57 protein-coding genes and 2 tRNA genes (1 of these 59 only partly in view) are annotated in these 55830 nt (G+C 62.0%); 29 read left to right on the top strand and 30 right to left on the bottom strand.

Annotation, left to right across the window (positions count from 1 at the left end; all coding sequences use genetic code 11):
- Window positions 1–1751: the 3' portion of a type I secretion system permease/ATPase gene (locus ACIPO9_RS23250; protein WP_274129956.1), read on the top strand. It extends 409 nt beyond the left edge of the window; only the last 1751 of its 2160 coding nucleotides appear in the window; its start codon lies off the left edge, out of view; the stop codon is at window positions 1749–1751.
- Complete coding sequence (locus ACIPO9_RS23245) at window positions 1748–2956, top strand: HlyD family efflux transporter periplasmic adaptor subunit (protein ID WP_274129957.1); 1209 nt, start codon at window positions 1748–1750, stop codon at window positions 2954–2956. The genes ACIPO9_RS23250 and ACIPO9_RS23245 overlap by 4 nt, the downstream gene beginning before the upstream one ends.
- Here ACIPO9_RS23245 and ACIPO9_RS23240 read toward each other — a convergent pair whose 3' ends face one another.
- Window positions 2957–3550, bottom strand: a complete 594-nt coding sequence (locus ACIPO9_RS23240; RefSeq protein ID WP_274129958.1) for a trypsin-like peptidase domain-containing protein — start codon at window positions 3548–3550, stop codon at window positions 2957–2959.
- 308 nt (window positions 3551–3858) lie between these two features.
- Between ACIPO9_RS23240 and ACIPO9_RS23235 the strand changes: the two genes are divergently transcribed.
- Window positions 3859–4341, top strand: a complete 483-nt coding sequence (locus ACIPO9_RS23235) for a DUF2938 domain-containing protein (protein ID WP_400783766.1) — start codon at window positions 3859–3861, stop codon at window positions 4339–4341.
- A gap of 418 nt (window positions 4342–4759) precedes the next feature.
- On the opposite strand, the gene bla is transcribed toward ACIPO9_RS23235, so the two are convergent.
- The 8 genes from bla to ACIPO9_RS23195 all read right to left on the bottom strand — a co-directional run bounded on the left by bla (window position 4760) and on the right by ACIPO9_RS23195 (window position 12036).
- Complete coding sequence (bla, locus tag ACIPO9_RS23230) at window positions 4760–5644, bottom strand: class A beta-lactamase (protein WP_400783763.1); 885 nt, start codon at window positions 5642–5644, stop codon at window positions 4760–4762.
- A 91-nt stretch (window positions 5645–5735) separates the two neighbouring features.
- The gene (locus ACIPO9_RS23225; RefSeq protein ID WP_274129961.1) at window positions 5736–6164 is read right to left on the bottom strand and encodes a molybdopterin-binding protein; all 429 of its coding nucleotides are present in this window, start codon (window positions 6162–6164) and stop codon (window positions 5736–5738) included.
- A 99-nt stretch (window positions 6165–6263) separates the two neighbouring features.
- A complete protein-coding gene (locus tag ACIPO9_RS23220; protein ID WP_400783762.1) occupies window positions 6264–6923 on the bottom strand; it encodes a M24 family metallopeptidase in 660 nt (219 codons plus the stop codon).
- A 68-nt stretch (window positions 6924–6991) separates the two neighbouring features.
- Entirely contained in the window at window positions 6992–7195 is a 204-nt protein-coding gene (locus ACIPO9_RS23215) for a hypothetical protein (RefSeq protein WP_400783760.1), read from the bottom strand.
- Window positions 7196–7223: 28 nt separating this feature from the next.
- Entirely contained in the window at window positions 7224–9278 is a 2055-nt protein-coding gene (locus ACIPO9_RS23210; protein ID WP_400783758.1) for a pyridoxamine 5'-phosphate oxidase family protein, read from the bottom strand.
- Between the two features lie 161 nt (window positions 9279–9439).
- Entirely contained in the window at window positions 9440–10063 is a 624-nt protein-coding gene (locus ACIPO9_RS23205; RefSeq protein WP_400783756.1) for a glutathione S-transferase, read from the bottom strand.
- A gap of 147 nt (window positions 10064–10210) precedes the next feature.
- The gene (locus ACIPO9_RS23200; RefSeq protein ID WP_400783754.1) at window positions 10211–11101 is read right to left on the bottom strand and encodes a LysR family transcriptional regulator; all 891 of its coding nucleotides are present in this window, start codon (window positions 11099–11101) and stop codon (window positions 10211–10213) included.
- 17 nt (window positions 11102–11118) lie between these two features.
- Window positions 11119–12036, bottom strand: coding sequence for a LysR family transcriptional regulator (locus ACIPO9_RS23195; RefSeq protein ID WP_274129967.1), 918 nt, complete (start codon window positions 12034–12036; stop codon window positions 11119–11121).
- A 647-nt stretch (window positions 12037–12683) separates the two neighbouring features.
- Here ACIPO9_RS23195 and ACIPO9_RS23190 point away from each other — a divergent pair.
- Window positions 12684–13982 (top strand): MFS transporter, encoded by a 1299-nt coding sequence (locus tag ACIPO9_RS23190; protein WP_400783751.1) that lies wholly within the window; start codon window positions 12684–12686, stop codon window positions 13980–13982.
- Here ACIPO9_RS23190 and ACIPO9_RS23185 read toward each other — a convergent pair.
- Genes ACIPO9_RS23185 through cydP form a run of 5 tightly spaced genes read right to left on the bottom strand, consistent with a single transcriptional unit; the run spans window position 13970 to window position 17327 of the window.
- A complete protein-coding gene (locus ACIPO9_RS23185) occupies window positions 13970–14272 on the bottom strand; it encodes a cyd operon YbgE family protein (protein WP_400783749.1) in 303 nt (100 codons plus the stop codon). The two genes, ACIPO9_RS23190 and ACIPO9_RS23185, sit on opposite strands and share 13 nt — an antisense overlap.
- A complete protein-coding gene (cydX, locus tag ACIPO9_RS23180) occupies window positions 14262–14378 on the bottom strand; it encodes a cytochrome bd-I oxidase subunit CydX (RefSeq protein WP_400609863.1) in 117 nt (38 codons plus the stop codon). Before cydX ends, ACIPO9_RS23185 begins: the two co-directional genes overlap by 11 nt.
- 12 nt (window positions 14379–14390) lie before the next feature.
- The gene (gene cydB / locus ACIPO9_RS23175) at window positions 14391–15533 is read right to left on the bottom strand and encodes a cytochrome d ubiquinol oxidase subunit II (RefSeq protein WP_400783747.1); all 1143 of its coding nucleotides are present in this window, start codon (window positions 15531–15533) and stop codon (window positions 14391–14393) included.
- Between the two features lie 10 nt (window positions 15534–15543).
- Window positions 15544–17133: a cytochrome ubiquinol oxidase subunit I gene (locus ACIPO9_RS23170; RefSeq protein ID WP_400783746.1), complete on the bottom strand. Its 1590-nt coding sequence runs from the start codon at window positions 17131–17133 to the stop codon at window positions 15544–15546.
- The gene (cydP, locus tag ACIPO9_RS23165) at window positions 17130–17327 is read right to left on the bottom strand and encodes a cytochrome oxidase putative small subunit CydP (protein WP_274129972.1); all 198 of its coding nucleotides are present in this window, start codon (window positions 17325–17327) and stop codon (window positions 17130–17132) included. Before cydP ends, ACIPO9_RS23170 begins: the two co-directional genes overlap by 4 nt.
- A gap of 598 nt (window positions 17328–17925) precedes the next feature.
- On the opposite strand from cydP, the gene ACIPO9_RS23160 reads away from it, so the two are divergent.
- Genes ACIPO9_RS23160 through ACIPO9_RS23150 form a run of 3 tightly spaced genes read left to right on the top strand, consistent with a single transcriptional unit; the run spans window position 17926 to window position 20808 of the window.
- A complete protein-coding gene (locus tag ACIPO9_RS23160) occupies window positions 17926–18696 on the top strand; it encodes a substrate-binding periplasmic protein (protein WP_400783744.1) in 771 nt (256 codons plus the stop codon).
- Window positions 18697–18698: 2 nt separating this feature from the next.
- Window positions 18699–20042: a diguanylate cyclase gene (locus tag ACIPO9_RS23155; protein WP_274129974.1), complete on the top strand. Its 1344-nt coding sequence runs from the start codon at window positions 18699–18701 to the stop codon at window positions 20040–20042.
- A gap of 16 nt (window positions 20043–20058) precedes the next feature.
- On the top strand, window positions 20059–20808 hold the full coding sequence (locus tag ACIPO9_RS23150) for a substrate-binding periplasmic protein (RefSeq protein ID WP_400783741.1): 750 nt from the start codon (window positions 20059–20061) through the stop codon (window positions 20806–20808).
- Window positions 20809–20880: 72 nt separating this feature from the next.
- On the opposite strand, the gene ACIPO9_RS23145 is transcribed toward ACIPO9_RS23150, so the two are convergent.
- Together ACIPO9_RS23145 and ACIPO9_RS23140 are read right to left on the bottom strand one after the other, a co-directional pair.
- Complete coding sequence (locus ACIPO9_RS23145; protein ID WP_400783739.1) at window positions 20881–21573, bottom strand: ATPase; 693 nt, start codon at window positions 21571–21573, stop codon at window positions 20881–20883.
- A gap of 175 nt (window positions 21574–21748) precedes the next feature.
- On the bottom strand, window positions 21749–23083 hold the full coding sequence (locus ACIPO9_RS23140; protein ID WP_400783737.1) for a PLP-dependent aminotransferase family protein: 1335 nt from the start codon (window positions 23081–23083) through the stop codon (window positions 21749–21751).
- A 118-nt stretch (window positions 23084–23201) separates the two neighbouring features.
- On the opposite strand from ACIPO9_RS23140, the gene ACIPO9_RS23135 reads away from it, so the two are divergent.
- Entirely contained in the window at window positions 23202–24098 is an 897-nt protein-coding gene (locus ACIPO9_RS23135) for a DMT family transporter (protein WP_400783735.1), read from the top strand.
- 133 nt (window positions 24099–24231) lie between these two features.
- Here the strand turns inward: ACIPO9_RS23135 and ACIPO9_RS23130 are convergent, their stop codons facing one another.
- Entirely contained in the window at window positions 24232–25122 is an 891-nt protein-coding gene (locus ACIPO9_RS23130; RefSeq protein WP_400783732.1) for a pseudouridine synthase, read from the bottom strand.
- 353 nt (window positions 25123–25475) lie between these two features.
- On the opposite strand from ACIPO9_RS23130, the gene ACIPO9_RS23125 reads away from it, so the two are divergent.
- A complete protein-coding gene (locus ACIPO9_RS23125) occupies window positions 25476–25742 on the top strand; it encodes a hypothetical protein (RefSeq protein WP_274129983.1) in 267 nt (88 codons plus the stop codon).
- 32 nt (window positions 25743–25774) lie between these two features.
- Here ACIPO9_RS23125 and ACIPO9_RS23120 read toward each other — a convergent pair whose 3' ends face one another.
- Both ACIPO9_RS23120 and ACIPO9_RS23115 read right to left on the bottom strand, forming a co-directional pair.
- The gene (locus ACIPO9_RS23120) at window positions 25775–26011 is read right to left on the bottom strand and encodes a glutaredoxin family protein (RefSeq protein WP_274129984.1); all 237 of its coding nucleotides are present in this window, start codon (window positions 26009–26011) and stop codon (window positions 25775–25777) included.
- Window positions 26012–26112: 101 nt separating this feature from the next.
- Window positions 26113–27321: an ammonium transporter gene (locus ACIPO9_RS23115; RefSeq protein ID WP_400783730.1), complete on the bottom strand. Its 1209-nt coding sequence runs from the start codon at window positions 27319–27321 to the stop codon at window positions 26113–26115.
- A gap of 356 nt (window positions 27322–27677) precedes the next feature.
- Between ACIPO9_RS23115 and ACIPO9_RS23110 the strand changes: the two genes are divergently transcribed.
- From ACIPO9_RS23110 to ACIPO9_RS23075, 8 genes are all read left to right on the top strand, one after another.
- Window positions 27678–27992, top strand: coding sequence for a YqjD family protein (locus tag ACIPO9_RS23110; protein ID WP_274129986.1), 315 nt, complete (start codon window positions 27678–27680; stop codon window positions 27990–27992).
- 5 nt (window positions 27993–27997) lie between these two features.
- Window positions 27998–28384, top strand: a complete 387-nt coding sequence (locus ACIPO9_RS23105) for a phage holin family protein (protein WP_274129987.1) — start codon at window positions 27998–28000, stop codon at window positions 28382–28384.
- Window positions 28381–28722 carry a hypothetical protein gene (locus ACIPO9_RS23100; protein ID WP_274129988.1) on the top strand — a complete coding sequence of 114 codons (342 nt, stop codon included), beginning with the start codon at window positions 28381–28383 and terminating at the stop codon, window positions 28720–28722. The genes ACIPO9_RS23105 and ACIPO9_RS23100 overlap by 4 nt, the downstream gene beginning before the upstream one ends.
- 123 nt (window positions 28723–28845) lie before the next feature.
- On the top strand, window positions 28846–30009 hold the full coding sequence (locus ACIPO9_RS23095; protein WP_400609882.1) for an EAL domain-containing protein: 1164 nt from the start codon (window positions 28846–28848) through the stop codon (window positions 30007–30009).
- A gap of 85 nt (window positions 30010–30094) precedes the next feature.
- Complete coding sequence (locus tag ACIPO9_RS23090) at window positions 30095–31426, top strand: deoxyguanosinetriphosphate triphosphohydrolase (RefSeq protein ID WP_400783727.1); 1332 nt, start codon at window positions 30095–30097, stop codon at window positions 31424–31426.
- Between the two features lie 261 nt (window positions 31427–31687).
- Window positions 31688–32086 (top strand): response regulator, encoded by a 399-nt coding sequence (locus ACIPO9_RS23085; RefSeq protein WP_400783725.1) that lies wholly within the window; start codon window positions 31688–31690, stop codon window positions 32084–32086.
- A 362-nt stretch (window positions 32087–32448) separates the two neighbouring features.
- Window positions 32449–33075 (top strand): response regulator, encoded by a 627-nt coding sequence (locus ACIPO9_RS23080; protein ID WP_400609886.1) that lies wholly within the window; start codon window positions 32449–32451, stop codon window positions 33073–33075.
- An 8-nt stretch (window positions 33076–33083) separates the two neighbouring features.
- Window positions 33084–36716 (top strand): transporter substrate-binding domain-containing protein, encoded by a 3633-nt coding sequence (locus tag ACIPO9_RS23075; protein WP_400783722.1) that lies wholly within the window; start codon window positions 33084–33086, stop codon window positions 36714–36716.
- A gap of 68 nt (window positions 36717–36784) precedes the next feature.
- Here ACIPO9_RS23075 and ACIPO9_RS23070 read toward each other — a convergent pair whose 3' ends face one another.
- Window positions 36785–37129, bottom strand: coding sequence for a YggL family protein (locus tag ACIPO9_RS23070; RefSeq protein ID WP_274130144.1), 345 nt, complete (start codon window positions 37127–37129; stop codon window positions 36785–36787).
- Between the two features lie 317 nt (window positions 37130–37446).
- Here ACIPO9_RS23070 and dacB point away from each other — a divergent pair, with 317 nt between their 5' ends.
- On the top strand, window positions 37447–38913 hold the full coding sequence (gene dacB, locus ACIPO9_RS23065) for a D-alanyl-D-alanine carboxypeptidase/D-alanyl-D-alanine-endopeptidase (protein ID WP_274130145.1): 1467 nt from the start codon (window positions 37447–37449) through the stop codon (window positions 38911–38913).
- A 148-nt stretch (window positions 38914–39061) separates the two neighbouring features.
- Window positions 39062–39694 carry a DUF5666 domain-containing protein gene (locus ACIPO9_RS23060; protein ID WP_274130146.1) on the top strand — a complete coding sequence of 211 codons (633 nt, stop codon included), beginning with the start codon at window positions 39062–39064 and terminating at the stop codon, window positions 39692–39694.
- Between the two features lie 598 nt (window positions 39695–40292).
- Here ACIPO9_RS23060 and ACIPO9_RS23055 read toward each other — a convergent pair.
- From ACIPO9_RS23055 to ACIPO9_RS23045, 3 genes are all read right to left on the bottom strand, one after another.
- Window positions 40293–40637: a 2-oxoacid ferredoxin oxidoreductase gene (locus tag ACIPO9_RS23055; RefSeq protein ID WP_400783718.1), complete on the bottom strand. Its 345-nt coding sequence runs from the start codon at window positions 40635–40637 to the stop codon at window positions 40293–40295.
- A 72-nt stretch (window positions 40638–40709) separates the two neighbouring features.
- A complete protein-coding gene (locus ACIPO9_RS23050; protein WP_400609894.1) occupies window positions 40710–41264 on the bottom strand; it encodes a DUF4174 domain-containing protein in 555 nt (184 codons plus the stop codon).
- A gap of 231 nt (window positions 41265–41495) precedes the next feature.
- Window positions 41496–41572 (bottom strand) — tRNA-Val (locus tag ACIPO9_RS23045).
- A gap of 229 nt (window positions 41573–41801) precedes the next feature.
- Here ACIPO9_RS23045 and ACIPO9_RS23040 point away from each other — a divergent pair.
- The 3 genes from ACIPO9_RS23040 (at window position 41802) to ACIPO9_RS23030 (ending at window position 43644) form a co-directional block, all read left to right on the top strand.
- On the top strand, window positions 41802–42842 hold the full coding sequence (locus ACIPO9_RS23040) for a hypothetical protein (RefSeq protein WP_400783715.1): 1041 nt from the start codon (window positions 41802–41804) through the stop codon (window positions 42840–42842).
- A gap of 95 nt (window positions 42843–42937) precedes the next feature.
- Window positions 42938–43273, top strand: coding sequence for a hypothetical protein (locus ACIPO9_RS23035; protein ID WP_400783712.1), 336 nt, complete (start codon window positions 42938–42940; stop codon window positions 43271–43273).
- Window positions 43274–43425: 152 nt separating this feature from the next.
- Complete coding sequence (locus tag ACIPO9_RS23030; protein WP_274130151.1) at window positions 43426–43644, top strand: hypothetical protein; 219 nt, start codon at window positions 43426–43428, stop codon at window positions 43642–43644.
- A gap of 204 nt (window positions 43645–43848) precedes the next feature.
- Here the strand turns inward: ACIPO9_RS23030 and ACIPO9_RS23025 are convergent.
- A tRNA-Val gene (locus ACIPO9_RS23025) sits at window positions 43849–43925 on the bottom strand.
- Between the two features lie 205 nt (window positions 43926–44130).
- Here ACIPO9_RS23025 and ACIPO9_RS23020 point away from each other — a divergent pair.
- The gene (locus ACIPO9_RS23020; RefSeq protein ID WP_400783709.1) at window positions 44131–45414 is read left to right on the top strand and encodes an NAD(P)/FAD-dependent oxidoreductase; all 1284 of its coding nucleotides are present in this window, start codon (window positions 44131–44133) and stop codon (window positions 45412–45414) included.
- Between the two features lie 148 nt (window positions 45415–45562).
- On the opposite strand, the gene ACIPO9_RS23015 is transcribed toward ACIPO9_RS23020, so the two are convergent.
- Both ACIPO9_RS23015 and ACIPO9_RS23010 read right to left on the bottom strand, forming a co-directional pair.
- Entirely contained in the window at window positions 45563–46249 is a 687-nt protein-coding gene (locus ACIPO9_RS23015) for a peptidase C39 family protein (RefSeq protein WP_400783706.1), read from the bottom strand.
- Window positions 46250–46765: 516 nt separating this feature from the next.
- A complete protein-coding gene (locus ACIPO9_RS23010; RefSeq protein WP_400783704.1) occupies window positions 46766–47530 on the bottom strand; it encodes a TerC family protein in 765 nt (254 codons plus the stop codon).
- 127 nt (window positions 47531–47657) lie between these two features.
- On the opposite strand from ACIPO9_RS23010, the gene nhaR reads away from it, so the two are divergent.
- Window positions 47658–48554 carry a transcriptional activator NhaR gene (gene nhaR / locus ACIPO9_RS23005; RefSeq protein WP_274130155.1) on the top strand — a complete coding sequence of 299 codons (897 nt, stop codon included), beginning with the start codon at window positions 47658–47660 and terminating at the stop codon, window positions 48552–48554.
- On the opposite strand, the gene ACIPO9_RS23000 is transcribed toward nhaR, so the two are convergent.
- Window positions 48551–49708 carry an MFS transporter gene (locus ACIPO9_RS23000; RefSeq protein WP_274130156.1) on the bottom strand — a complete coding sequence of 386 codons (1158 nt, stop codon included), beginning with the start codon at window positions 49706–49708 and terminating at the stop codon, window positions 48551–48553. The genes nhaR and ACIPO9_RS23000 overlap by 4 nt on opposite strands.
- 77 nt (window positions 49709–49785) lie before the next feature.
- Entirely contained in the window at window positions 49786–50295 is a 510-nt protein-coding gene (locus ACIPO9_RS22995) for a DUF1993 family protein (protein WP_274130157.1), read from the bottom strand.
- Between the two features lie 119 nt (window positions 50296–50414).
- On the opposite strand from ACIPO9_RS22995, the gene ACIPO9_RS22990 reads away from it, so the two are divergent.
- Window positions 50415–51083 carry a YceH family protein gene (locus tag ACIPO9_RS22990; RefSeq protein WP_274130158.1) on the top strand — a complete coding sequence of 223 codons (669 nt, stop codon included), beginning with the start codon at window positions 50415–50417 and terminating at the stop codon, window positions 51081–51083.
- Window positions 51084–51321: 238 nt separating this feature from the next.
- On the opposite strand, the gene ACIPO9_RS22985 is transcribed toward ACIPO9_RS22990, so the two are convergent.
- Entirely contained in the window at window positions 51322–52137 is an 816-nt protein-coding gene (locus tag ACIPO9_RS22985) for a shikimate 5-dehydrogenase (protein WP_400783699.1), read from the bottom strand.
- Between the two features lie 227 nt (window positions 52138–52364).
- Between ACIPO9_RS22985 and ACIPO9_RS22980 the strand changes: the two genes are divergently transcribed.
- Together ACIPO9_RS22980 and ACIPO9_RS22975 are read left to right on the top strand one after the other, a co-directional pair.
- Window positions 52365–52715: a hypothetical protein gene (locus ACIPO9_RS22980; RefSeq protein ID WP_274130160.1), complete on the top strand. Its 351-nt coding sequence runs from the start codon at window positions 52365–52367 to the stop codon at window positions 52713–52715.
- Window positions 52716–52952: 237 nt separating this feature from the next.
- Window positions 52953–53135, top strand: a complete 183-nt coding sequence (locus tag ACIPO9_RS22975) for a hypothetical protein (protein WP_274130161.1) — start codon at window positions 52953–52955, stop codon at window positions 53133–53135.
- 96 nt (window positions 53136–53231) lie between these two features.
- Here the strand turns inward: ACIPO9_RS22975 and ACIPO9_RS22970 are convergent, their stop codons facing one another.
- The gene (locus tag ACIPO9_RS22970) at window positions 53232–53792 is read right to left on the bottom strand and encodes a hypothetical protein (RefSeq protein ID WP_400609909.1); all 561 of its coding nucleotides are present in this window, start codon (window positions 53790–53792) and stop codon (window positions 53232–53234) included.
- Window positions 53793–54073: 281 nt separating this feature from the next.
- Here ACIPO9_RS22970 and pbpG point away from each other — a divergent pair, with 281 nt between their 5' ends.
- Window positions 54074–55009, top strand: a complete 936-nt coding sequence (gene pbpG / locus ACIPO9_RS22965) for a D-alanyl-D-alanine endopeptidase (RefSeq protein ID WP_274130163.1) — start codon at window positions 54074–54076, stop codon at window positions 55007–55009.
- A 179-nt stretch (window positions 55010–55188) separates the two neighbouring features.
- Window positions 55189–55647 carry a DUF2214 family protein gene (locus ACIPO9_RS22960; RefSeq protein WP_274130164.1) on the top strand — a complete coding sequence of 153 codons (459 nt, stop codon included), beginning with the start codon at window positions 55189–55191 and terminating at the stop codon, window positions 55645–55647.
- The last annotated feature ends 183 nt before the right edge of the window (window positions 55648–55830 follow it).

Below are 55830 nucleotides of genomic sequence, written 5' to 3'. Positions count from 1 at the left end.
GCCCCACCCAGCCACTCAGCGACGTGCGCACCAACGACTACATCAAGCCCTACGACGAACACTGGTTCCGCCGCATCGTGCTCAGTGACCTGCGCCCCTATTCCCAGGTCATGCTCGCCTCGCTGGTGGCCAACCTGCTGGGCATGGCCGGGGTGCTGTTTTCCATGCAGGTCTATGACCGGGTGATTCCGGCCGAATCGATGCCGACCCTGTATGTGCTGTTCGGCGGTGTCATGCTGGCGCTGGTGTTCGACCTGGTGATGCGTCTGATGCGCCTGCGCATCACCGACGTGCTGGGCAAGCGCGCCGACCTGCGCGTCTCGGACCTGGTGTTCGGCCACGCCCTGCGCCTGCGCAATTCGGCGCGGCCCAAGTCCACCGGCTCCTTCATCTCGCAGTTGCGCGAGCTTGAACAGATCCGCGACCTGATCACCTCCAGCACCGCCACGGCGCTGGCCGACATGCCGTTCTTCTTGCTGTTTCTGCTGGTGTTCTACCTGATCGGCGGGCCGCTGGTGCTGATCCCCTTGATCGCACTGGTGGCGATGATCCTGCCGGGCATTCTGGCCCAGCGAAAGCTGGCCAGGCTTGCCAACGAATCGATGCGTGAAGCCGCGCTGCGCAACGCGATGCTGGTGGAAAGCGTGCAAGGCATGGACGACATCAAGGCATTGCAGGCCGAGCAGCGCTTCCAGCAACAATGGAACCACTACAACGCAGCCTCCGCCGAGAGCAGCCTGCGCCTGCGCAACCTGACCAACAGCCTGGTGGCCTGGACCCAGAGCGTACAAGGCGGGGTGTTCGCCGTGGTCATCGTGTGTGGCGCGCCGATGGTGATCTCCGGCGACCTGACCACCGGCAGCCTGGTGGCGGCCTCGATCCTGTCATCGCGGATGATGGGCCCCATGGCCCAGGTCACCCACGTGCTCACCCGCTGGCAGCAGGCCAAGGTCGCCCTCGAAGGGCTCAACCGCATCATGCAGATGCCGGTGGATCACCCCGAAGGCAGCCAGCGCGTGCACCTGCCGGCCATTCGTGGCGATTACCAGTTGCGTCAGGCCGGTTTTCGCTACAGCGAAGAATCGCCGATGGCCTTGAGCGGCATCGACCTGAAGATCCGTCCCGGCGAGCGCATCGCCATTCTCGGACGCAACGGCGCGGGCAAATCCACCCTGCTCCACGCCCTGGCCGGTGGCATGGACCTGAGCAGCGGCGAGACCACCCTGGACGGCATCGCCCTCGGCCACCTGGACCCCGCCGACCTGCGCCGCGATGTCGGCCTGATGTCGCAGCAGGCCCGGCTGTTCCACGGCACCCTGCGGGACAACATCACCCTGGGCGCGGGCCAGGCCAGCGATCAGGAAATCATCGCCGCGCTGGCCGTGACCGGCGCCCTGGATTTCGTGCGCCAGTTGCCCAAGGGCATGGACCACCTGGTCCTGGAAGGCGGCCTCGGGCTGTCCGGCGGGCAGCGTCAGAGCCTGTTGCTGTCACGCCTGTTGATACGCCAGCCCCAGGTGTTGCTGCTGGACGAACCCACCGCCTCGCTGGATGACATCACCGAACGTTTCCTGCTGGAAAAACTCGCCACCTGGTGCCAGGGCCGGACCCTGATCGTCGCCACCCACCGGGTCAGCGTGCTGCAACTGGTGGAACGCATCATCGTGCTGGACAACGGACGCATCGTCATCGATGACCATCGCGACGCCGCCCTCGCAAGGCTGCGTACACCGCAAGGAGCACCGGCATGAAGGCATTGACGGCTGACAACACCCCACGCCTGCCCGATCAGGTTTCGTATCTGGATGGCAGCGACGAGCGCAAGGTCAGCGGCGGCGTCAGGGTGATCTGGGGCTGCGCGCTGATGCTGGCGTGCTTCTTCATCTGGGCGGCACTGTTCGAGGTGGTCGAGGTGTCCACCGGCACCGGCAAGGTGGTACCCAGCTCCCGGGAGCAAGTGATCCAGTCCATGGAGGGCGGGATCGTCAAGCAGATGAACGTCACCGAAGGCGCCTTGGTGGAACGCGGCCAGGTGCTGGCGCAACTGGATGCGGTGAAGACCGAGTCCAACGTCGGCGAGAGTGAAGCCAAGTACAAGGCGGCACTGGCCAGCGTCAATCGCCTGCAGGCGGAGGTGAGCGACCAGCCGCTGAAATTCGACGCCTCGCTCAACGACTCGCCCAACCTGATCCGCGCCGAAAGCGAACTCTACAAGGCCCGCCGCAAAGGTCTGGAAGACACCCTGACCGGCATTCAAAGCTCGCTGAAACTGGTGCGCAGCGAGCTGGAAATCACCGAGAACCTGGCCAAGATCGGCGCATCCAGCAAGGTCGAGGTGCTGCGCCTGAACCGCCAGCGCTCGGAACTGGAACTCAAGGCCACCGAGGCCAAGTCCGATTACATGGTGCGTGCCCGCGAGGACCTGGCCAAGGCCAACGCCGAAGCGCAGATGCTGGTGGCGGTGATCCGCGGGCGCAACGACTCGCTGTCGCGCCTGACCCTGCGCTCGCCGGTGCGCGGGATCGTCAAGGACATCGAAGTGACGACCATTGGCGGCGTGGTCCCACCCAACGGCCAGTTGATGCAGATCGTGCCACTGGATGAACAGCTGCTGATCGAGACGCGAATCTCGCCTCGGGACATCGCTTTCATCCATCCCGATCAACAGGCAAAGGTGAAGATCACCGCCTACGACTACTCGATCTACGGCAGCCTGGACGGCAAGGTGGTGACCATCTCCCCGGACACCATCCAGGACGAGGTCAAGCCAGAGGTCTTCTACTATCGGGTGTTCATCCGTACCGACTCGGATGTGCTGCGCAACAAGGCCGGGAAGACCTTTGCCATCGTTCCCGGCATGATTGCGACGGTGGATATCCGCACCGGCGAGAAGACGGTGCTGGATTACCTGATAAAACCGCTCAACCGCGCCCGCGAAGCCTTGCGCGAACGTTGATCAGCGGCTGGCGACGTGGGTCGTCTGACCGGCCGGGTTCGACTGGGCCAAATAGCGGCTCCACTCGCGGCTGATCTCCACGTACGGCAGGAAGATACTCACCCGTGGCTGGCTGGCCAGGTCCGGCCGCTTGATAGCCTGAAGGTCGCTGGACGTCAGGAACGCCACGGTGATGCCGACCACCTTGCCGTCGGCCGAGAACACCGGCCCGCCAGACATGCCCTTGGCGACCGGGCCGTCGTGGGTGCCATACATGACGCTGCCTTCGTTGGTGTCCAGGCGCACCAGCGCGGGAAGCGCATGGCCACTGCCCTTGACCGGCACATACAGCGAATTGAACCCCACCGCCGTCAGCGCTTCACCGGGCTTGTACGCCCGCCAAAGCGGAACGCCATCGGCCTTGTGCTTGAAAAACTGCACATCGCTGCGGCCTTGATAGACCGACCCCGGAATGTAGGGAATGTGCTTGACGGTGACAGCATAGTCCTCGTTCCATTGCACGGCCGTACCCATGAGCATGTAGGGTAGCGGCGCGCCCGAATGGACGACGAAAGCCTGGTTGTACACGGGATCCTGATTGAAAGCGGTGGGCATTCCATTGCATCCGCCAAGCAGCACTGAGGCCGCTACCAATGACGAGATGGCACGCATGTTTGGCACACGAGGTTGGTTGATGAGGGCGCAAATATGTCATTGAGCCATCATCCTATCAATAGCCTCACGCTACCGCTTGTCTGCTATCGATGCACTGAGCTTATTGGATCCAACTCTTTCGTTGTGCGTTGAGTGAATTTCTTTTTAATTCTGCGAATGGCTGCCAACATCGGCAAAACTGCTAGAGTGAGGCGGCCGGATTTGCGTTTGCCTTCCGTCTACCTTCCGTCTGACCTCCTGGGAGCACCATGTTCGAATTCATTTTTCTGGCCTTGCTGATCGGCATAGGCGGCACAGCATTGCTTGATCTGTGGGCGGTGTTGCTCAAGGCCACCCTGGGCTTGCCGACGCCGCCCTGGCATCTGGTGGGCCGTTGGTTTGCCGGCATGCGCCACGGGCAGTTCGTGCACCGGCGGGGTATCGGGAATTCTCCTGAAGTGGCGGATGAATTGCGCATTGGCTGGATCGGGCATTACACGGTGGGGGTGATGTTTGCCGCGGTGCTGTTGATGATCTGGGGCGTGCAATGGGCCCACAGCCCGACGTTCTTTCCGGCGTTGCTGGTGGGCCTGGTGACGGTGGGCGCAGGCTGGTTCATTCTGCAACCGGGAATGGGCGTGGGAATCGCCTGCAACAAGGCCCCCAACCCTGCGCTGGCGCGGTTGCAGAATGTGGTGGGACATGTGGTGTTTGCCATCGGGATGTATGGGGCGGCGTTGCTGGTGGGGTGATCGTTGATACGCTTAGCCGCACGGCTTGCCGGCGGGCGTGGTGCTCCTTACACATCTCGGTTGAATGTTCCGCCCATTCGCGGGCAAGCGCGCTCCTACGGTTTCGGGTGTGGCAAAGAATATCGAATCCCCCCCAATCCTGTAGGAGTGAGCTCGCTCGCGATGGCGGCCGCAAGATCGCCGACGCCGGCAAGCCGGACTGCTACGGTCAGAGTTGCCCGCGACGGGCGTGGTGCCCACACACATCTCGGTTGAATGTTCCGCCCATTCGCGGGCAAGCGCGCTCCTACGGTTGTGGGTATGGCAAAGATATCGAATCCACCCCAATCTTGTAGGAGCGCGCTTGCCCGCGATGGCGTCCTTGAGATCGCCGACGCCGGCAAGCCGTACGGCTACGGGAATTCGATGACTCGGCAGATCAAACCGACGCAACCAGCCGCCCTACCTCGGCCATCACCGCATTGACCTGCGCGGCGTCGGCCCTGGAGTGGGTGTAGTACACCGTCACGATCATCGGCGCGCGGTTGGTGGGCCATATCACGGCGACGTCGTTGCTGGCGTTGTTGGCGCCCGAGCCGGTCTTGTCGCCGATGCGCCAACCCTTGGGCAGACCGGCGCGCAGTTTCTGGTCGCCGGTCTTGTTGCTCACCAGCCAGGCGATCAACTGATCCCGCGAGGCCGGCGACAGCACGTTGTCAAACACCAGCGTGCGCAAGGTATTCAGCATGGCCACCGGCGTGGTGGTGTCTTGCAGGTCGCCGGGGCGGTTTTCGTTGAGTTCGGGTTCGTGGCGGTCCAGACGGGTGGTGTCATCCCTCGTCGAGCGCAGCCAGTCGGTCAGTGCCTGCGGGCCGCCGACGCTGTCCAGCAGCAGGTTCGCAGCGGTGTTGTCGCTCAGCGTGACCGCCGCTTCGCAGATCGACCCAACGCTCAAGCCCCCCTCGCCCGTATGTTTCTCGGTGATCGGCGAATACGGCACCAACTGCTCCTTGCCGTAGACGATCATTCGCGAAAGGTCTTCCTGCTTTCTGTCCACGCGCACCAGCACGAATGCCGCCAGCAACGCCTTGAAGGTGCTGCACAGGGCGAACCGCTCATCGCCGCGCTGGGCGATCAGCCGCTGGCTGCCGGTGTCGAGAATGGCAACGCCCAGGCGCCCGCCATGGCGACGCTCAAGCTCGGCCAGTTGCTGTTCGATGGAAGTATTGGCAGGGCTCGCGACATCGGCCGCAAGCGAAGAGAGGCTGTACAACGCGGGGATCGCCAGTAGCGAACCGCCGATCAGGCTTCTGCGGGAAATCAAGATTCACGTCCTTGTTGGTGCAGATAAGTATCTCCGACCATCAGCAACGGCAGCCGTCTGCGCAGGCTGCCGTCGCAGGTTGATGCTCGACTCAGGCAGGCACGCCCAGAATGATGTGCGATGCCTTGATAACCGCAGTAGCGTCGACACCAGGCTTGAGGCCCAACTCGGTCACGGCTTCACGGGTCACGATAGCGTAGACCTCTGTACCGCCGGCCAGGGTAATGATCACTTCGGCGTTTACCGCGCCATCGCTGACCCGGCTGACCTTGCCTTGCAGGCTGTTGCGCGCCGACAGGCGAAAGCCGCTCGCGTCGGTCATGACCATGACCCACGGCGCCTTGACCAGCGCGACCGCTTCCTTGCCCACCGCCAGCCCCAGGCTCTTGACGCTTTGCAGGGTGACGACCGCCACCAGCTCTTCGCCGCCGGCCAGGGTCAGGGCGACCTCGGCGTTCACCGAGCCTTCCTGAATCTGTTTGACGGTGCCTTTGAATACGTTGCGGGCGCTGACTTTCATGTCGTGTGTCCTTGTTATGAGGGGAATGAATCGCCGCCCATCTTCGAAGGGAGCGTTATGTCATTACAACTACAACGCTCAATTTTTCTGACTTAAGGGTCAGGAAAGTAGATCCTCATAGAACGCGCCATACGACTTGCTCGGGTGGGCGATCTGGATTTCCAGAATCCACAGGCCGGGATTGGGCACTGCGTCAAAATCCCCCAGGTTACCGCCGCGATAGATCGCATGGGGAAAATCGCAGACGCGATGGCCCTTGATCTCAAGATTCAGCTTCCAGCCCATGGCCGTGGCCTGCTCCTCGGCAAAGCGGTACAACTCGACGCCTTGCACGGCGCCAGTCTTCCAGCGCTGCTCGACCACATCGAACAGGGTTTTGGCGGCAGCGGCGCAGGCCTGCATCTCAGGGTCATTGCCGGTGGTGAACGTTGCCCCGGCGTCGCCTTCATGGCCCTGCCAGACGGCGCCCATGTCGATGAAATAGATGTCGTTCTCGCCCAGCACCGGGTCGCCATCGGAGCGCTGCTTGAAGGTTTTCAGGGTATTGGCGCCGAAGCGGATCAGCATCGGGTGCCAGATGCGCTGGGTGTCGAGCTCGGCCAGCGCCGCCTTGCCCAGGGCCACCGCCTCGGACTCCAGCATGCCCGGCTTGATGCGTCGGGACACCAGCTCGATGGCCTTCCAGGTCATGGCCTGGGCATGGCGCATGGCCTGGATGTCGTAAATCGCCCCAACCGCTTCCTTCGCTGCTGCGTTCATTGCGTCCTCTCGAGTGTTGCCGTTGTGATATCGCTATGACATTTACTACATAGCGATGCAACGGGCAATCACCGATGCCGACTGAAGGTCGAAACCGAGCGCACCCAGCTAATCAGCCTCAGGGTTGCCGGGTTGTCGTGCTCTTCGTGATCGGCGGCCAGTTCACCGGCAAGCGACGCCAGAGACTGCGGCAACAGCCACGACACTTCCTGCTCGGACGTCTGGCACTGATTGGTATCGTCTTCTTTCTCGAAAGCGGGCCAGTTACTCATCACAACACTCCTGCATACGCATGGATGGTTACAGATCGAGCACCAACGGCCCTTGGGCCGGGACTGCGCAGCAGATCAGCACGTGGTCGGCCGCCGGCATTTCGGCGGGCGGGACCGGGTAATGCACCTGGCCGCTGACGAGCCGGGTCTTGCAGGTGCCGCACGAACCGCCGCGGCAACTGTATTCAGGGGTCAGCCCACGGCTTTCGGCCAGGTCCAGCAGGCTTCCGCCATCGGGCTGCCAGCGCGCCTCCTTGGCGGACTTCTCGAAGATCACCGGCACCGATGTCGTGGCCGCAGGCGGCTGCTCGATCCCGGCGGTCTGTTGATCGCCGGTACGCTTGAGGGTCGAGGGTCCGAAGGTCTCGGCGTGGATCCGCTCGTCACGGATGTGCATCGCCCTCAACTCGTCATACAGCCCCTGTGTGAAGCTTGCCGGTCCGCAGACATAGAAATCGAAGTCGTTGAACGGCAACAGTGCCTTTAGCAGATTCAGGTCAATGCGACCTGCAAGGTGGAAGTCCTGGCCCAGGCGAGCCTCGGCTTCGGGCTGGCTCAGCAAGCGGACGGCCGTGACTTTGTCACCGGCGCTGGCAACCAGTGTGTCCAATTCCTCGCGAAAAGCCAGATCCACCAGACGACGTGCACTCTGGACGTACCAAGTGGGGCGCATCTTGCGCATGCGTTTGCCCTGGTAAACCACCTCGCGCAGCATCGACAGCATGGGTGTGACGCCGATACCAGCACCCAGCAGCACCAATGGCCGGGTCTGAAGCGGGTCGAGGACAAAACTGCCCTGCGGCGCCCGCGCCTCGATCACATCCCCGACCTTGAACACGTCATGCAGGTGCCCCGAGACCAGCCCGTCGCGTTTTACGCTGATGCGGAAAAACTCATCCGACGGCGCACTGGACAGGCTGTAGGTGCGAATCACCGGCCGGTCCTGGCCCGGCAGGGTCAGGCGCAACGGCAAGTGCTGCCCGGCCTTGAACGCCGGCATGCCTGCACCATCGGCGGGCTCGAAGTAGAAGGAGCGAATGCCCGCGCTTTCGTCCTCGATCCGCGTCACGTGCAATGGCCGCCACTGATCGCGCAGGGCATCGGCCTGCAACCGGGTCGCGGCCTGTTCCCAGTCGCCGGTCAGCAGGCTCATGGGGGAAAACTCTTCGAACTCCCAGCGCGAACGCAGCGCCTGCGGACGGCGAACCACCGCCTCGACCTCCACTTGCCAGAGCCGCTCTGCCCCCTGGAATGCCGCGATTTCCGGGCCTTCCAGAATCACCGTGGCGCGCCCGGTCAGTTGCAGCACGTCACCGGTGGGAAAGTCGATGAACAGCAGGCCGGCTTTCGGGTTGACCAGCAGATTGCCCAGCGTGTTGAAGAACAGGTTGCCGGCGAAATCCGGCACGGTCAGCACGTTGCCTTCGACCCGTACGAAACCGGCCTGCCCGCCGCGGTGGGACATGTCCACCGAACGACGGGGCGCATCACCCTCCAGGTCCACATAGCTGGCGACGAACAGCGTGTCGGCTGCACGAATCATCGCCACCGCTGCGTCGTCCAGGGCGTCCATATGCTGCACCGGCGGACGCTGCTCTTTATCAGCGGCATCCAGAGGGATCTGTTTGAGTTCACGCAACTGGATATAGGCCGGGCAGTTACCGAACGAATACTCGACGCCGATCGAGAATCCCTGATCGTCGATGGCCTGGATATGGCCGTTCATGCGGTTGCGCCGCCGTGTGTGCAGGTCGATCCCCAGCAGGCCCACTGCGGTGCCCGGGGCAAAGGCTTCGCCCATCGGATCATCGCTGTCGGGCAAGCGGGCGATGTCCAGCCGGTGCTCGGTGGGCGATGCGATGAAGCCGACATCGGCGTCCATCAGGCTCGCCCAGGGCCTGCCTTGTGCATCCACCGCACCGATGAACAGGTACGGCAGATGCTCGTAGAATTCTCGATGTTGATCGGGCATGAAGTCGCGCACGACCCGCTTGCCCAGGGCTTTCATCCGCTCGGCGACACCGGCGTGTTCCTGCATCTGCAGTTCACCCGGATGCCACGGTGAGTTTTTTTCAGAAGACATGTCGTTCATGACGCAAACCTCCGAGCGATTGTTGTAGGAGTGAGCTTGCTCGCGATCGCGGTATGTCAGACACGGATATGTCGCTACCGAAAAGCAATCGCGAGCAAGCTCACTCCTACAGGATGGGTTGCCGAGCCGAACCGTGCGGCTGGCTCAACACGTCAAACCACCAGGCCGGCCTTGGTGCTCGGCATCGGCACGAAGCCCTTGAGCCCTTCGACACGGGCCAGCCAGGCGCGCACGTTCGGGTAGGGTTCCAGCGACACGTTCCCTTCAGGCGCGTGGGCGATGTAGGTGTAGGCGGCGACGTCAGCGATGGTGGCGTGATCGGCGGCGAGGAACTGGCGGCCGCTCAGGTGCTTCTCGATGATCTGCAGTACCGCGTGGGCACGTTCGATGGTGTCTTGCGGGTCGAAACCTGCGCCGAATACGGTAATCAGGCGGGCGCGGGCCGGGCCGTTGTTGATCTGGCCCGACGCCACCGACAGCCAGCGCTGAACCTGAGCGGCGCCTTCGGCATCGGTGGGCAGCCATTGCCCGGTGGTGTCGTATTTCTTCGCCAGATACACCAGGATCGCAGTGGAGTCGGCGATGATCGTGCCGTTGTCGTCGATCACAGGCACTTGGCCGAAGGTGTTCAGTGCCTGGAACTCGGCGTTTTTCTGCGCGCCTTTGGCAAGGTCAACGAAACTGATTTCAGGCTCCAGCCCCAGCAGCGACAGCATCAACTGTGCACGATGGGCGTGGCCGGACAGCGGGAAGTGATACAGCTTGATTGCGCTCATGGGTTTGGCTCCTGGTTCTGTGTGAGTGGTTGTCAGTGCAGGTTGATCCGTACTGATGGAGCGATACTGATCCACAACAGCAGAAGACAGAATCACCACGAAAGGCAATCCAGCATTTCATCTTATGAAATTATTGGCGTTTCGCGGTCATCCTTCGGTGGACAGCACGGGGTGCTGGCGCATGCGTTCAACGGCAAAATCCACAAAGCTGCGCACCCGCGCCGATGCCCGCCGCCCTTCACGATAGACCAGATGCACCGGAACGGGATCGGGCTCGAAGGCTTCGAGCACGGGGACAAGTTGCCCGGCGCGCAGGTGCTCGTCAGCCTGATAGTGCAGGCAGCAGACCAGCCCTGCGCCCCCGACCGATGCCTCGATGGCCGACCTGGGCGTGGTGCAGCGCAGCACCGGCTTCAAGGGCACCGTGCGCATCACACCGTTCTGGCGCAGGCGCCACTCCTGCATGCGGTTGTCGGCGCTGCACACCACGACCGAGTGGGCGGCCAGATCGGCTGGGGTTCGAGGTTCGGTGTGGCGCGCGAGGTACGCGGGGCTGGCGCAGACGATCTGGCGCACGGCGCCTACTTCACGGGCGACCATGAACGCATCCGGCAGCGCGCCGATGAGCACCGCCACATCGATGCCTTCTTCATGAAGGTTGGGAAAGCGGTCCTGATAGGTGACCGACATCTCGATGCCCGGCCAGGCCTTGAGGTAGTCCAGGACAATCGGCATCAACAGACGATCACCGAACAGCAAGGGCATTACCAGGCTCAGCAGGCCCTTGGGTTCGACGTGCAGACCGTTGGCCGATGCGTCGGCTTCATCGGCCATGCGCAACAACCGCTCGCATTCGCTGGCGAAGGCACGACCGACCTCGGTCAGGCTCACGCCGCGGGTGCTGCGGTTCAGCAACTGCGCGCCGAGGCGGGTTTCCAGGGCGGCCAGCGAGCGACTGATGGTCGCCTGGGAAACCCCAAGCCTGCGCGACGCCGCCGCCAGCCCCTGCTCGCGGGCCACGGCGGCGAATACGGTCATTTGCTGATGACGATCCATCAGCGGCTGCGCCCGGCGGCCTTGATCGCGGGGTCGTTGTTCATGCGTTCGACGCAATAGTCGACAAAAGTCCGCACCTTGGCCGACACCTTGCGCTCGGCCTGATAACACACGTGCACCGGCACTGGCGGCTCTTCGAAGTCCTCCAGTATCAGCTCCAGCTCGCCACTGGCCACCTGGCTTGCGACCTGATAGGACAACACCCGCGTCACGCCCCAGCCCATCGCGGCGGCCGAGATCGCCCCCTGGTTGGCCGACACTGTGAGCCGCGAGTGCAGATCCACCTGCAGCGGCTTGCCGTCTTCCATGAAGTCCCAGCGGCGAACCAGCACACTGGATGCGGAGATCACCAGCCGGTGTTGCTTGAGGTCATTGGGGTGCTGCGGGCGGCCGTGGGCATCCAGGTACGCGGGCGATGCACAGAGCACGCGGCGCACTTCGCCGACCTTTATGCCGTGCTGGCTGCTGTCCATCAGATGGCCGATGCGCACGGCAACATCGATGCCCTCCTCGACCATCTGCGTCACGCGATCGAGCAACAGCGCGTTGACGCTCACGCCCGGGTATTGCTGCAAGTAGCCGACCACCAGCGGCATGACGAACAACTCGCCAAACAGCATGGACGCGGTGACGGTGAGCTGGCCGACAGGCTCGGCGATGCTGCCCCCTGCCGAGTCTTCGGCTTCTTCGAGTTCGCTGAGGATACGCCGGCAGTCGCTCAGGTAACGCTGGCCGGCTTCGCTCAGGTGTACGCTGCGGGTCGTGCGTGACAGCAACAGCGTGCCGATGCGCTTCTCCAGCGCCGCCACCGCACGAGTGACACTGGGCGCCGACATCTCCAGGCGCCGGGCGGCAGTGGCGAAACTGCGCTCTTCGCAGACGGCGATGAAAACCTGCATTTCCTGAAATCTGTCCAAGGCGGGGCTCGGTATCTGAGGGTGGGCGGGGACATGGTTTACACGTGCAGCGGGCGGTGAGGCAAGGGTAATAGCGTTTCGGGGGCTTTGCCTGGGCGTTGCGAGGCGAAATACCTTCGTAGCAGCACGGCTTGCCGGCGGGAGCGATCTTGAGGACGCCGTCGCGGGCAAGCGCGCTCCTACAGAGCAGGCGCCACATTCCCGTAGCAGCACGGCTTGCCGGCGGGGGCGATCTCAAGGACGCCGTCGCGGGCAAGCGCGCTCCTACAGAGCAGGCGCCACATCCCCGTAGCAGTCCGGCTTGCCGGCGTCAGCGATCTCGAGGACGCCGTCGCGGGCAAGCGCGCTCCTACAGAGCAGGCGCCACATACTCGTAGCAGCACGGCTTGCCGGCGGGGGCGATCTCAAGGACGCCATCGCGAGCAAGCTCACTCCTACAGGGTTGAGGTGACCACACCCGTAGCAGTCCGGCTTGCCGGCGTCGGCGATCTTGAGGACGCCGTCGCGGGCAAGCGCGTTCCTACGGGGACATGAGGCGCGAGGCGAAACATCCTGAAATATCCGCTTGACGAAGACCACCCGACTGAGCGTTCATATTAGCGCACGACCGTACTCCACTTTTCTCAACACACCCTCAGGAAACACTCATGGTTTCGTCCGTCCTCGCGGCTTCCCTCTCCCGCCGCCGCATCCATTACAGCTGGGTCATCCTGGCCGTGACCTTCCTGACCATGCTAGTGATGGCCGGTGCCGTTGGCGCGCCTGGGGTGTTCATCAAACCGCTGGAGGCGGAATTCGGCTGGGACACCGCCGAAATCTCCTCGGCGCTGGCCGTGCGTTTCGCCCTGTTCGGCCTGACCGGCCCCTTCGCTGCGGCGTTCATGAACCACTTCGGCGTGCGCAAGGTCGTGCTGTCCGCGCTGACCCTGGTCGCCACCGGCATGATTCTTTCACTGTTCATGACCCAGTTCTGGCAACTGGTCATCCTCTGGGGGCTGGTGGTGGGTTTTGGCACCGGGCTGACCGCCATGGTGCTGGGCGCCACCGTCGCCACCCGCTGGTTCTCCCAGCGTCGCGGCATGGCCATGGGCTTGCTCTCGGCCAGTTCCGCCACCGGGCAACTGGTGTTCATGCCAATGCTGGCCAACCTCACTGAACATTTTGGCTGGCGCACCGCCCTGACCTGCATCTGCGTGGCCATCGTCGTTGCCGGCGTCGCAGTGCTGGCGCTGATGCGCAATCACCCCGCCGACCTGCAACTGCCCTCCTACGGCGACACCGAAATCCAGCCCACCGCCGCCAGCAAACAGAGCCTGGGCCAATTGCTGGTCACGCCGATCAAGGTGCTGCGTGAAGTCTCCGGGACCTGGACGTTCTGGGTGCTGTTCATGACGTTTTTCATTTGCGGCGCCAGCACCAACGGCCTGATCCAGACGCACTTCATCAGCATGTGCGGCGATTACGGCCTGATCGCCACCACCGCCGCGAGCATGTTGGCGGTGATGGGGATTTTCGACTTCTTCGGGACCATCGGTTCAGGCTGGCTGTCGGACCGCTACGACAACCGCTGGCTGCTGTTCTGCTACTACGGCTTTCGCGGGCTGTCGCTGATTATCCTGCCGTTCTCGGATTTCACGGTGTACGGCCTGTCGTTCTTCGCGCTGATTTATGGCCTGGACTGGATCGCCACCGTGCCGCCGACGGTCAAGCTCACCGTGCAGAAGTTCGGCCCGGCGCGGGCCAACATTGTCTTCGGCTGGGTGTTCGCCGGTCACCAGTTGGGCGCCGCCTTTGCCGCTTACGGTGCCGGATGGACACGCACTCACTTCGCCAGCTACCTGCCCGCGTTCTTCATCTCGGGCCTGTTGTGCGTGATCGCGGCGCTGATTGCGTTGTCCATCGTGCCGGTGGTCAAGGCGGCGCAGGCTCAGCCTCAGAGCAACTGACGGGCCGTCAGCCACATCCCGTAGCCTGTGCCCATCAGGCCCCATGCCAACAGCGGGTGAAACACCACCCGCCAGGCCCAAGCCCGGGGCTCGAAACCGACGCCATGGACGAACCCGCCGGCCACGCCCCACATCACCAGCATCAGCAGGCTGTGGGAATAGTGGCCGTCGGCATCGAGCATCGAGGCGGGGTGAATCAGCAGGACCAGGCTCATGGGCACCGCCATCAGCAGGGACAGTACCCGGCTGATGGCATGGCCGAACGGTGAACGGGCAACCCTAGCGGTCACGGCCGTTCTCCACCACGTCAGTATCCGAAGCCTCAAGCCACAAGGCGTTGATGATGCCGAAGCTGCAGGCCAGCAGCACCCCGAGAATCCAGGCGAAATACCACATCTCTGTCGCTCCTTAATACAGGCCGTGAGGGTTTTGTTCGATGTGCGCATCGGTGACCTTGCCCCACATGCGGGCGTAGCACCACAGCGTGTAGCAGAGGATCAGCGGCACGAAGATGGCGGCGGCGATCAGCATGATGACCAGGGTTCTGTGGCTGGACACCGCGTCCCACACCGTCAGGCTCGAGGCCGGGTCCAGGCTCGATGGCATGACGAACGGGAACAGCGCGAAACCCGCCGTGCACAAGGCGCCGACGATCGCCAGGCTGCTGCCCGCGAACGCTGTCCGGCCCTGCCCCGCGCTGGCACCGAGCAAGGCCAGCAGTGCGCCAAAGATCCCCAGCAACGGCGCGATGACGGTCAAAGGATGCGCGTGGTAGTTGGCCATCCAGCCAGAATTGGTGGCGGCAACGGTCTTTGACAGCGGGTTCAGCGCGCTGCCGGCATCGAAGGCCGAGGTGATCGACAGGCCCTGAATCCCCCCCAGCAACAGCCACACCCCCGCGCCGACGAACGCCAGCAGAAACACCAGCGACAGCCACTGCGCCGCACGGCGGGAGCGACGGGCAATCGCGCCTTCAGTGCGCATCATCAGCCAGGTGCCGCCGTGCAGCCCGAGCATGGACAGGCTCACCACCCCGGCCAGCAGGCCGAAGGGGCTGAGCAGTTGCCAGAAGTTGCCGTGGTAGCTGGAACGCAAGGTGTCATCGAACTGGAACGGCACGCCCAGCAGCAGGTTGCCGAATGCCACCCCGAACACCAGCGACGGTACAAGGCCGCCGACGAACAGGCCCCAGTCCCAGCTCTGCCGCCAGCGGGTATTCTCCAGCTTGCTGCGATAGTCAAAGCCCACCGGGCGCACGAACAGCGCGAACAGCACCAGCAGCAGCGCCCAGTACAACCCGGAAAACGCCGCCGAGTAGACCAGCGGCCAGGCGGCGAACAGCGCGCCACCGGCGGTGATCAGCCACACCTGGTTGCCGTCCCAGTGCGGAGCGATGGTGTTGATGACCACCCGCCGCTCAGTGTCGGTGCGGCCCACGAAAGGCATCAGCATCGCTGCGCCCAGGTCGAAGCCGTCAGTCAGGGCGAAACCGATCAGCAGCACGCCGACCAGCACCCACCAGATCAGTTTGAGTGTCTCGTAATCGAACATCGTCTGTTCCTCAGGCCAGCGCCGGTTGTTTGGCTGCGGTCACGTCGCTTTCACCGCGTTCGAAGTGATAACGCCCGGTGTGCAGGCTGCTTGGCCCCAAGCGGGCGAACTTGATCATCAGGTACATCTCGATAATCAGCAGCGCGGTGTAGAACGCCACCAGCGCCAGGATCGAGCCCATGACATCCGCTGCCGAAAGCGTCGAAGCCGACAGGTGCACCGGCAGCACTTCACCAATCGACCAAGGCTGGCGACCGTGCTCGGCCACCCACCAGCCGGTCTGGGTGGCGATCCACGGCAGCGGCAGGCTGAACAGCGCCCATTTGAGCAACCAGCGCTTGCCGGTCTCGTTCTTGCGCGCCGAGGCCCAGAAGGCGCAGGCGAACAACAGCAGCATCAGCACACCGCTCAGGACCATGATGCGGAAGGTCCAGAAGATCGACGCCACGTGGGGGATCGAATCCAGCGCCGCCTGTTTGATCTGCTGCTCATTGGCATCCACCACCTTGTCGGTGTACTTCTTGAGCAACAGGCCGTAGCCCAGGTCTTTCTTGACGTCGTTGAAGGCATCGAGGGTCTGCGCACTGTGGTCACCGGCGCGCAGCTTGCCCAGCAACTCGTAGGCGATCATGCCGTTGCGGATGCGGCCCTGATGCTCGCTGACCAGGTCCTTGATCCCTGTGACCTGTTTGTCTACCGAGCGGGTGGCGATGATGCCCATCACGTAGGGAATCTTCACCGCGTAGTCGGTTCGCTGCTCAGCCTGGTTCGGCAGACCGAACAAGGTGAAGGCCGCTGGGGCCGGTTCGGTTTCCCATTCAGCCTCGATGGCCGCCAGCTTGGTTTTCTGCACATCGCCGATCTCGTAGCCGGACTCATCGCCCAGCACGATCACCGACAGGATCGACGCCATGCCGAACGCCGAAGCGATGGCGAACGAACGACGTGCAAAGCCGGTATCCCGGCCCTTGAGCAGGTACCAGCTGGAAATCGCCAGGACGAAAATGGCGCCGGTGACATAACCGCCGGCCACGGTGTGCACGAACTTGACCTGCGCCACCGGGTTGAACACCAACTCGCTGAAACTGGTGAGTTCCATGCGCATGGTGGTGAAGTTGAACTCGGCGCCAACCGGGTTCTGCATCCAGCCATTGGCGATGAGAATCCACAGCGCTGACATGTTCGAGCCAATCGCTACCAGCCAGGTCACGGCCAGATGCTGCACGCGGCTCAAGCGATCCCAGCCGAAGAAGAACAGCCCGATGAAGGTCGATTCGAGGAAGAACGCCATCATCCCTTCGATGGCCAGCGGCGCGCCGAAAATGTCGCCCACGTAATGGCTGTAGTAGGCCCAGTTGGTGCCGAACTGAAATTCCATGGTCAGCCCGGTGGTCACGCCCAGGGCGAAGTTGATGCCGAACAGCTTGCCCCAGAACCGGGTCATGTCCTTGTAGACCTGCTTGCCGGTCATGACGTACACCGACTCCATGATGGCCAGCAGGAAGGTCATGCCCAGGGTCAGGGGGACGAAGATAAAGTGGTACAGCGCGGTCATTGCGAATTGCAGTCGAGACAGGTCGACGACTGATTCCGAAATCATTGTGGGTTCTTCTCATCAGGTTCGGGAGGGGCACCCATTACATGCAGGCCGACTTGCACCCCGTCATCGCTGACGTCGACCGGCGCGTCGAACCAGACGCTCCGGATGCCCATCAGCAGGATGAGTTTGAGCAACAGGATCAGCCCGATTTCTTTCGCCAGCGGGTGTTTGAGGAAATCGAAAGGGCCGGGCATGTTGAGGACTCGTCGGGGTACGAGGTATTTTTCCTACAGACCTTTCTGAGGATTTTGATCTGGATCAAGGGCGGGGGGATGGGGGGTGTGGCGTAGTGCCACAGGGACCTCGGGATTGAACGGATGAGGAGTTGTGTGTTGAAGGGTTGGCGTTGAATTGCTACACGGATGCCCTTCGGGCGGGTCGCGGGCAAGCGCGCTCCTACATTTGTTGCAACGTGCCGCATCTGATGGACCGAGTGGGTAGCCTTGGGGGAACACCCAAAGATTTTGCGCCGGGCACCAAGGCCATCAACTCGGTCCATCAAGCCATGGCGCGTTGCAAAAAATGTAGGAGCGCGCTTGCCCGCGATAGGCCCGAAGGGCATCCATGTAGCCATCCCAAGCCAAACCAATCCCACTAATCCCCAAACCCCAATCTCCTCAACCCCCTCAATCCCACCCAAGCCAACCCCCAATTAGATGATAAACGGCACCCAATCCCCTCAAGAGCCCGCCACTGCAGCCGATATCAGTAACGTGAAGGCAGTTGTCACGTAGGCGCCCCGGGCCGTCAGCCGGATGAGCGCCACCACTGCCATCGATGAGGTAGCCATCCATGACGCCCCCCAACCACAAACTCAAGGCCCGCAACGTGCTTTACGCCGTCGTGCTCGCGTGCCTGAACGTTTGTGCGAGCCAGGCTGAGCAGATCCGGGTGGTCACCGAGGAGCTGGCGCCCTACAACATGACCCTCAACGGCCAGTTGACCGGCATGAGCACCGAAGTCGTGCAGGCGGTGCTCAAGGAGGTGAACGTCGACGCCACCATCCAGTCCATGCCCTGGGCCCGGGCCTATGACCTGGCGCTGCACGATCCCAACGTGCTGATCTACTCCATTACCCGCACCCCCGAGCGCGAACACTTGTTCAAGTGGGTGGGCACCATCGCCACCTCCCGCTGGTACATCTATTCCTCTGCCTCCCACCCCGTCAGCCTCATGGACCTGGACGACGCACGGGACTGGCAGACCGCGACCGTCAACGAAGACGTCGGCGAGCAATACCTGATCGGCAAGCGCTTTGCAGTCGGCCAGCAGTTGCAGCCGAGCAACCGCTACGAACTCAATTACCAGAAATTGCGCACCGGCCATGTCGACCTGTGGATTTCCGACGAGCTGAACGCCACCTGGCTGGCCCGCCAGGCCGGCGACGATCCCGAGCGCACGCTGGTGCGCTCCTTGCGTGTGCCCGAGCTTGAGGATTCGGGGGGCTTCAACATGGCTTTCAGTGCCGGGACTGCGGATGCTACTGTTGCGCTGTTCAAGAAAGGGCTGAAGACCATCCGTGAGAACGGAACCTACGATGCCATTGCGCGGAAATGGAATTGAGCATGCTCGCAGAGTCCGATTCGAATCTTCCCGAGGAAGCCGTGCCCCCACGCAGCGGTTCGCTGGCGCGCAGGCTGGTATTGGCCACCCTGGCGTTCTGCCTGTTGTTTACCGTGGCCACGGTCACGGTTCGCACCTGGTTTGCCTGGAACAACAACCTGGCGACCATGAATGCCGAGCTGAGCCTGATCGACCAGGTGTTCCAGGGCACGCTGTCCAAGGCGGTCTGGGAAATGGACAACGACGCGTTGCAGGCGCAGATCGACAGCGTCGCGCTGGCCGCGCCGGTGGGCAAGGTCGAATTGAAAATCCTGCGCCCGGGCCGTGCGGCTGAACTGCTGCAACGTCAGCATCCCGGCCACAGCGGCTCGATCCTCGCCCCCGCCCTGCACCGCCAGTTGACGGTCACCCCCTACCCCGGCGCCAACGAAGTGGTGGGCGAGCTGACCATCGAAGGCGACGAGAGCCTGCTCTGGAAGCGGCTGTGGAAGGAAGTCTGGATCATCATGCTGACCCAGGTCATCCAGTCCCTGGCGCTGGCCGGGCTCATCATGGGCATGTTCAACCGCTCGGTAACCCTTCACGTGCGGCGCATCGCCCGGCACTTGGAACAGCTCACGCCACAGAACCTGAAACATCACCTGATGCTCGAACGCAGTGGCAAGGCCGGTGATGAACTGGACATGCTCGAAGCCGGGGTCAATGACCTGCAGGACAAACTCGCCACCCACCTGGAGCGCCAGGCCCGGGACGAAATCGCCCTGGCCGCCAGCCGCGACCACCTGGCCGAAGTGGTCGAGCAGCGCACCGCACAATTGCAGGCGGCGAACATTCGCCTGGAAGCCCTGACCCGTTTCGACCCGCTGACGGGCCTGGCCAACCGTCGCCACTTCGACGAGCTCAAGGAGCTGGAATTCAACCGGGCCCTGCGTCACCACCAGCCACTCTCGGTGCTGATGTGCGACATCGATTTCTTCAAGCTCTACAACGACACCTACGGCCATGCCATGGGCGACCAATGCCTGCGCGACGTGGCCCTGACCATGAGCGCACTGTTCTCGCGCTCCGGGGAACTGGTCGCGCGGCTGGGCGGTGAGGAATTCGCCGTCCTGCTGCCCGGCCAGGTCCGCGAACAGGCCGCAGCGTCGGCCGAGCGCCTGCGTGAGCTGCTTGCCAACCAGCAGCTGCCCCACGGCGCGTCACACGTATCGCCTTATGTCACGCTGAGCATTGGCGTCGCCGAGCTGGATCCGGCGACCATGGAGCGTTTCGACCAGTTGTTGCAAAGCGCCGACAAAGCCTTGTACCGGGCCAAGAGCCAGGGCCGCAATCGCTGCGTGATCTGAAAAGGGAGCATCTTTCATGAGTACCACCCCCCGTTCGGTCAAACGGCGTTCAATGGCGTTCTGTGCCACCTTGCTGGCTCTCGCGTGCCTGAATGCAAGGGCCGACACGCTGCAAGTGGTCACCGAGGATTCCTCCTACAGCGCCTTCGAGAACGGCAAGGTGGTGGGCGTCGCCAGCGAGATCGTCGAACAGACCCTCGCCCGGGCCGGCATCACCGATTACCACATGACGCTCTACCCCTGGGCGCGCGCCTATGACATGGCGCGTCTGGAACCCAATGTGCTGATCTACCCGATCATCCGCAGCGCCGAACGCGACCCGCTGTTCAAATGGGTCGGCGAGCTGGATCAGGTCACCCCCTCGTTCTACAAGCTGCGCGAACGCCGCGACGTGGTGGTCAAGACCCTGCAGGACGCCAGGAATTACAGCGTCGGCGTGGTGCGCGACGACTCGCGCCAGGAATACCTGGAGGGCAAGGGATTCAGCAAGATGGTGGTGTCGGCCAACAACCTGGACAACCTGCGCAAACTGCTGAGCGGCCAGGTGCTGCTGGTGCCGATGCCCGAACGCGAGGCGCGGGAACAGTGCGATGACCTGCACATTGCGTACGAAGACCTGGAGGCGGTCTACACCCTGGACGACCTGTCCAAGGGCCTGTACGTCGCCATCAGCCTCAAGACGCCGGAAGAAACCGTCAAGCGCATCACCAACGCCTTCGCTCAACTGAAAAACGACGGCACCGTGGCCAAGGTCCTCGCCCGCTAGTTTCTCTCCCGGAAAACGCAAACGGCCCTGCCAGAGGGCAGAGCCGTTCGATAGTTCGCCAGGTGTTGGCGATCAGTTGCCCGCCACCTGTGCCACCTCGCCGGACGTCACCAGCGCCTTGAGCGACAGGTCGAACTGTTTCAGGGCGTTGATCTGCAACTCACGCTGCTGATCGATCTGCGCGGCGATTTCCGGAGCGGCCTTGTCGCGGACCCAGATAGAACTCAGTTCCTTCTCGCCCAGGCCTTGTGCCTGGCCGATGTATTGCAGGTTGGCGTCGTAGAACTTGGCCACGAACCGCGCCTCGAACTTGCTGTTGCGCTGGGTCACCAACTGGCTGTAAGTGTCGAGCATGACTACCACATCAGGGCGCGCCTTCATCAGTGCATCGAGATTTTCGTAGACCGTCACCGAGGCGAATTCCTTCTGCAACGAACCCTTGAGCCAGTCGATGGCCAGCTTCGGATCGGAGCTGTTGATGAAGGCGTTGCTGATGCGTGAGTCCAGTTTGCCGCTCTGAATGCCTTTGAGCGCGACGGCGTGGTAGCGCTCCAGATATTCAAGGGTGCCAACGGTGTTTTCGCTGTAGAGCACGCCCACCGACTGGGACTTCTTCAGGCTCAGCGCGCTGTCGGCAACCGGCAGGAAATGGCAGGACTGCTCGGCGGCGGTATAGGCTTGGGCGTTGTCGGCGGCGTAGGAAGGCGCGACGGCGAACCCGCCAGTCAATACGGCGACGAGCGTCAGCAGGGTTGAAATTCTCATCGCGCATGTCCTTCTAAAGCCAGTTCGGTATGGCTCTATCCTGCTCCTTTGCTGGAAAAAAAGAACTCCCGTTTCTTGATGTTCACTATCGATTTCACGAATGGTAGAGGTATTGAGAAAGTCCTTTACGGTTTCGCGAATAAAACAACTTTCCAATAGGCGTAAACGAACTAACTCACACTGCGAAGTTGAGGATCACCTGGCGGACTTTATGCAGCGCAGCAGTCAATGCGCCAGGTTCGAGCGAGCCCAGCGCCAGGCGCAATGCATGGGGAACGGGGCTGCCGACGGAAAACGGCTCGGCGGTGGACACGGCAATGTCCTGCGCAAGCAATGCCACCGCCACCTGATCGGCGCGCACTTCTTCGGGCAGCGGCAGCCATAGAAAGTACGACGCCGGATGGCTGATCACCGCAAGCCCTGCCAGGGCCTTTCTGGCCAGCCGGTTGCGACTCATCGCGTCCTTGCGTTTCTCAGCTTCGAGACGCTCGACGGTACCATCCATGACCCATCCGCAGACCAACGCCGTCATCACACCCGGGGTGTTCCAGGTGGTCGCGCGGATCGCCCGCTCGATCGACGCCACCCATTTGAGAGGTGCGGCGACGTAACCAACCCGCAAGCCGGTGGCGACGTTCTTGGAGAAACCTGAAATATAGACCGTGCGGTCGGGCGCCAGCGTCTGCAAGGGCGCGGACGGGTTCTGCGCGAGAAACGCATAGGCCGCGTCCTCGATCAGCAGCAGATCGTGGGCCTGGGCGATGTCCGCCAGCCGCCTGCGCCAGGCTGCGTCCAACACCCAGCCCATGGGATTGTGCAGCGTCGGCATCGCATACACCGCCTTGATCCGGCGCTTCGCGCAGAGAGTTTCGAGGGCCTGCAGGTCGGGCCCGGTTTCGCTCAACGGGATCGGCACCAGCTCCAGCCGATGGGCCTGGGCGATCACCTTGAAGCCCGAGTAGGTCAGCGCATCCACCGCCACCACATCGCCGGGCTTGAGCAAGGCCATGACCGTTGCCGCCAGGCCATGCTGGGCGCCGCTGACGATGAGGATCTGTTCGGCGCTCACCGCAAGCCCGCGGTCGATCAGGTGCCGTGCCATGCAGGCACGCTCATGCAGGCGCCCGGCATGGGGCTGATAGCGCAGCAAGGCTTCCAGATCCCCCGACAATGCCAACTGCCGCAGCCCGGTGCGCAGCATCTGCGCCTGGCCCGGCAGCGCCGGGTAGTTGAAATTGAGGTCGAGCATCCCCGCCGCGGTGGCCTGCTGATCGACGCCATGGGTCAGGGGCAGCGCGATCTCGCGCACGAAGGTACCGCGCCCGGTTTCGCCACTGACCAGCCCCATCGCCTCAAGCTCGGCATAGACCCGCGATGCCGTCACCAACGCCAGCCCCTGTTGCTCGGCCAATTGACGGTGGGTCGGCAAACGGGTGCCGGGCGGCAGGGCTCCGGAGGCGATGTCGTTGGCGAAAGTGTCAACCACGGTCTTGTAGCGCGCGCGGGGCATGGGTGATGTATCCATGACAATTTTTTGATTGTATTGATTCTGCGCCTTAGCATTCCCGGCATGCAACAGGCATTGCCTGCCGACTGCTCCTCCCCCGCCGTCATCGAGGCCCGACACCATGGAACATGTATCGAAGCTCGAACCCCTGCCCACGCAAAAAACCTCGAGCGGATGGCTCAACGGTCTGATCGGCGTGATCATTTTCAGCGGGTCGTTGCCGGCCACACGGATTGCCGTCCAGGAGTTCGCGCCGGTCTTTCTCACCGTCGCACGCGCCTCGATTGCCGGTGCCCTGGCGCTGGGCATGCTGTGGCTGCTCAGGGAAAAGCGCCCTGCTCGGGATCAGTGGTTGCCGCTGTTGATCGTTGCGCTGGGGGTGGTGGTCGGTTTTCCGTTGCTCACCGCGCTGGCCTTGCAATATGTGACCTCTGCGCACTCGATCGTTTTCGTTGGCCTGTTGCCGCTCGCCACTGCCGCGTTTGCCGTGCTGCGCGGTGGCGAGCGCCCGCGCCCGGTGTTCTGGGTGTTTTCGCTGCTGGGCAGCGGGCTGGTGGTGGGCTACGCGCTGGCTCAAGGGCTGACTGCTTCACCCAAGGGCGATTTGCTGATGCTGCTGGCGATGCTGGTGTGCGGGCTGGGGTATGCCGAAGGGGCGAAGCTGTCGAAAACACTGGGTGGCTGGCAGGTCATCAGTTGGGCGCTGGTGCTGTCGCTGCCGGTAATGCTGGCGCTGACCTGGATCACCGCACCTGCATCCTTCGTTCACATCACCCTGCCCGCCTGGCTGAGCCTGGGGTATGTGTCGCTGTTCAGCATGCTGATCGGCTTTGTGTTCTGGTATCGAGGGCTGGCTCAAGGGGGAATCGCTGCGGTTGGTCAGTTGCAGTTGCTGCAACCCTTCTTCGGCCTGGCGCTGGCGGCGACGCTGCTGCACGAGCAGGTGAGCCTGGGCATGCTCGGGGTGACGCTTGCCGTGATCCTGTGCGTCGCCGGCGCCCGCCGATTCGCCCGTTGACATTGCGCTTCGCCACAGAAGACCTGTAGCAGTCCGGCTTGCCGGCGTCGGGGTTTCGCCATCGCTGTCGCCGGCAAGCCGGACTGCTACGGGGCGCGGAGGTATCCGGAAATGGGATAACGGGCGCCGGGCGTCACCACGCCAGTTTGATGCGGCTCTCGAAGACTCGCTCCTGCCCTGTCACCGGATCGACAAAGCGCAGCCCTTGCGCCAGCAACTTCAACGGTTTGTCGTAATCGTCCAGCACATCCTTGAGCACATCCGGGTAAAACGGGTCATTGCAGATAGCCGCCCCTAGCGCCGCCATGTGCACGCGCAACTGGTGCTTCTTGCCGGTCACCGGGTACAGGCCGTAACGCCACAATTCACCCTGACGCTCGCGCACCTCGATGCGGGTTTCGGTGTTGCTCTGCCCCGGGCCTTCCTGCATCCGGAAAAACGGCTCGCCATCGACCAGCCGGCTTTTGTGCACCCGTGGAAACTCCACCTCCGGCAGCGCCTTGGCAATGGCTTCGTAGGATTTGTCGATCTGCCGTGTCGGAAACAACGCCTGGTACGCCGAGCGGCTCTGTTTGTTCGCCGAAAACAGCACCAGCCCTGCCGTGTGCCGGTCGATGCGGTGCAGCGGCACCAGATGCGGATTGTCCAGGGTGCGAATCAGACGCCGCAGCAATGTCTGCTCGACATACTCGCCAGCAGGCGTCACCGGCAGGAAATGCGGCTTGTCCGCCACCACCAGATGCTCATCCGCATACAGGATGGTTTCCTGCACCGGAATCGGCACTTCATTGGGCACTTCGCGGAAATAGTGAATGCGCAGCCCTTCGCGATAGGGCAAATCCAGGGCGATGGGCTGGCCTTCCCCGTCAAGCACCCGACCCCGTGCGATGCGGTCGAGCCATTGCTCGCGGCCGATGGCGCGAAAGTGATCGCAAAGACATTCGAGCACCGTCAGCCACGGGCCTGGCGGCAGATAGAGGGTGCTGGCCTGAGTGTCGGCGGGGGCGAAAACGGACTGCGACATGAATGACTCTGGATCGGGAAAGCCTGGATTATCCCCTACCCTCGGCGCTTGTGCGAGCCAGCCGGCGAGCGCGACCTTATGTCGCACGCCGAAATACGACCAGTTGTCTGACAACTAGATGACGCCGGTAGCCTCTCAATTTGATTTGTTCTAAAATGTTTCCAAATCGGCAAGCAGGCGCGAACCCGAACGCACATCCCTTTATGGATGCTCGACACCGAAAACGCCTGCCAGACCTGACCTCATAAAAAGAAAGCCCGTCCTCGACGGGCTTTTTTCGTTTTCAGCTTTTGCAAACGCCCGTCAGGCGCAACTGCCCTACAGATTTCATTTTAAAACTTTGAGGAAACACCATGCTCGGCCAACTGTTTCAATGGATCAAACGCCTTTCCACCGGTACTTCGGTGGAAAACGAAGAGAACTACTCGCAGTCCTTCTCGGATGACGAGCATGACATGGGCCGCTGGACCTTCATGTCGGTCGCCATCATCTTCACCCTGAGCCTGTACGTGGTGGCCGGTCTTGGCTACTTCGCAAAGGTGCACGTCTGGGACGGCATGACCGAAGCGCAGAAAGAAGCCGTTGCCAAGGCAATGGTCGTAGACACTCAGTACCTGTAATCCCGCAGGCGTGGCTGCCGCTGGCAACAAAGCTAGCGCAGAAACACCACCACCTGATCGGTGTCGAACGGCCAGTCCAGTTCGGCACCGGTGTCGGTGCGCCGCAGCACCGGAATCCGCAAGCCGTAGGCTTCATTCATTGCCTGACTCTCGGCGATGTCCACCAACTCCACCAGCAAGCCATGCTCCACCAACGGCATCAGCTCGGCCTCGGCGACTTCGCACAAATGACAGCCCAGGGTTCCGAACAGTTGGCATTCCGGCGGCATGGAGTGATCCTCTGGTCACGAGCGGCAGCATAGAGCGCCAGTTTAGGCCCGCCCCGAAATGACGTCGAGCCTCAACCGGCGCCGCACCGCAGCCCAGGCGATCAGTCGTGGCTGACCGCCCCGATCTTGTGGATCGACAGATCCGCGCCGTAATACTCCTGCTCCTGATTCAGGCGCAGACCCAGGCAGCGCCTGATCAGCCCGTACACCGCAAAGCCCCCGGCCAGTGCAACGACCACACCCAGCGCGGTGCCGATCAACTGGCTCAGCAGGCTGACGCCGCCCATCCCGCCCAGGCTGACCTGGCCAAAGATGCCGCAGGCAATCCCGCCCCAGACGCCGCACACACCGTGCAGCGGCCAGACGCCCAGCACGTCGTCGATCTTCCAGCGCACTTGCGCGGCCGTGAAACACCAGACGAACACGGCACCTGCGATCACCCCCGTGAGCAGTGCGCCCACAGGGTGCATCAGATCGGAACCGGCACAGACTGCCACCAGCCCGGCAAGCGGACCGTTGTGCAGAAAGCCTGGGTCGTTGCGACCGACGATCAGCGCTGCGACCGTGCCGCCGACCATCGCCATCAGCGAATTGACCGCCACCAGCCCACTGACGCCGTCGAGCGTCTGCGCACTCATGACGTTGAAGCCGAACCAGCCGACGATGAGAATCCACGATCCCAGCGCCAGGAACGGAATGCTCGAAGGCGGATACGCCACCAGCTTGCCGTCGCGATAGCGGCCGTTGCGCGCACCGAGCAAGGTCACGGCCGCCAGCGCCAGCCAGCCGCCCATGGCGTGCACCACCACGGAACCTGCGAAGTCATGGAAGCTTGCGCCGAAGGTCTTGAGCAACCAGGCCTGCAATCCGAAGTTGCCGTTCCACACCATGCCTTCGAAGAACGGATACACAAACGCGACGATCAGCACCGTGGCGCACAGCTGCGGCGCGAACTTCGCCCGCTCGGCGATGCCACCGGAGATGATCGCCGGGATCGCGGCGGCAAAGGTCAGCAGGAAGAAGAATTTCACCAGGCCGTAGCCGTGATCCGTCGCCAGCACAGCGGCGGGCTGGAGAAAATTCACCCCATAGGAAATCCAGTAGCCAATAAAGAAGTAGGCCAGGGTCGATACGGCGAAGTCGCTGAGGATTTTCGACAGCGCATTGACCTGGTTCTTCTGGCGCACCGTGCCGACTTCCAGAAAGGCGAACCCGGCGTGCATGGCCAGAACCATGACCGCGCCGATCAGAATGAACAGGGTATTGGAGCTGTGGACCAGGGTGTCCACTGCGCTTTGCATGTTTTCCATCGAGAGGCAGGCCTGCAATTAACGAAAAGCACCAAAGCAGCACAACCCTTCTATCCCACGTCAGGAAAAGCACCAAATAGGCGCACCCTGAGGCCTCTGCGACCCGCTTTGGCGCACGCTGAGAGACAGAAATGTTGAACGCTGGGGCGTTTTTCCAGGTTTTATGATTCAGGTTCTAGGTTTTGCCGGCTTGACCGACATGCGCGCTCTGCATTGGAGCGCGCCGCCTCCCTGGCGCACCATCGCAAAGCAAAACCTGTACCAGCCAACCCGCACTCATCTGCGGGGAATTGGAATGAACCTTCAGTAATGAGCCATACTCGAAACCCAATATTGCCACCCCAACGGAGAACATCATGGCTCGCCCAACAGCAGAGAAAGCCCAGGACATATTGATGGCAGATTTCCAGACACTGGTTGCCGACACGGAAAAGCTGCTGGCGCACACGGCCTCCCTGGCCGGCGATCAGGCTGACGAGCTGCGCGACCAGATCAACGACAGCCTGCTGCGCGCCCGTGAAACCCTGGCCCTGGCCGAGCAGACCCTGCGCGAACGCGGCAAGGATGCACTGGCAGCGACCGAAGATTACGTGCAGACCAACCCATGGCAATCAGTGGGCATCGCCGCCGGCGTCGGCTTCCTGCTGGGCCTTCTGGCCACTCGGCGCTGATCGGCATGACGTCTGAAACGGGTCCATCCGGGACCGACCACACTTCCTCGCCACGCCGGTTGGGCGCGGCATTTCTGGGCCTGCTGCATAGCCATGTCGAGTTGTTCGGCATCGAGCTGCAGGAACAGAAAGCCCGCACCGTCAGCCTGTTGCTGTTCGCAGGGCTGGCGCTGGTATTTGCCTTGCTGCTGCTGATCGGCTTGTCGGCGCTGCTGCTGATTCTGGTCTGGGACAGTTATCGCCTGACCGGCATCATCGGGCTCTGCGTGTTCTATTCCCTGGCGGCGCTGTTTTGCGCGATGCGCCTCAAGGCAGCAGTGTTCGATGAGTCTTCCCCCTTCCATTCCACTCTGGAAGAACTGGCCAACGACCGCGAGCGACTGATGCCATGAGCCTGCCCCAACTGCCCCAGACCCATAACCGCCGCGAGTTGCGCAAGGCGTTGATCCGCCTGCGCATGGAGATGCACCGTCAGGAGATTCGGCACGAGTCGGCGCAACTGATGCGGCCCCTGCATCGCATGCGCGGCATGGCCCACGACCTGCCCGGCTCGCTGGGCATCAAGCACGCGCCGCTGTGGGGAGTCGGCATCGTGTCCCTGCTCGGCTTTCTCACCGGCAAGGGTACGCGCAGCCAGCGCACAGGCAGCGTGACCCGGCTGATCAAGCTGAGCGCCAGCCTGATGCCGATCATCAAACTCATCCTGCAAGGCACCTCGCGCCGTCCTTGAGATGGCCTTTTGGCTGCATTCTTGCAACACACCCAGGCCTACGCCCTCGCTCGACGATGCATGTCGGGCCAGGGCGTAGCCGTTTGTGTCGACAATAATGCCAATGACCCATAAGGAGGCCATGTGATCGATGGGCAACCGCTAGCCTGTTTTCAGCCGTTCATCGATACCGCGACAGGCCGGATCGCAGGCGTGGAAGCGCTGGGGCGCCTGCGTCAGGACGACGGTCGCCTTGCCTCGGTGGGGCCGCTGTTCGCCGACCCCAGAAGGCCTGCCGCCGAGCTGCGCCGCCTGGACCGGCTGATCCGCGACAACGCCCTGCAACGCCTGCACGAGGCCCCCGCCGACTGGTTCCTGAGCCTGAACATTTCGCCGCGCTGGATCAGCCGCCTGCGTCCCGACCAGCCGCTGCCCAGCCTCAAGCAACTGCAACGCCACGGCATCGCGGCGCAGCGGATCGTTTTCGAAATCACCGAGCTGGGCGGCGACAGCCAGCGGCTCTCCGACGTGGTGGCGCGTTATCGACAAGCCGGGGCGCGCATCGCCATCGACGATTTCGGTGCAGGCTACTCCCAACTGGACCGGGTGCTGGCCTTGCAGCCGGACATCCTCAAGCTCGACATGCGCCTGTTCCAGGCGGCGGCGCGAGGCGGGCCAAGCAGCGACGTGGTCAAGGCCCTGGCGCAAATGGCGGAAAAGACCGGTTGCTGGATCATCGCCGAGGGCGTGGAGACCGAGGCCGAACTGCATTTCGCTCTGGAGTGCGGCTCGCGCTACGTGCAGGGTTTTCTCTTTGCCCAGGCCGAGACCGACTTCTTCGCCGCCGACGCCTTCGTCGAGCGCTTCGCGCAACTGCGTGACGGCTACGTGCAGCGCAAGGTGGTCGAGCGCGAGCGCCTGATGACCCTGCGCAAACAACTGTGCCAGCTCATGCAACGGCTTCAGGGCTGGGCCGAGGGCAACGCGCCGCTGGACGAGCTGCCGAACGTGGCGGATTTCCCCTGGCTGCTGCGCTTCTATCAATGCGACCGCCACGGCACCCAGTTAACCCCCAACCTTGAGTGGCAGAACGGCGCCTGGCTGGCCGACACCCGCTATCTGGGCCATAACTGGTCCTGGCGGCCTTACTTTTACCACCTGCTCGCCGAGGGCTGGCACGAGCGCCGGCTGACCCTGTCCAACACCTACCGCGACGCCACCAGCAATCAGTATTGCCTGACCGCCGGGCAGTTTTTCGACAACGGCCAGCGGCTGCTGCTGATCGATGTCGACGCGGCCGGTTTCTGATTCACGCCCCGTCACGATCTGCCCCTTGCAGCTTTGCGGGGGAGGCGTGAAGCTAGGCCGGTAATCACCCGATGGAGTACCGGCCTTGGATTGGCAAACACTGCTTACCCGCGAGCGCCTCGGCAAGACCCTGCACAGCCCCGAAGAACTGGGCCGCAGCCCGTTCCACAAGGATCATGACCGCATCATCTTCTCCGGCGCCTTCCGCCGTCTCGGCCGCAAGACCCAGGTCCACCCCGTCACCAGCAACGACCACATCCATACCCGCCTGACCCACTCGCTGGAAGTCAGTTGCGTGGGCCGCTCGCTGGGCATGCGCGTGGGCGAAACCCTGCGCAGCGCCCTGCCCGACTGGTGCGAGCCGAGTGATCTGGGCATGGTGGTGCAGTCGGCGTGCCTGGCCCACGACATCGGCAACCCGCCGTTCGGCCACTCGGGCGAAGACGCCATCCGCAACTGGTTCAAACAGGCCGCAGGCCGCGGCTGGCTTGACGCAATGAGCGACGCCGAGCGCAGCGACTTTCTCAATTTCGAAGGCAACGCCCAGGGCTTTCGCGTCCTGACGCAACTGGAGTATCACCAGTTCGAAGGTGGCACCCGGCTGACCTACGCGACCCTGGGCACTTACCTGAAATACCCCTGGACCGCCCGCCATGCCGACGCCCTTGGCTACAAGAAACACAAGTTCGGCTGCTACCAGAGCGAGCTGCCGATCCTTGAACAGATCGCCGGCAAACTCGGCCTGCCGCAACTGGACGACCAGCGCTGGGCGCGCCACCCGCTGGTGTACCTGATGGAGGCGGCGGATGACATCTGCTACGCCCTGATCGACCTTGAAGACGGCCTGGAAATGGAGCTGCTGACCTACCCCGAGGTCGAGTCGCTGCTGCTGGGCCTGGTGGGCGATGATCTGCCGGAAACCTACCGTCAACTGGGCCCTGGCGACTCGCGCCGGCGCAAACTGGCGATCCTGCGCGGCAAGGCCATCGAACACCTGACCAACGCCGCCGCCCGCGCCTTCGTCGAACAACAGGATGCGCTGCTGGCGGGCACCTTGCAGGGTGATCTGGTGGAGCACATGCACGGCCCGGCCAAGCGTTGCGTGCTCAACGCCAAGGACATGGCCCGCAAGAAAATCTTCCAGGACAAACGCAAGACCCTGCACGAGATCGGCGCCTACACCACGCTCGAGATCCTGCTCAACGCATTCTGTGGCGCGGCCCTGGAACAGTTCGATGGTCACACGCCGTCGTTCAAGAGCCGACGCATCCTGGACTTGCTGGGCAACAACGCCCCGGATCCGAAGTGGCCGCTGCACACCTCGTTCCTCAGGGTCATCGACTTCATTGCCGGCATGACCGACAGCTACGCCAGCGAAATGGCCCGTGAAATGACTGGCCGCTCCAGCCCGGTCTGAGTTTTCCATCGAAAACAGCCCGAAGTCAGGCGTGACTTCGGGCTTTTCTTTTCAGCATTTCAGGAAAAGAAAACCGGATTCTCGGAAACTTCCTACAACGCGCTCGGAAACGCCCTATCGTCGCTTCACAGCACCTGCCGAATAATCCGGCCGTCCCACAGGCCGGTCCCGATACTCACCAGCCCTGAACGCCTCACCGCGCCTGCCTCCGGACGAGCGCCCTGTCCAATCAGCCACCCATGCCTCTTTCCGGACGACCCGATGCCCAGACATACCCTACGAATCCTGCTGGTAGAGGATCATCCATTCCAGCTCATCGCCTTGCAGGTCCTGCTGAACAACCACGGGTTGTATCGAGTGACGCCTGCGTTGAACGCCACCGAAGCCCTCGCAGCGCTGGAGCGCAGCCCCGAGCCCTATGACCTTCTGCTCTGCGACCAGCGCCTGCCGGGCATGGACGGCGCGGACCTGATCGAGGCTGCCAGCACGCGCGGGCTGATTCGCCACGCGGTGTTGCTCAGCGGCCTTGAGCCCACGCAGCTTGCCGAGATTGAAAGCGAAGCCCGCAGCAGAGGGCTTCCATTACTGGGTTGCCTGACAAAACCCATGAACACCCTTGAACTTTTGCAACTTATATCGCCCGAATCAAGTGACCTCTGACCCCACTTCGACATCCAATCACAAATTGATGCAAATGAAGATAGCGCGCACCCCCGAAAAGGTGAAACGGCGCCTGACTGTTTCAAAATCTGACACTGTTTAAATATGTAGCTCGATACTTATGTTCATGTAGGAACATTCCTAATCGAAATAAACGGGCGCATTCTGATAACTGCTTTCGCCTGGCTGCAGGCTTTGCATTTTTAAACATTTATACACATCACGGGCATTTACGTACGGAAAGCCGCTAAATCATGTAGGAACTTTCCTATATATGGCCGCAGACCTGTTCTGTCCATGCGCGCCCTCGAACATCTGCGATAAGGTTCGCGCTTTCTTCGCTGCCTGTTATGGATTGAATCATGAACTCAGTTTTTATCATCGACGATCATCCCGTCGTTCGCCTGGCCATCAGAATGCTGCTGGAAAACGAAAACTACGAGATCGTCGGCGAGACCGACAATGGCGTCGACGCCATGCAGATGGTGCGTGAATGCATGCCGGACCTCATCATTCTCGACATCAGCATCCCGAAGCTCGATGGCCTGGAGGTGCTGGCCCGGTTCAACGCCATGAATCTTCCCGCAAAGATTCTGGTATTGACCGCCCAGGCACCGGGGCTCTTTGCAATACGTTGCATGCAATCGGGTGCCGCAGGTTATGTATGCAAACAGGAAGACCTCAGTGAACTTGTCAGCGCGGTGAAAGCGGTATTATCCGGCTACAATTACTTTCCAAGCCAGGCGCTCGGCGCAATGTCGGCCCGCGATGGTGACCCGGACGAACTCGAGCGTTTCAAACTGGTCAACGACCGCGAATTGATGGTATTGCAGCTATTTGCCCAGGGGCGAACAAACAAGGAAATCGCCAAGGGCATGTTCCTGAGCAACAAGACGGTCAGTACATACAAGACCCGCCTCATGCAAAAACTCAAAGCCAAGACTCTGGTTGAACTAATAGAGATGGCTAAACGCAATTCGCTGGTGTGAGAGATAGGATGTCGAAGGGGCTAAAGGACTACTGCATAGCAGCCGCATTCGCCTGTCTGAGCCTGACCGCTCAGACCCAGGCCCATGCGGCCGAACGTTACACCCTGCTGAGTCGTTCCAATCCGGCGCACATGGACGTCACGCTGGATCGAACCCAATGGCAGTGGGTGCGCAACAAGCGCGAACTGATCCTGGGCACGACCGCTCCGGACTACCCCCCGTTCGACATGACCCTGACCGGTCACGATTACGAAGGCTTCACCGCAGACTACGCCGGGATCCTGGGCCGCGCCCTGGAGCTGCCGGTCAAGGTCCTGCGCTTCGAAACGCGGGACCAGGCCATCGACGCCCTCGTCGACGGCCAGATCGACCTGCTGGGCAGCGCCAATGGCTACGAGGCCGCCACGGGTCGCATCACCCTGTCGTCGCCCTACGCGGTCGATCAGCCGGTGCTGGTCACCCGCACCGGTGAGGCCCGGTCCCTGACCGACGGCCTCAACGGCCTGCGCTTGAGCATGGCGTACCACTACCTGCCGCCGGACGACATCAGGGCGCTGTACCCCAAGGCCCGGCTGGAACTCTTTCCCTCGTTCCAGAGCGCGATCAACGCCGTGGCCTTCAATCAGGCCGACGTTTTCCTGGGCGATGCCATCTCCACGCATTACGTCATCAGCAAGGGCTATCTCAACAACATCCAGATGGCCAACTTCGGCAAGCACGAGGCCAACGGCTTCAGCTTTGCCGTGCGCGCGGACAACACAGCGTTGCTGGACGTAGTCAACCTGGTGCTCAAGGGCATCCCGATCGACGAACGCATTGCCATCTCCAAACGCTGGGGAGCGGGCACCGACCTGCTGCTGACCGATCAGAAACTGCTGCTCACCCAGCGCGAGGAGCGCTGGATCGCCCAGCACCCCAAGGTGCGCGTGCTGATAAACGACGCCTACGCCCCCCTGACCTTCTTCGATGCCAGCGGCAACTTTCGCGGGGTGACCGCCGACCTGCTCGACCTGATCCGCCTACGCACCGGCCTGCAATTCGAAGTCAGCCGCGCACCCAGCATGGCCGACATGATGAACCGCGTGAGCCAGGGCCAGGCCGACCTGATCGGCGGGCTGGCGCCCAGCGACGAGCGCGAGGCACGCTTCAATTTCAGTCGCCCGTACATGGACAACGCCTTCGTGCTGGTCACCCGCAAGGAGCCGGCGAGCCCCGCCAACCTTGAACAACTGGATGGCAAACGCGTCGCCCTGGCCCTTGGCAGCCCGACCCTGCCCTACCTGCGGCGAGAGCATCCGCGCATCTATCCGGTGGAAGTCGACAACCCGCCACAGGCACTGGACATGCTTGCCCACGGCCGGGTCGAAGGCGCCGTCACTTCGCTGTTCAGCGCCAGCTACTACATCTCTTCCCGGGCCCTGCAGAACGATTTGCAAATGCGCGTCACGGTAGGCCAGGAGCCGGCACGCATCGCGATGGCCACATCGCGCAATGCCACCGAGCTCACGGCCATCATCGACAAGGCCCTGTCGAGCATCGCACCCGAAGACCTGGCCGTGATCAACAACCGCTGGAGAACCTACATCCCACCCAGCCGCGGCGCCTGGCAGGACTACCAGTTGCTGGTCTACCAGATCGTCGTCGGTGCGGGCTTGCTGCTGCTCGGCTCGCTGGCCTGGAACGCCTGGATGCGCCGCCAGATCAAACAGCGCGAGCGAGCAGAACGGGCGCTCAGCGATCAGTTCGAATTCATGAGCGCGCTGGTCAACGGCACGCCGCACCCCATCTACGTGCGCGATCGCAAGGGCCTGTTGCAGATGTGCAACGAGAGCTACCTGACGGCGTTTTCGGCCAGGCGCGAAGAGGTGATCGGCAAGACCATCCTGGACGGCGTGCTCAGCGATGCCCAGGAGGCCCGCCAGTACGTTGCCGACTATCAGCAGGTGATGACCGATGGCGCGCCGCTGATCCTGGACCGCTCGCTGCATATCGGCGACCGCTCGCTGACCATCTATCACTGGATCCTGCCGTTCCGTGATTCCCTGGGCAAGGTCCAGGGAATCATCGGCGGCTGGATCGACATCAGCGAACGGCGCCAGTTGATCGAGGACCTGCAATCGGCCAAGCAGCAGGCCGACGACGCCAACCGGGCGAAGAGCACCTTCCTGGCAACCATGAGCCACGAAATCAGGACCCCCATGAATGCCGTCATCGGCATGCTGGAACTGGCCCTCAAGCGCGCCGATCAGGGCCAGCTCGACCGCCCCGCCATCGAGGTGGCCTACAGTTCGGCCAAGGACCTGCTGGAGTTGATCGGCGATATTCTCGACATCGCCCGCATCGAGTCAGGCCGCCTCACCCTCAGTCCCGAACGCGCCAACCTGCGCCAACTGGTCGAGTCGGTGGTCCGGGTGTTCGACGGCCTGGCCCGGCAGAAAAGCCTGACCCTGCAACTGGACCTGGACAGCCGGACCAACATCGACGTGCTGATCGACCCGCTGCGCTTCAAGCAGATTCTCTCCAACCTGATCAGCAACGCGATCAAGTTCACCCCGCAGGGGCAGATTCGCATCAGCCTGCAGAGCGAGGACGCCACCAGTGAACAGCTGATCCGCCTGATGGTGGTCATCCAGGACAGCGGCATCGGGATCTCCGACGAAGACCAGCAGCGCCTGTTCGCCCCCTTCGCCCAGGCGGACAACAGCGGGCAACTGGCAAGGACCGGCGCCGGACTGGGCCTGGTGATCTGCCGCAGCCTGTGCGAAATGATGGGGGGGACCCTGACCCTGGACAGCCAGCCGGGCGTCGGAACCCGGGTGCAGATGACCTTCGAACTGATGACCCTGGACCCCTTGGCCAACCTGCCCGCGCCAAAGGAAAACGACGCCCACGGCGCGGCTACACTGGACATCCTGGTGGTCGACGACCATCCCGCCAACCGCCTGTTGCTGTGTCAGCAACTGGGATTCCTGGGGCATCGTTGCGAGATCGCCGAACAGGGCGCCGAGGGGCTGGAGCACTGGCTGGCCCGCCATTTCGATCTGGTCATCGTCGATTGCAACATGCCCGTGATGAACGGCTATGACCTGGCGCGCGCCATCCGCGCCCACGAACAGGAGCAAGGCCTTGCACCCTGCATCGTGCTGGGCTTCACCGCCAACGCCCAGCCCGAAGAGAAGCAGCGCTGCCGCGAGGCGGGCATGGACGACTGCCTGTTCAAACCCATCAGCCTGAGCGCGCTCAATGATCGCCTGTCACGGGTCGGCGTGCGCCCAGGGCGCCCGGAGCAGCAGCGCGGCAGCCCGCCCTTCGAGATGAGCAGCATCGTGGCATTGACCGGGGATCGCCCGGAAATGATCCAGCACCTGATCGACCAGTTGATCCGGAGTTGCCGTGACGACGCCGCCGAACTGGTCCAGGCGAGTGCACGGGGTGACAGACAGGAGATTCATGACGTCGCGCACAAGATCAAGGGTGCGGCGAAAATCATCAGCGCGGGCCGGGTGATCGAGTTGTGCGGGCAACTGGAACTGGCGTGCGACGACCACGCCGGTGAAACGCTGCTCGCCCCATTGGGACAGCGCCTCGTCGAGGCCATGGCCGCGCTGGAACAGGGGCTGTTACAGCACCAGCAGCGCTGACAGGGTCGCAGAAAGCAAAAAGGGAAGCAGGCTCGACGCCTGCTTCCCCTTGTTCAACGCGGTAGCAATCAGGCAACCGGGTTGATCGGCTTCTCAGGGTACCAGGCATCCATCAGCGGGCTGACTTCGACCTTGGTCACTTCGCTGCGAGCTTTCAACCAGCTTTCGACGGTGGCGCGCTGCTCTTCGGTGACCGAGCCACGCTTGGCCGAGCACACCAGACCGTAGTCATCGCCGCCAACGTAGTCCAGACCGTTGGCATCCATCGCCTCTTCCAGGAAAGCGTCGAGGAAGGCATCGACCGCCGCATCGTCCAGGTCTTCCTTGAACTCCAGGTTCAATTCAAAGCCCAGTTCCTGAAATTCATCGACGCACAGTTTTTTGCGCAGACGGCGGGAACGATTAGTCGCCATGGAAACAATCCTCAAAAGTAAATATCGGGCGGCACTCTACCAGCTTGGGCGCCCAAAAGCCCGAAAACCACGCCGTCGCCCGACGACACAGCGCAGAAAGTCAGGTTTTAACGTGACAATCGGCAGGCATTTGCAAAAATAGCCGCTTTTGACGGCGATACTCTGGCGCAAGTCACCAAAGCTTGCGGCATAATGCCGCTTTATCGGAGGGCTTCTGTACCTTCCGGCGGCGCGGGACTTTTTCACCCGTTCCGGTTTTTCGAGTCATGAGGGAATCCATCCCCTCTCCATCTGGTCTTGCAGTAGGGTTTTATTGAATGATCAAATCTTTGCGTCCCCTGTTTCTCGCCTCCCTGCTTCTGCCGATTTCTTTCTGCGTTTCTGCCGCCCCCATCAATACCGCGCTGCCGCCCAAGGTCGAGCAGGCCCTCAAGGCCAGCAAACTCGACAGCAACGCACTGTCACTGGTGTTGCTGCCACTGACCGGGCCGGGTACCCCGACCGTCTTCAACGCCGACGTCTCCGTCAACCCGGCCTCGACCATGAAGCTGGTCACCACCTATGCGGCACTCGAAATGCTCGGCCCAACCCACCAGTGGAAGACCGAGTTCTACACCGATGGCACCCTGAGCAACGGCGTGCTGCGCGGCAACCTGTACCTCAAGGGTGGCGGCGACCCAAAGCTGAACATGGAAAAGCTCTGGCTGCTGATGCGTGACCTGCGCGCCAACGGCGTACAGCAGGTGACCGGTGACCTGGTGCTCGACCGCAGCCACTTCGTCCAGCCGCAACTGCCGGTGTTCGACGATGACGGCAACGACAAGAACAAACCGTTCCTGGTGCGCCCCGACTCGCTGATGGTCAACCTCAAGGCCCTGCGCTTCGTGACCCGCAACGACGGCGGCAAGATCCTGGTGTCGGTGGAGCCGCCGATTGCCGCGATCCGCATCAACAACCAGGTCAAGGCGCTGGCGTCGAACAAGTGCACCGGTGACGTGCTGTACAACCCGGTGCCGGAAGCCGACGGCGGCATTACCGTGACGGTGTCCGGCCAGCTGGGTGACGGCTGCAACTCGCAAACCTATCTGTCGCTGCTCGATCATCCGACCTACACCGCAGGTGCGGTGCGCGCGATCTGGCAGGAACTGGGCGGCACCATCCTGGGCAAGGACCGCCTGGACGTCGTGCCGGGCAGCGCCAAACTGCTGGCCAAGGCCTACTCGCCGGATCTGGCTGAAATCATTCGCGACATCAACAAGTTCAGTAACAACACCATGGCACAGCAACTGTTCCTGAGCCTGGGTTCGGAGTTCCGCAACGAGGCCGACGGCGACGATGCCAAGGCTGCGCAGCGAGTGATCCGCCAGTGGCTGGCGAAGAAAGGCATCACCGCCCCGCACCTGGTAATGGAGAACGGCTCGGGCCTGTCCCGCGCCGAACGTGTCAGCGCCCGGGAAATGGCGCAGATGCTTCAAGCCGCCTGGAACAGCCCGTATCAAGCCGAGTTCATGAGCTCCCTGCCGCTGGCCGGCATGGACGGCACCATGCGCAAGCGCCTCAAACGCACCGCGCTGCGTGGCGAAGCCCACATCAAGACCGGCACCCTGAACACCGTGCGCGCCATCTCGGGCTTCAGCCGTGACAGCAACGGCAACACCTGGGCCGTGGTCGCCATCCTCAACGACCCACGTCCATGGGGCGCCTCGTCGATTCTCGATGAAGTGCTGGTGAGCATGTTCAACCAGCCAAAACTGGCGAACACCACGATCTCGCTGCAGCAGTAACGCCTCTGTCGTGAAAAAGACCGATCCCTCGCTGGATCGGTTTTTTTGCCCATTGCCCACTGCCGTTTCTGACACAGACGTCATGAACAGCGCCCAGCAGCGGCGCTATGCTCAGTCACTCGCTCCGACCCACAGGACTGTGACCACCATGAAACTCACCCCCGGCAAACGACTGCTCGACACCCTGCTGACCTCCAGCCTGCTGGCGTCAGCCCTGCTCATGGCCATCCCCTCCTTCGCCGACGACGCCAAACCCACCCGAGTGCGCGGCGCGATCACCGCTGTCGATGGCGACGTACTCAAGGTGCACAGCAATCGCGGCGAAGACTTGCAGGTCAACCTGACCAAAGACACCCAGGTACGCGGCGTGACCCTCGCCCAGGTCGCCGACATCAAGCCCGGCAGCTACGTAGGCTCAGCCGCGGTTCCGCAAGCGGACGGCACCCTCAAGGCACTGGAAGTCCACGTCTTCCCGCCCGAAATGGCAGGCACCGGCGACGGCCACCGCGCGTTCGACCTGGGCAAGGACAGCACCATGACCAACGGCTCCGTCGGCGACCTGGTCAACAGCAATGGCCGCACCATCACCGTGAACTACAAAGGCGGCCAGAAGAAAATCGTCATCCCCGACGACGTGCCCATCGTCAACCTGGTACCGGCCGACCGCACCCTTCTCAAACCCGGCGTGAAAATCGTGCTCCAGGCCCAGAAAGCCGAAGACGGCGCATTGAACGCGATGTCTATTTCAGCGGGTGAGAATGGCGTGACACCGCCGATGTAAAAAGGCCTCGCGGGAGTCAGCTTGCTGGCGGGAGGCGGCCTGAAAACCGCCGACGCCGGCAAGCCGGACTGCTACGTGTTGTGTCTATATCTGTAGGAGCGCGCTTGCCCGCGACGGCGTCCTCAAGATCGCTCCCGCCGGCAAGCCGTGCTGCTACGGGACGGTGTACAACCAAAGACTTTGATCTTGCTTTTGATCTTAGTGCGCGATGGCACAGGCGCCGCAGAATGCGACGTCAAGGCGCCAGGCCGAGCGCAGGTGTCGTGGAGGGGGATGAGCGGCAGGAAGCCGCGAACGCCGTGCGGGCCAGGGACGGCCCATCACGGCGTGCCCCCGGAACGGCGCCGGAGGGAGGGAACCCGACACAGTCGGGCCCAGCCTGTCGCAAAGACTTTTTGGTTACTTTTGGGGCGAATGCCAAAAGTGACCCGCCGTAAGGGCGGCAGGCGTAACCCGAACCTCCAGAGAGAACGGATATACACCCCATCCCAGCGTCCCCCTGTGACGCAGAGCGTCACCCAAGGCATTCCCACGCAGAGCGTGGGAACGATCACCAACATGGGAACGATCAGCAGACCGCGCGGAAACAATCATCCAATCAAAGACAAGTAGCCAACGCCGCCCCACGCTGATCTACAGCCTTGCCACCCGCCTTGGCATAGAAACTGATCACCGTCGAACCACCCTTGCCCGCCACATCGGCAAAATACTCACCCTCGGTGGTATAGACCGTAAACTCACCCGGCTTGCCCTTGTCCATGAACACATCCGCCACATCGCCGAACATCTGCACATTGGCCCAGGTCACCTTGATGCACTCAGCCACCGCAACCGCAGGCTTCTGACTGGCATAGACCTGCACCGGCCCCGCCGAACGCGTCGAATTCAAGCTCATGCACCCCGCCAGCATCGCCAGCGCTACAGCTCCCGCCCAGTGTTTCATGACAGTCCTTTCGATCAAAAAGGAGCGATATTAGCAGCAAGCCAAAGCCGCCCCTATCTTTGTCACACCCGGTCAGTCATCCAGCGGCGCCGGCGGAGCGGACGCAGCCGCCTTGCCAGCCTTGCCGGGCTTGCCGTTCGCAGCCGCCTTGGGCTCGGCGGCAGGGGCAACCGGTGCCGCCGCGGCGGCCTCTTTCTCGGCCATCGGCATCTGGTCGATGGTGCTGAAAATCTCCTTGGGATCGATGGCGCCCTTGTGGTCGATCTTCGTCTCGCCGTCCTTGCCCACCAGAATCACCTGCGCCTCGGAGCCCGCCCGCGCACCCAGCTTGAGATCGCGGATCAGCGCCATGGTCGACTGGGCGTCCATGTCCTTGCCGTCACGCTTGCCCATCATGTTGACGATGGTATAGAGCACCATGTTGCGCTTGGTGAAGGCCTCCTTGTTGGCCGGCTCGTCGAGACTCTTCTTGAGGCTCACCAGCGTCGGGTCCACCGAACTTGAGGCGATGATGATCAACGGACGAGACCTGCCACGCTCCTGGGCCAGTGGGGTATCGCTGTCGGCCGCCAGCAACGGGCTGGACACGGCAAACAGAATGGCAAGGGTCAGTGACCGACTTAACATACGCACCTCCTTTCGAAATCCATGCACTGATGATCGCGCATCGTGGCAAAAGGTCCAGCCGATGGATTGAAAAATCAGGATTTTTTTCGGGAAAGCAGGCGGCTGGATATCGCCCAAAGGTGCATGCCCCTCGTATGACGGGCGCTGCAGGTCGATAAATTCGAGACAACAAAAAAGGGCGAATCTTTCGATTCGCCCTTTTCGTCACCGCCCAGCAGAGCGGATTTTGTTTGGTAGGCGCGATTGGACTCGAACCAACGACCCCCACCATGTCAAGGTGGTGCTCTAACCAACTGAGCTACGTGCCTGCTGTGAGGCGGCATTCTACGGAATTTCAAAAGTGTGTCAACGTCTTTTTTCACACTAACCCTATGAATATGCGAATTTTTTGCGGTGCCCGTCGCCCACCTCGCAGGCTTGGGAAGTTCTCACCCGCAGAGCCCCCGGCTTTTTCACTGCCTATACTGGAAAAACCAGTGGCTTGCCCGCTCGGGCCTGCTGCGGATCGATTGCCCAGACACCCAGGGGACTGCCATCGTGAACGTGCGCGCCCTGCTGTTTCCCGTGATAGTGATACTCGCCAGCTGCGCATCCGCTCACAAACCTGCGCCCGCCGCCGTCCAGATTCCCGCAGAGACCTGGCATCAGGTGGATCAGGAAATCGTTGCGGCGTCCAAGAACGCGACCCTTCCCGCCCGCCAGTACGCCACCCAGACCATGGACAGCTGGATGGACAGCGTCTACCAGCGCACCGAGACGCACTTCATCCCCTGGTTCGCCGGTTACTGGACCCAGCAGTGGCTGACTCTGAAAGTGAGCTGGTACAAAGTCAGCGCTAAAAAAGGTGAGCCGACCGCCGCCCAGCGCCTGGATGCCTACCTGCAAGAGCAATATCACGAACGCGTGCTGGACCCTGTGTCCAAACAGATCGACCCCGAAGCGGTCACCCATCAGGCAACGGCGTATTACATCCAGCAACTGGGTCAGCAGTTGCCGCAGATTGCACAGCAGCACAACATTCCCGACGATCAGTTCGCCGCGCATCTGAACGACATTCCGGCCATCTCCCTTGCGCCACCGTCCAGCAGCGACGCAACCCTGTACCAGTTGGTGCATGCCGAACCCTTGGTGAAGCTGCCCGCTTACATCGCCCTCATCGAGCGTATCCACCGGGCCGCGACAGGACCGGAAGCAGGCAGGCCTGATGCGGGAATCTCCTCGGTCGCCATTCGCTCCAGCGAAAAACTCGAAGCCAGCCTTGCGCCCCGGGGTGCCGCCAGCGCCATTGCGGCGGCCGTCGGCAGGGTCGCCGGGCTGATGATTTCGGTGGGTATGGCCGGGTTCGGTGCCATCACCCATCAGAACGAACGCGCCTCGATGGAAGAACAGATGCGCAACAGCCTCTACACAGCGCTCAATGACAAGAAGCGCAGCCTGATCGACAACCCGGAATTCGGCGTCATGTCCGGGGTGTATTACCTGGCAGGAGAGATCGAAGGCAGTCTGGGCGATGCGCCGTTATTGCCGTCATCCCTGGAAACCGTTGCCCCCGACACACCGCCTCCCCTGCCACCATGATCGGCGCACTACTGCCGCTGGTCGCCATGATGGCACTATGTTCGAGATCCGACAGCCCAACATCAGGACAGGACCTAAGACATGGAGATCTCCTGATGAACACATCATTTGCGGCACTGGCATTGGGTTGTGCACTGAGCATCACCTCCCTGACCACACTGGCGGGAGCGGCAGCACCGGAGATGGGCCCCACGCCATCACAAATGGGCGTGGACCCCAGAACCCAAGGGGCCGACATGCAGCGCCAGGGCACCGATCAGGACAAAGGCGACGCAGCGACCGGCATTCGTCGAGGCATGAATACCGGCACTGACACCCGCAACAATGACGCGGACCTTCCCGGCGGCGATACCACCGGTAGCGGCTCTACCGGCAGCAATTCCAAGGGGTCGTCAGGCAGCTCTTCGAGCGCGGGCGGTGTTGGCGGCTGAGCTGTAGCGTTCAGAAATCACCTACCTCCATCACGGAATCGTCCGACGGATAACGCCCCTGACAACGGCTACTATCACGCCGTTGTTATGCTGCGCTGTTAAGACGGGACAGGGCTAACCAAGTTCTGTCCTGGGGGATCGATACCGTGGGAATGAAAAAGTCAGCGCTGGAATTCAAGCGCGATCTGAACGCCATCGCCGGCAATCTTGAACGAACCGCAGGAGAAATCAGCCGGCTGGCCGAGAGCATCGATGATGTGGACGTGGTCGCCGTGCTGCACCTGATGAACCAGCAATACCGGGATGCCGACAGGCTGCGCGCTTACGTCGACGAAATCAGGGCGGGCCGCATCGTACGCGCCAAGGGTTAGCGCAACGCAACCAGCACTGCTTCAGTCATGTCGCACCCATGGCGATCAAGGTGAGGCACGCATTTTGACTGGCTGGATATCAAATTGCTACCGCACGTTTCAGAAGCCTGAACTCATCCCGCCGCGTGCCTGACACAGGCACAACAAAAAAGGGCGACCCTTTCGGATCGCCCTTTTCGTTACCGCCAGCAGAGCGGATTTATCTGGTAGGCACGATTGGACTCGAACCAACGACCCCCACCATGTCAAGGTGGTGCTCTAACCAACTGAGCTACGTGCCTGCTGTGGGTTGGCATTCTACGAATATTCGACAAACTGTCAAGCGGTAATTTTCACAACTCTTTGAATACTATGGAATTTTGAACGACACGCGGGCAAAGTGGCACATATCTAAGACACTTTTACCCCTCGAACCCGCTGGTGGCGCCCTGTTATCTCAGGTAGGATCGACGCATTCGTTTAAAATATAAAACAGGGGCTTACAGGATGACGAACACCGCATACCCTCAGTCTTACTACGCCGCCTCGGCCAATTCCGCCCCTGCCCGGCCCATGCTGCAAGGCGAAGTGGAAACCGATGTGTGCGTCATCGGTGCCGGTTACACCGGGCTGTCGAGCGCCCTGTTCCTGCTGGAAAACGGTTTCAAGGTGACCGTTCTGGAAGCCGCCAAGGTCGGCTTCGGTGCCTCGGGTCGCAATGGCGGGCAAATCGTCAACAGCTACAGCCGCGACATTGACGTCATCGAACGCACGGTCGGCCCCAAACAGGCGCAACTGATGGGCCAGATGGCGTTCGAGGGTGGGCGCATCATACGCGAACGCGTGGCCAAATATCAGATCCAGTGCGACCTCAAGGACGGCGGCGTGTTTGCCGCGCTCACCCCCAAGCAGATGGGCCATCTGGAGTCGCAGAAAAAGCTTTGGGAGCGCTACGGGCATAACCAGCTGGAACTGATGGACAAGCGGCGCATTCGTGAAGTCGTGGCCTGCGACGAGTACATCGGCGGCATGCTCGACATGAGTGGCGGCCACATCCATCCGCTGAACCTGGCCCTCGGTGAAGCGGCAGCGGTGGAATCGCTGGGTGGCGTGATCTACGAGCAATCGGCGGCGGTTCGCATCGATCGTGGTGCGAACCCCGTCGTGCACACTGCACAGGGCAAGGTCCGGGCGAAATTCATCATTGTTGCGGGCAACGCCTATCTGGGCAATCTGGTGCCGGAACTGGCGGCCAAATCGATGCCTTGCGGCACGCAGGTGATCACCACCGAGCCATTGGGAGAAGAACTGGCGCGCAGCCTGTTGCCTCAGGACTATTGCGTCGAGGACTGCAATTACCTGCTCGACTACTATCGCCTGACCGCCGACAAGCGTCTGATCTTCGGTGGCGGCGTGGTGTATGGCGCGCGTGACCCGGCGAACATCGAGGCGATCATCCGGCCCAAGATGCTCAAGGCTTTCCCGCAGCTCAAGAACGTGAAGATCGACTACGCCTGGACCGGCAATTTCCTGCTGACCCTGTCGCGCTTGCCGCAGGTGGGGCGTCTGGGCGACAACATCTATTACTCCCAGGGCTGCAGCGGCCATGGCGTGACCTACACCCATTTGGCGGGCAAGGTACTGGCCGAAGCGCTGCGCGGCCAGGCCGAGCGCTTCGACGCCTTCGCCGGCCTGCCCCATTACCCGTTCCCGGGCGGGCAGCTGCTGCGTACGCCGCTGACGGCGATGGGCGCCTGGTATTACAGCTTGCGGGACAAGCTGGGGTTCTGACCGCGATCCGGCTTGCAGGCGACGGCGGGTAACTGTGGGAGCGGGCTTGCCCGCGAAGGCGTCGGATCAGCCACCATCAAATCGTCAGTCCTGACGCATTCGCGGGCAAGCCCGCTCCCACAGGCATGAGCGGACCGCGCACCCGCCATCACCTGGCGCTATTGATCGCCTTGACCGCTTCCCCTGCTGCCTGCTCCTGCCCGGCTTGCGCCAGGTCATTGGCGGCCTTGAGCCAGCGGTCGCGGTCTACCGGTGCGGGCAACTGCCGTGGGCTCTGCACCAGCACCGCCCAGTTGCCGGCGTGGTTCCAGTCAGAGGTGAACTCGTCAAAGCTCACCGTAAGCCGCCCAAGCCCGGTGTAAATCAGCACCGTGCGCTTGTTCTGGTTGAAGCCCACCAGCACGCCATAGCGCTGGTCCTTCCACCACATCGAACCCTCCGAGAAACGCAGCAGCACCGGATAACCCGCCGCCACCTGAGCCAGCAGGTCGGTGAACTGATGGTCCACCGGGTACACCACAAAGCCATATTCACGGGCCAGGTTGCTCATGTTCTGGTCGAGCTTTTCTTCTGCACCCGGCAACTTCAGCGGTTTTTCCAGAAGGCCCGGGGTGGTCTGCACGCCATGCACGGTCAACATGCTGGCCAGCGCATTGGGGCCGCTCTGGAAGGCCTGGCCACGGAAGAACGGCACCGAGTTGATCTCGACCCGGTCCGGCAGGGTCTTGTACATCGCCGGGTACCCGGGTTTGTAGCCGTGGGAATCCGCGCAGCCGGCCAGAAACAGGGCCAGGCCCATTGCCCACCACGTCCTTTTGATTGCTGAGCTATCCATTCGAGACAGTACCGACACGTTGTTCACTCGCTTGTCTGGCGCCGGGCAACCCGCGACCCGGCCGAGCGCCGATCATAGAACCGCAGCCCGTCCGGGTATAGCCTCAACATGCAGTCAGGAGGCCGGGATAGAACAAATCGGTCCTGCCCTCTCGACCTTCGGTCAATTTTCAGCAACAACGGGCGTACTAGACTGTCGGTTACAAAGAGACGAAAAGAAAAGACCGGAGGAACCCATGAGCCTCGGAATGACCATTGTGATGTTGATCGCTGCGTGGCTGGCTGTCGCTGGCGCTATGTTGTGGGGTGTGATGCGCATATCCCGCCGCCATCATCCGCAACACCGTACCCACGCGAATGTGAAACCCGCTCAGGCGCCGTCGCGCAAACATCGTCACGCCCACGCGCACTGAAACTTTTTCTGACTCGGATCCATAGCTGAAATGACAAAACGGTCGGTGATGGTGTTCCCATCCCGACCGTTTTCAATGGCGTGGCGTTTAACCCCGGGCCTGACTCAGACCTTCTGAATCTGAGCCTGGGCGTCCGCCTTCTTCTGCTTCGCCCGACGGGCCAGCATGTTCAGGCCCTCGATCAGGGCCGAGAACGCCATCGCGGTGTACACATACCCTTTGGGTACATGGGCGCCGAAGCCTTCGGCGATCAGCGTCATGCCGATCATGATCAGGAAGCCCAGCGCCAGCATCACAACCGTAGGGTTGTCATTGATGAATTTGGCCAGGGGCTCGGACGCCACCAGCATCACGATGACAGCCGCGATCACCGCGATCACCATGATCGGCAAGTGTTCGGTCATGCCGACAGCGGTCACGATGCTGTCGATGGAGAACACCAGGTCCAGCATCAGGATCTGCCCGATCGCAGCCGCCATGCCCATGGTCACGGTGCTGGCAACGGTTTTTTCCTCTTCGGTCTTGGCATCCATGCTGTGATGGATCTCGGTGGTCGCCTTCCACACCAGGAACAGGCCACCGGCAATCAGGATCATGTCCTTCCATGAGAACACCTGCCCCAGGATGTCAATGACCGGCTCCGTCAACTGGACGATCCAGGCCACGGTGGTCAGCAGGCCCAGGCGCAGGATCAACGCCATGCTGATGCCGACCCGGCGCGCCTTGGTGCGTTGGTGCACCGGCAGCTTGTTGGTCAGGATCGAGATGAAGATCAGGTTATCGATACCCAGCACGATTTCCATGACCACCAACGTCGCCAGAGCGATCCACGCCGTGGGGCTTGCCGCCAGTTCCAGAAGATATTCCATGCTCTACACATCCTGATACGGTTCGAGAAGATAGGCGGCATTCTAGGGAGGCAAACACTTCAGGAAAATTCGTATTTTTCAGGTATATACTTCGGTTATTACGAAGTATTGAAGGACCTGTCGTCTGATGCTCAATTATCGGCAACTGCATTACTTCTGGGTGGTGGCCAAGACCGGCAGCATCGTGCGCGCCTGCGAGCAGTTGAACCTCACGCCGCAGACCATCAGCGGGCAAATCAGCCTGCTGGAACAGACCTATGGCGTGGCGCTGTTCAAACGCGTCGGACGGCGGCTGGAGCTGACCGAAACCGGACGCATCGCCCTGCCCTACGCCGAGCAGATGTTTCAACTGGGTGGCGAGCTGGAAACCTTGCTGCGTGCCCAGCCGGATGAACAGCAGATCCTGTTTCGGGTCGGGGTGGCCGACGTGGTGCCCAAATCCATCGTCTATCGCCTGCTCGCCCCGACCATGACGCTGAACGAGCCGCTGCGCATCACCTGCCGCGAGGATCAACTGGAGCGGCTGTTGGCGGACCTGGCCATTCAGCGCCTGGACCTGGTGATCTCCGACAGCCCCATGCCGTCCCATCTGGACATCAAGGGCTACAGCCAGAAACTGGGGGAATGCGGCATCAGTTTTTTTGCCACGGCAGCCCTGGCTAGGGCCCATGGCCAGAACTTCCCCCATGACATGCAAGGTGCGCCGCTGCTGGTGCCTGGACAGCAGACCGTGGTGCGCAGCCGCCTGATGCGCTGGTTCGCCGAGCAGAACGTGCAGCCGCGGATCGTCGGCGAGTTCGACGACAGTGCCTTGATGAAGGCCTTTGGCAAATCCGGCAGCGGGATCTTCATCGCCCCAAGCGTGATTGCCGACGAGGTGATGGAGCAGTACGACGTCGAGCTGATCGGCCAGACAGATGCGGTGACCGAGTCGTTTTACGCGATCTCAGTCGAGCGCAAGGTCAAGCACCCTGGCATCGTGGCGATTACCGAGGGTGCGAGGCAGCAGCTATTCACTGACTAAGCGTTGCAGGGCTCGGCGTCAGGCCTGGCGGTCATGAGCAGCAACGCCAGCAGGATCGCCAGCAGAATGATGCCTGCGGCGGCGAAGCCCAGGTTGTCCAGCCCCAGGTGGTCGATGACCCGGCCGCCGATGAGGGCTCCCAGGCCGATCCCCAGATTGCCGCCGGCAATGTTCAGCGAGGCGGCGAAGGCCGGAGCCTGTGGCGCGGCCTTCATCAGGCGCACGTGGCTGACCAGGAACAACGCCGCCTGGGTCACACCCCAGACCGCCAGCGCCAGGGCCAGCGCCGGCACCGAATGCATGCTCGGCACCACGGTGACCATGCCGCCGATCATGAAGGTGCAGAACGTCAGGCTGGCGATCAGCGGGTGACGATCCACCAGGCGACCGCCCAGGGAGTTACCCACCAGTCCCACCGCGCCGAAGCCCATCAGGCACCAGCCCACCACCGTGCCGTTGAAGCCGGCCAGGCGTTCGAGCATGTCGGCAAGGTAGGTGTACGCCGTGAACATGCCGCTGAACACCAGCACCGACAGCAGCACATGGCCCTGCATCAGCTTGCTGCGCAGGATGGCGAACTGGCTGCGAAAAGACGCCTGATCCTTATGCACGCTGCGCGGCAGGTAGATGAACAGCAGCAACGCCTTGGCGAAGGCCACCACCGACAGGATCGCGAAGGCGCTGCGCCAGCCGAATGCGTCGGAAATCAGGGTGCCGACCGGAATGCCGAACACCGTGGCGCAGACGATACCGAAGCCAATCTTGGCAATGGCGCGGCCGGCGTGGTCGGGGCCGACGATGTCCACCGCCGTTTCACTGGCCAGCGCCCAGAACACCGGCAATCCCAGCGCTGGAATCAGCCGGGCAATGGCCATGACGCCTATGTTCGGCGCCATCGCCGCAACAGCGTTGGCCACCCCGAACATGATCAGCACCGAAATGAACAGACGCTTGCGTTCGAAGCGTGAGAAGTAGGCGGTCAGGAACGGCCCGAAGCAGGCGACAGTGAAAGCGAACAGCGTGACCAGGAGCCCGGCCTGGGGGATGGTAACCGCCAGATCGCGGGCGATGGCCGGCAACAGGCCGACGATGACGAACTCTGTGGTCAGCACCGTAAAGCCTGCGGCTGACAACAGGTAAATTGGGAAAAACATCGAATCTCCAGAAAGACGAACCGACCAGTCCTCACGGAGCGGTCGGTCGGGTGACACTGAGCAGTAGCGGTGAACGCTTAGAAAGTGCCCATGTAGTCGCGCTTGCCGACTTCGACACCGTTGTGACGCAGCAGGTCATAAGTGGTGGTGACGTGGAAGAAGAACTGCGGCAGGGAGTAATGCAGCAGGTATTTCTGGGTGCTCAGGCGCTTCTCTTTGTCGGTGCCTGGGCGCAGGACAATTTCGCGCTCTTCGTTACCATCGACCTGATCCGGGGTGATGGTGTCCAGGAATGCCAGGACCTTGGACAGCAGAGCCTGCAGTTCGGCGAAGGTGGTTTCGGTGTCTTCATATTTCGGCGGCTCGATGCCGGACAGGCGCGCACCGGCACCCTTGGCGAAGTCGACCGCGATCTGCACCTGTTTCACCAGCGGGAACATGTCCGGGAACAGACGCGCCTGCAGCAGGGCATCAGGCTGGATGTTTTTGGCGGCGGCGTGCTCTTCGCCTTTTTTCAGCACCGCGCCCAGGGCGGTGAGCATCTGTTTGAACACAGGAATCGAAGCGGCGTAGAGAGAAATGGTCATGGCAGTTCCTGATGGGTTGAGTCGCAATGAAAAGACATGCAGTGCATGCTGACGCGGCTTGTCTTTTACCTCATCCAGACCCTACCCTCATAGCCTTTTCAACGCTTAGGGAAAGGGTCATGTCCACCGAACCGGATTCTGAAAACACTGGCGATGACGCAGCCGCCCTGCAACTGAACAGCTTTGAGGTGCGCATCCTGGGCTGCCTGATCGAAAAACAGGCCACCAATCCCGAGACCTATCCCCTGACGCTCAACGCGCTGGTACTGGCCTGCAACCAGAAAACCAGCCGCGAGCCGGTGATGAACCTCACGCCCGGGCAAGTCGGGCAGAGCCTGCGGGCGCTGGAGGGGCATCAGTTGACCCGCCTGGTCATGGGCAGCCGCGCCGACCGTTGGGAGCACCGTGTCGACAAGACCCTGGAGCTGGTGCCGGCGCAGGTGATCCTCACCGGGCTGTTGCTGCTGCGCGGCCCGCAGACAGTCAACGAACTGCTGACCCGCAGCAACCGCATGCACGATTTCGACGACAGCGACGCGGTGGTTCACCAACTCGAGCGCCTGATCGCTCGCGGGCTGGCGGTGCTGATTCCGAAACAGGCCGGCCAGCGCGAAGACCGCTACATGCACACCCTGGGCGACCCGGCGGACATGGAAGCGATTGTCGCGGCACGGCACAACCCCGTGGAACGCGCCAGCAGCGGCAACCCGGCGCTGGCCGAGCGCGTCGAAGAACTGGAAGCGCGCATCGCCGCACTGGAAGAACGCCTGGCCCGGCTGGAGGGCTAACCCGTTCACCCGTAGCAGCACGGCTTGCCGGCGGGGGCGATCTCACGGACGCCCCCGCGGGCAAGCCCGGCTGCTACGGATCGTGGTGGTATAAGCAGAAAATGTATCTGTCCTTGTCCCCCGTAGCAGTCCGGCTTGCCGGCGACAGCGATCTCACGGACGCCTCGCCGGCAAGCCGGACTGCTACGGGATGAGTTTGCCAGCAGCACGATGGCCATCTGTGGGACAGGGCAACCCGTCAAATCGCCCGGGCGAACGCTGCGGCGGCCTGATATTGCTCCTCGCTCGGCGTCACGCCGGTGTACAGAATGAACTGCTCCAGCGCCTGGATCGCCGCGACCTGATCCCCGGTAATCACCTGCTTGCCATGCTTTTCGGCATGAAGGATAAACGGCGTGCGCGCAGGGCTGGCGACCACGTCGAACGCGGTGTCCGCCGCCTCGATGGCGTCCACGTCAAACGCCAGGACCTCGGCCTGATCGCCGATCATCCCCAATGGCGTCACGTTCACCAGCAGCGGCACACGCTCGGCGCCCAGTTCAGGCTGCCACTCAAACCCACAGGTACGCGCCAGCGCCCTGCCCGCCTGCTCGTTGCGCGCAACGATGAGCCCATCGGTGAACCCCGCATCGCGCATGGCGCAGGCCACGGCCTTGGCCATGCCGCCGCTGCCGCGCAGGGCAAACCGGGTGCGGGGCACCTTGTGACTGTCGACCAGTTGCGCCACCGCGATGTAATCGGTGTTGTAGGCCTTCAGATGGCCATCCGTGTTGACGATGGTATTGATCGACTCAATCGCCGCCGCCGACGCGTCCATCTCGTCCACCAGCGCTATGCACGCCTCCTTGAACGGCATCGACACCCCACAGCCGCGAATGCCCAGCGAACGCATCCCGGCGATGGCTGCGGGCAAGTCAGTCGGCGCAAAGGCCTTGTAATAGAAATTCAGCCCCAACTGCTCATACAAGTGATTGTGAAAGCGCACACCGAAGTTGCCCGGCCGGGCGGCCAGCGACATACACAGCAGGGTTTCCCTGGTTGGGGTATGGAACATGAAATCTCCTGAACGGTATTAGTGAACACCAGGACAACAGCGTAGAATTCAATCGCTTGCGGCACAAACCCGAGCAATTGTTCTCAATGTTGTCGAATACCTTACACAAAATTTACGCAACGGCTTCGCAGAATTCCTGAAACCCGTTGTCTGAGAAGTTATCCCGTGGCATTGCCTGAGCGTAACGCAGGCTGGCGACAACGGGACTGAACACCCGAGGAACAGTCATGATTCGTCACATCCCCAAGGTTGCCTTGTTGTTAGGTGCCCTCGCCCTTGCAGGTCAGGCTCAAGCCCATGGCGGCGGCCCGGGCTGGGGCGGAGCGGCAGTGATCGGCGCAGTCGTCGGTGGCGTTGTGGGTGCAGCCGTGGCGTCAGGCCCTGTGTATGCAGCGCCAGCCCCGGTGTATGTGGCACCGCCGCAGCCTGTGTATTACGCGCCACCACCTCCACCGCCTGTCTACGTGCAGCCGGCCTACGTGGTTGAACGTCCGGTGGTCTACGGCCCGGCCTACTATGGCCCGCCGCGCTACTACGGCCCGCCCCACGGCTATTACCACGGTGGCGGTCGCTGGTAACGGCTGGCTGACCCCGCAAGCTTCCGGTTTTCATCGGCAGCACACAAACGACAACCCCGCTCACAAGGCGGGGTTGTCGTTCATGGGTGTTTTGTACTCAAGAGCGCCCGCCTGATCCTTCATGGGTCCTTGATAAGGAACTGACCTCTGGCTCGTCAATGACGACTATCGAGAGCAGTGATTTCTGCTCGCCCCAGCCCGGCCGTAAAGTAGCGCCATAGATTGATGGAGGCACTTATGACCAAGGTTCAAATCATGTCGGTAGTTGGCAGCGCAGTCCCCGCACAGCTTCGTGAACGCGGCCTGCTGGCGTGCTGGTACCTGATGCACAACGGCGAGCCTGTCAGCGGTCCTCTGTCGTCACTGCCTGCGGCACAAGCGCTGTCGCAACAGTTGGAAACCCGTCAGCTCAACGGCTGAAACGAATTCGCTCTTCCCTGAATCGTGCGTTGCTCCGCACTTCCCTTTAGCCCGCATCCCTGACGCGGGCTTTTTTTTGCCTGCGATTCGCCTGGCTCAGATGCGTTCGGCCTGGGTCGCGTTGACCTGGCAACGATGGGCCAGTTTCTGCAAGCGTTTTTCCAGGGCGCCCAGCACCACGCGATCGGATCGACCGCTTTCGAGTTCCTCGATCATGTCGTTGGCCACCAGTCGCAACTCATGGGCGATCACCACGCGGTCATCGTTCTGGTCCAGCTTGTGGGACTCGAACAGGCGGTGCAGGTAATCCTCCAGGGTGCGCTGCAAACGGTGGCGGTCAGTGGCGCGCAGATGCACCAGGTTGACCGTGATCCTGGCCAGCAACTCGTTCAGCTCGCCACACAGGTACTGCATGCGGCGTGCGTAGCCGGTTTCGCGATCACGCAGTTGTTTCTGCCGGGCTGCCAGGTCCTGACGGCGCTGGATGGCAGGCACGGTGACGGCCATCATCAGGCCGACGATCAAACCGATGGCCTGGATCCAGCCTGCCCAGTCGGACGGCCTGACAAACAAACCCGCCACCAGCAAGAGCACCGCAACGACTACCGCGACAAACACCAGGGCGGCGTAGTCCTTGCTGATAAACCCTTTGGGCATTGCACAACTCCTAGGTCAATTCGAATGAATGGTTTCGATGGCGTGGAATGCTAATCGGTGGCTGCCCCGAGTGCCATGAATATCGGCGCAACCGCCTTAAATACAGGCTTTTTGGATCCTTAACCTGAACGAATGCCATACAGGCTGTTTTTATTACGCAAACGTCCAAGGCACCCCATCGACATACTTAGAAACATGCTCCTAAAATGCGCCGATCTTGTTGTCGTTCTTGAAAAAAGTACGGCTTTCCACGCTGTCTCCAATCAAAGTGAGCTTCGCTCTTGAAAATTCGCACATCCCTCATCGGCCTATTATTTGCACTTACAGGCTCCGCACTCTCCACCGGTGCACTTGCGAACGAACCCGCTGCTTTCAACCGTGACCCGGCCAACCTTCATCTGGCCTCCGGCAGCGCCATGATCACCGATCTGCAGACCGGCCAGGTGCTGTATTCCAGCAACCCGGACGTCATCGTGCCCATCGCCTCGGTCACCAAACTGATGACGGCCATGGTCACCCTCGATGCCAAGCTGCCAATGGACGAGATGGTCAAGGTCGACATCTCCCAGACCGCCGAAATGAAAGGCGTGTTTTCCAGGGTCAAGCTGGGCAGTGAACTCAATCGCCACGACATGTTGCTGATTACCCTGATGTCGTCGGAAAACCGCGCAGCGGCCAGCCTTGCCCACAGCTATCCGGGCGGCTACCCGGCGTTCATCAAGGCCATGAACGCCAAAGCCAAGGCGCTGGGCATGAGCCACACCGTCTATATGGAACCTACTGGCTTGTCGGTCTTCAACGTGTCCACCGCTCGCGATCTGACCAAACTGGCGCTGGCCGCGCGCAACTACCCGATGCTGCGTGAACTGAGCACCACGCCCGAGAAGACCGTCACCTTCCGCAAACCCACCTACACCCTGGGTTTCAGCAACACTGACCACCTGGTGCGCAAGTCCAACTGGGACATCAAGCTGACCAAGACCGGCTTCACCAACCAGGCCGGGCACTGTCTGGTGCTGCTGACCAGCATGGCCAACCGTCAGGTGTCGGTGGTGATTCTGGATGCGTTCGGCAAGTACACCCACTTCGCCGATGCCAGCCGCATGCGCCTGTGGATGGAAACCGGCAAGAGCGGCCCGGCGCCGGAAGTGGCGTTGCAGTACAAGAAAGAAAAGAACCTGATCATGAAGCAGAAAGGCCTGCAGGCCGCCGAATAAACCCGCCCGACCAGAGCCGCCCCGCGCCGGGCGGCCTCTGCGCTCCCTTCCCTGCGCTGCGCAACGCGCCAGCGGATCCTGTCAATTGTTTCATCCATGGCACAACGCATAACCCCCAACCACCCGCTACGCTTGTATTGTTGATGCTGGCTTCGCACATCGCTCGGGGGAGTTGAACCATGCTCATCAAATGGGTACTGGCTGCGCTGCATTTGTTGGCTTTTGGCTTTGCGTTGGCGGCGGTTCTGGCTCGGGGGCGGGCTTTGCGCCGGTTGCGTACCGATGACCCACGCTCGTTTCGCGATGTGTTCGTGGTGGACAATATCTGGGGCCTGTCAGCGGGCATTCTGTTGATCACCGGCGCATTCCGCGCCTTCGGCGGGCTTGAGAAAGGCTCGTTCTACTACCTGCATCAACCTCTGTTTCACCTGAAGATGACCGCGTTCGTGGCGATCCTGGCGCTTGAGGTCGTGCCGATGTTCGCCCTGATCGGCTGGCGCATCGCATTCAAGAAAAACCAGCCCATCGACACCAGCCGCTCGCGCCGCTTTGCGCGGATCAGCCATATGGAAGCGGCGTTGATGGTGATCATCGTGATCGCCGCGACAGGGATGGCGCGGGGGATTCTGATCAGTTGAACATAGCCCGTGGGAGCAGGCTTGACCGCGAAAGCGTCGTGTCATCCAACCCCATGGCGACCGACCCTACGCCTTCGCTGGCAAGCCAGCTTGTATGGTAGGACTCGAAGGGGTGGGTGGGACTAAAGCCAGCTTCTGACTGTTAGCCGCAGTACAGACCGTGGGAGAAATCGTCCCCACCCC

The sequence above is a fragment of the Pseudomonas sp. NPDC090203 genome (genome assembly GCF_044746765.1).
Lineage (GTDB): Bacteria > Pseudomonadota > Gammaproteobacteria > Pseudomonadales > Pseudomonadaceae > Aquipseudomonas > Aquipseudomonas putida_AD.
This window is presented reverse-complemented; position numbering and strand designations above follow the sequence as displayed.

Coding starts and splice junctions, on each gene's coding strand:
- ACIPO9_RS23245 (WP_274129957.1), top strand. CDS start 1,748: ATGAAGGCATTGACGGCTGACAACACCCCACGCCTGCCCGATCAGGTT.
- ACIPO9_RS23240 (WP_274129958.1), bottom strand. CDS start 3,550: ATGCCCACCGCTTTCAATCAGGATCCCGTGTACAACCAGGCTTTCGTC.
- ACIPO9_RS23235 (WP_400783766.1), top strand. CDS start 3,859: ATGTTCGAATTCATTTTTCTGGCCTTGCTGATCGGCATAGGCGGCACA.
- ACIPO9_RS23225 (WP_274129961.1), bottom strand. CDS start 6,164: ATGAAAGTCAGCGCCCGCAACGTATTCAAAGGCACCGTCAAACAGATT.
- ACIPO9_RS23220 (WP_400783762.1), bottom strand. CDS start 6,923: ATGAACGCAGCAGCGAAGGAAGCGGTTGGGGCGATTTACGACATCCAG.
- ACIPO9_RS23215 (WP_400783760.1), bottom strand. CDS start 7,195: ATGAGTAACTGGCCCGCTTTCGAGAAAGAAGACGATACCAATCAGTGC.
- ACIPO9_RS23210 (WP_400783758.1), bottom strand. CDS start 9,278: ATGTCTTCTGAAAAAAACTCACCGTGGCATCCGGGTGAACTGCAGATG.
- ACIPO9_RS23205 (WP_400783756.1), bottom strand. CDS start 10,063: ATGAGCGCAATCAAGCTGTATCACTTCCCGCTGTCCGGCCACGCCCAT.
- ACIPO9_RS23200 (WP_400783754.1), bottom strand. CDS start 11,101: ATGACCGTATTCGCCGCCGTGGCCCGCGAGCAGGGGCTGGCGGCGGCG.
- ACIPO9_RS23190 (WP_400783751.1), top strand. CDS start 12,684: ATGGTTTCGTCCGTCCTCGCGGCTTCCCTCTCCCGCCGCCGCATCCAT.
- cydX (WP_400609863.1), bottom strand. CDS start 14,378: ATGTGGTATTTCGCCTGGATTCTCGGGGTGCTGCTGGCCTGCAGCTTC.
- cydB (WP_400783747.1), bottom strand. CDS start 15,533: ATGTTCGATTACGAGACACTCAAACTGATCTGGTGGGTGCTGGTCGGC.
- ACIPO9_RS23170 (WP_400783746.1), bottom strand. CDS start 17,133: ATGATTTCGGAATCAGTCGTCGACCTGTCTCGACTGCAATTCGCAATG.
- cydP (WP_274129972.1), bottom strand. CDS start 17,327: ATGCCCGGCCCTTTCGATTTCCTCAAACACCCGCTGGCGAAAGAAATC.
- ACIPO9_RS23160 (WP_400783744.1), top strand. CDS start 17,926: ATGACGCCCCCCAACCACAAACTCAAGGCCCGCAACGTGCTTTACGCC.
- ACIPO9_RS23155 (WP_274129974.1), top strand. CDS start 18,699: ATGCTCGCAGAGTCCGATTCGAATCTTCCCGAGGAAGCCGTGCCCCCA.
- ACIPO9_RS23150 (WP_400783741.1), top strand. CDS start 20,059: ATGAGTACCACCCCCCGTTCGGTCAAACGGCGTTCAATGGCGTTCTGT.
- ACIPO9_RS23145 (WP_400783739.1), bottom strand. CDS start 21,573: ATGAGAATTTCAACCCTGCTGACGCTCGTCGCCGTATTGACTGGCGGG.
- ACIPO9_RS23140 (WP_400783737.1), bottom strand. CDS start 23,083: ATGCCCCGCGCGCGCTACAAGACCGTGGTTGACACTTTCGCCAACGAC.
- ACIPO9_RS23135 (WP_400783735.1), top strand. CDS start 23,202: ATGGAACATGTATCGAAGCTCGAACCCCTGCCCACGCAAAAAACCTCG.
- ACIPO9_RS23130 (WP_400783732.1), bottom strand. CDS start 25,122: ATGTCGCAGTCCGTTTTCGCCCCCGCCGACACTCAGGCCAGCACCCTC.
- ACIPO9_RS23125 (WP_274129983.1), top strand. CDS start 25,476: ATGCTCGGCCAACTGTTTCAATGGATCAAACGCCTTTCCACCGGTACT.
- ACIPO9_RS23120 (WP_274129984.1), bottom strand. CDS start 26,011: ATGCCGCCGGAATGCCAACTGTTCGGAACCCTGGGCTGTCATTTGTGC.
- ACIPO9_RS23115 (WP_400783730.1), bottom strand. CDS start 27,321: ATGGAAAACATGCAAAGCGCAGTGGACACCCTGGTCCACAGCTCCAAT.
- ACIPO9_RS23110 (WP_274129986.1), top strand. CDS start 27,678: ATGGCTCGCCCAACAGCAGAGAAAGCCCAGGACATATTGATGGCAGAT.
- ACIPO9_RS23105 (WP_274129987.1), top strand. CDS start 27,998: ATGACGTCTGAAACGGGTCCATCCGGGACCGACCACACTTCCTCGCCA.
- ACIPO9_RS23100 (WP_274129988.1), top strand. CDS start 28,381: ATGAGCCTGCCCCAACTGCCCCAGACCCATAACCGCCGCGAGTTGCGC.
- ACIPO9_RS23085 (WP_400783725.1), top strand. CDS start 31,688: ATGCCCAGACATACCCTACGAATCCTGCTGGTAGAGGATCATCCATTC.
- ACIPO9_RS23080 (WP_400609886.1), top strand. CDS start 32,449: ATGAACTCAGTTTTTATCATCGACGATCATCCCGTCGTTCGCCTGGCC.
- ACIPO9_RS23075 (WP_400783722.1), top strand. CDS start 33,084: ATGTCGAAGGGGCTAAAGGACTACTGCATAGCAGCCGCATTCGCCTGT.
- ACIPO9_RS23070 (WP_274130144.1), bottom strand. CDS start 37,129: ATGGCGACTAATCGTTCCCGCCGTCTGCGCAAAAAACTGTGCGTCGAT.
- dacB (WP_274130145.1), top strand. CDS start 37,447: ATGATCAAATCTTTGCGTCCCCTGTTTCTCGCCTCCCTGCTTCTGCCG.
- ACIPO9_RS23060 (WP_274130146.1), top strand. CDS start 39,062: ATGAAACTCACCCCCGGCAAACGACTGCTCGACACCCTGCTGACCTCC.
- ACIPO9_RS23055 (WP_400783718.1), bottom strand. CDS start 40,637: ATGAAACACTGGGCGGGAGCTGTAGCGCTGGCGATGCTGGCGGGGTGC.
- ACIPO9_RS23050 (WP_400609894.1), bottom strand. CDS start 41,264: ATGTTAAGTCGGTCACTGACCCTTGCCATTCTGTTTGCCGTGTCCAGC.
- ACIPO9_RS23035 (WP_400783712.1), top strand. CDS start 42,938: ATGAACACATCATTTGCGGCACTGGCATTGGGTTGTGCACTGAGCATC.
- ACIPO9_RS23030 (WP_274130151.1), top strand. CDS start 43,426: ATGAAAAAGTCAGCGCTGGAATTCAAGCGCGATCTGAACGCCATCGCC.
- ACIPO9_RS23020 (WP_400783709.1), top strand. CDS start 44,131: ATGACGAACACCGCATACCCTCAGTCTTACTACGCCGCCTCGGCCAAT.
- ACIPO9_RS23015 (WP_400783706.1), bottom strand. CDS start 46,249: ATGGATAGCTCAGCAATCAAAAGGACGTGGTGGGCAATGGGCCTGGCC.
- ACIPO9_RS23010 (WP_400783704.1), bottom strand. CDS start 47,530: ATGGAATATCTTCTGGAACTGGCGGCAAGCCCCACGGCGTGGATCGCT.
- nhaR (WP_274130155.1), top strand. CDS start 47,658: ATGCTCAATTATCGGCAACTGCATTACTTCTGGGTGGTGGCCAAGACC.
- ACIPO9_RS23000 (WP_274130156.1), bottom strand. CDS start 49,708: ATGTTTTTCCCAATTTACCTGTTGTCAGCCGCAGGCTTTACGGTGCTG.
- ACIPO9_RS22995 (WP_274130157.1), bottom strand. CDS start 50,295: ATGACCATTTCTCTCTACGCCGCTTCGATTCCTGTGTTCAAACAGATG.
- ACIPO9_RS22990 (WP_274130158.1), top strand. CDS start 50,415: ATGTCCACCGAACCGGATTCTGAAAACACTGGCGATGACGCAGCCGCC.
- ACIPO9_RS22985 (WP_400783699.1), bottom strand. CDS start 52,137: ATGTTCCATACCCCAACCAGGGAAACCCTGCTGTGTATGTCGCTGGCC.
- ACIPO9_RS22980 (WP_274130160.1), top strand. CDS start 52,365: ATGATTCGTCACATCCCCAAGGTTGCCTTGTTGTTAGGTGCCCTCGCC.
- ACIPO9_RS22975 (WP_274130161.1), top strand. CDS start 52,953: ATGACCAAGGTTCAAATCATGTCGGTAGTTGGCAGCGCAGTCCCCGCA.
- ACIPO9_RS22970 (WP_400609909.1), bottom strand. CDS start 53,792: ATGCCCAAAGGGTTTATCAGCAAGGACTACGCCGCCCTGGTGTTTGTC.
- ACIPO9_RS22960 (WP_274130164.1), top strand. CDS start 55,189: ATGCTCATCAAATGGGTACTGGCTGCGCTGCATTTGTTGGCTTTTGGC.